The sequence below is a fragment of the Shewanella sp. 0m-6 genome, from assembly GCF_052977325.1.
On sequence record NZ_JBRIMD010000017.1, the window covers coordinates 57,672 to 102,596 of the forward strand.

Below are 44,925 nucleotides of genomic sequence, written 5' to 3' on the forward strand. Positions count from 1 at the left end.
TTTCTGGGTGACGATAAGCAGTGATATACAGTTAGGTAATACTGTCGAGCACTTACAAGGCTTATTTTACATTCAAGAAGCCAGCTCAATGCTACCGCCTACAGCGCTGTTTGACTCACATGCCAAAAATGAGAATGCTCTTGGCCTATTAGAGCAAACCTGTGTTTTAGACATGGCTTCAGCGCCGGGCTCCAAAACAACGCAAATAGCCGCACTGATGAACAACCAGGGGCTTTTAGTCGCTAATGAGTATTCAGCCAGCCGTGTAAAAGTCTTGCATGCTAACGTGGCGAGAATGGGCGTATCAAACTGTGCCCTCACCCATTTTGACGCTAGAGTTTTCGGTGAGTATCTATTTGAAACATTCGACGCAGTATTACTCGATGCCCCCTGCAGTGGCGAAGGCACAATACGTAAAGATCCAGACGCATTAAAAAACTGGGATAACAATGACAATAAAGGCATTGTAGTCACTCAGAAAGCGTTAATTGAATCCGCTTTTCTTGCATTAAAGGTTGGCGGAAGCTTAGTTTATTCCACTTGTGCATTGAGTCGTCAAGAAAACCAAGATGTTTGCCATCATTTAAAAAGTGTCTTTGGCGAGGCGGTTGAATTTACCTCGTTAACTGCGCTATTTTCCGGCGCTGATAAAGCATGTACCGAAGAAGGATTTTTACATGTATGGCCGCAGATTTATGATAGTGAGGGCTTTTTTGTCGCAAAGATCCGCAAAGTATCAGCTGTAGAGCGCATCTTACCTGAACCTAAAAAGCAAAAGAACTTTCCATTTACAGCTGCAAAGACCAAGCAAATTGAAGAGTTAACGGCTTATTTTGAAGATTCATTTGCCATTACATTACCTACGAATGCAGAGATCATGGTACGTGATTTAGAGTTTTGGTTGTTCCCAAAAGCGGTTATGCCACTTATAGGTAAAATGCGATTTCAGCGAATAGGGATTAAGCTCGCGGACGCATTAAAGAAAGGCTATAAGGTTCGACACGAAGCGGTCTTGGCACTCTCATCACCCACTCGGTTTGAACTCAGCGACGAGCAAGCGAAAGAGTTCTTAATGGGCCGCGATATCAGTTTAGCCGAAAAAGTTAAACCTCAGGGAGAAGTGATTGTCAGTTATGCCGGTAACCCTCTTGGTGTAGCAAAGCACCTAGGCAATAAATTAAAAAACAATCTTCCCAGAGACTTAGTTAAAGATAAGATTGCGTTATATCAGTAATACTAGTCTCATCTATACATAAATAGTTACATTTGGGTGGCGAGCATTAAAAAATAACCACCCACAATCTGTAAGGCTGGTCTACACTCTATATCATTAGTCATTAGATAAATGCTGATTAGCCTTATTTTACCATTATGGTTATCAACGGTAGTGGTAATCAACAGTAGCGCACGGCTCCCAGTGAGCCATTCCCCTAGACCCAGAACAATTGGAATAGTTTTGGGTCTTTTTTTGCCTGTAATTTAGCCTAAACCTCAGCATTAAAGTATGCAGGCTAGTATTGGTTAGCGTCCAGCGAGTTTTGCAGCGTCTTTAAACAAATTAAAGAAATTATCCGTTGTATACTGTGCCAGTTCAGGGTATTTCTCACCTCTAAGCTCAGCGACAAATTCCGCGACATCACGTACAAATGCAGGTTGATTCTCTTTACCTCGATGAGGAACCGGTGCTAAATAAGGAGAGTCCGTCTCTACCAATAATCTGTCTTTTGGTACCTTGCGGATCACATTACGTAGATCGCCAGCATTTTTGAATGTAACAATACCTGAAACCGAGATGTAAAAGCCTAGATCTAAAGCTTGTTTCGCCATTTCCCAGCTTTCAGTAAAGCAGTGTAAGACACCACCAACAGAATCAGCATTGCCTCGCTTTAAAAAGTTAATAGTATCTTCACGGGCATCGCGAGTATGAATAATAAGAGGCTTATTAACTTTAACAGCCAGATCTATCTGCTGCTCAAAACAAGTTTGTTGCAGTGTTTTTGTCTCATTGGCATAAAAGTAATCGAGCCCTGTTTCGCCAATAGCAATGACTTTCTCATCACGGGCAAACTGCTCAACCTCTTCGATGTTTAGACCTTCTTGCACATCTAACGGGTGTACACCTGCAGACAAAAAAACCTCATCAAAGGCAGCCATTTTTTGCTTCATTTCGGTGAAGCCTTGCTGCCTGACATTCACACAAAGAAAATAAGCAATATCGCGGGCTTTTGCTGCGGTAATGATCTCTTGTAGTGAAGCCTGATCTGGCGCGGTTTTAAGACGGTCTAAATGACAATGTGAATCGATAAGCACAGTGAAAGTCCAACAAACAACAAAAAGGACAGCAAGTCTAACCAGCTACATAGTGCAGGTCAAATCTCCAGAGGCCAGTTCACGAGAAAGAAGCTGTTCGATATGATGTTTATGAAAATCAGGCTCGGATAAAATTTTTATGCCGACTCCTGCAGGACGCCCTCCCGATGCACCTAAAGGATTAATCCAGATCACCGAACCTTTGAAGTCGTGATGCTGTGAGCCACTAGGGAGTTGATAACGAACCATGATCTCTTGTCCAAGACTGAAGCGTTCAGCACTAGCAACAAATATACCTATCGGTTTGATAAATGGCATATAAGCGCGGTAAAGCTGCTGTAAAGACTCAAATTTGACAACAAGATTCATCATAGATTTTTATTGGCTCATTAGCTGGTTATACTCAATTGTTAATCCTTCAAACAATGCCAACGAATTAACGTTTGGCATCACCGACAAGCGTGTTTCTAATTGCATCACTTTTGCTGCAAAATTTGCCAGCTTAGCTCTGAGCAAAGGGTCGATTTCTTGCTTTTTCACTAATATTCGATGCACCACTAAGTATAAAACGTTAAGCGCGTCAGAAATTTGCTTTTCATTAACATTTATTAAACTATCACACAGGTGTCCTGACGACAAACTTTGTATCCAGCCTTTTCTGTATGATACCAATGTCTTATCTCGGCCGCTCTCGACTGCCGAAAGGATAGCTAAGGGCCCTCCCACAACAGGTAAGCACCAGCTCAAATCTTCATTAGTCGATAACTCTTGCTGTAACCATTGCTTAACAATTGATTTGCTTGGCATTTCCAGATGAAGTCTCTGGCAACGACTACTAATCGTTGCGAGTAAGCGACTGGGTGAATTGGTTTGTAAAAACAAAATGGTATCTTTGCCGGGCTCTTCTAATGTTTTAAGCAATGCGTTCGCTGATGCCTGATTCAAACGTTCACTGTTTAAAATAACCGCAATCCGCCTTCCGCCCTGTTGTGGCGTTGTGGTTAGCTTTTGGCACAGCTCACGAATTTGATCTACCTTAATCTGTGCGCCATCTGCTTCAACTCGGTATAGATCAGGATGACTATTTGCCTCAACAAGTTGGCAAGGCTTACAGGAGCCACAGCTTCCAGTTCGGCCAACTTGTTTGCATAACGCAGCCTTGGCAAGCTCAAGCGTTAACGCTTCACCGCCGTAACCCACATCCATCGCAACCAGATAAGCATGGCCAACACGAGCCGTTTTCAATTGCTCTGAAAACGTTTCAATTGTATGTTGCAGCCAAGGGAGCTGTGTCATATTACCAACTCTGCTGCTGAAGAATGGCAATAATGTCCTTATGCACCTGAGCCATACTTTGGCTGGCATCGACAATTTTTATTGAATCATCGCTATCTGCAAATGATAAGAAAGTGGCACGAGCACGGTCAAAGAACTCAATTTCTTGCAGCTCAATACGATCAAGCTCACCCCGTCGAGCTGCGCGCTCAAGCCCTAACTTAGGGTCAATATCTAGGTAAAGGGTCAGGTCTGGTTTAAAACCTTTAAGCGTGGCATCACTGATAGCTGAGACTAATGGCATTAATCTTCTACCACCACCTTGATATGCAAGTGAAGACAAGTTGTGTCTATCACCTAATACCCACTCACCTTTAGCTAAAGCAGGTTTGATAACGTTTGCAACCAATTGTGCTCTTGCTGCGTAAAACAGCAAACACTCAGCTTCATCACATAAGGGATCGCTGTCATTGGCGACTTTAACTAAGTCACGCATCTGCTCAGCGAGTGGCGTTCCTCCCGGTTCACGAGTACAAACAGGAGCTTGCCCTATATGTTTTTCAATAAAATCTCTAACCAATGCGATTGCACTTGATTTACCCGCCCCCTCAAGCCCTTCAATCACGATAAACTTGGCGGAATGTTCAGTTTGTGTATTCATCGATTTCTCTGATATTTATTCACTGCTCGATTATGCTCTGTCAGTGTTTTAGAAAAAATATGGCTACCATCATTTCGTGATACGAAATAAAAATAATCAACGTCAGCGGGATGCGCGGCGGCTTGTATTGCTGCTAAACTGGGTGCAGCAATTGGCGTGGGTGGTAACCCATTAATTCTGTATGTATTAAATGCGGTCGTTTCACGCAGATCTTTACGAGTGATATTGCCAGCATATCTGTCGCCCATGCCGTAAATAACCGTTGGGTCCGTTTGTAATCGCATGCCTTTACGTAAACGATTGACAAATACTGCAGCTATCCAGGGGCGCTCGCTTGCTTTACCTGTTTCTTTCTCAATAATTGAGGCTAAGATGAGTAACTCATAAGCCGATTTTAACGGTAAGCCTTGCTGACGTCCTTGCCAGGCTTTTTCAAGCTCAAGCTTCATTTTCAAATAACTTTTATTGAGTAAGGCCTGATCAGTAGAGCCAGCTCGATAATGATAAGTGTCTGGGAAAAACTTCCCCTCAGGCAAACCGGAGTCATCACCATTGGCAACAAGTACCTGGTTAAACACATCTTGCTCTTGCTGCAACCTTGCTTGCTGTTCCAGTATGAGTAACCACTCTTTAACCGTTTGCCCCTCTAATAGGGTCACACCGAAAGACTTCTCTTTACCGCTAATGATTTTAGCCATCAGACTATTGAGGCTTTCGTTTGGTGTAACTTCATAAAGGCCTGAGCGAATGTGTGCTAACTCTGGTTTTAAACGTACAAGCCATTTAAGTTTCCAGCCTTCGTCGATTAACTGTTCAGTTTCCAAAACAGAGATAAATTGATTAAATGTGGTTCCCCGTTTAATCGTTAACTCTTGTACAGAGGTGGCTTTTATTGGTTGTTCACCATAGGCAAGTAGTGTTTGGTAGCACCAATATCCCGCCATGGCTGCGATAGTAAGAAGAGTAAATCCGGTTGCGAAGACGCTGATTATAATTTTTTTCATAGTGTCAAACTGAGTTGTTCTCTTAAGCTTGGAGTCCAAGTTGCTGGTGTAAATGTAAAATCGTCAATCCTTACAATATCGACAAGTCCAAAAAGGCTATTAGTGATAAACGCATGCTTTACCTGGTTAAGCCTACTGTACTGGATATCTGTTACTTCTATTTTATGACCCATTTGTAAAAGCTGGTGCATGACTTGCTCTCGCATCATACCCGCCACTCCCGCATAACTCATTCGTGGTGTAACGAGCTTTTCATCGACAACAAAGAAGATGTTAGCCATCGATGACTCAATAATATTATCTTCAAAGTCAATGACTAACCAGTCATGTATTCCTTCAGGTAATTCAATTGACTTGATAAGCACTTGCTCTAGGCGATTGCAGTGTTTTATCCCCGCAAGTTTGGGCTGCTTACCCAATGACACAGGCGAAAGAGCTAGCCCTACCCCCTGCTGTTGCCACTTTTTATAGTGTGCAGGAAAATCACTCACAGACACAATTTCAGTTACGTTTAGCGGCTCAGAGCGATCAGTGTTATGAGCGCTATTTTGCGGAGTCGAAACACTGCAGGCATTAGCGGATTGATTCGACAACTCCGCAGTGATTATATCTGCTGCTAAATTCGGTCTATTTACAGGCGCACTATAACCTCGTCCGCCAACACCTCGAGTAAGTAAAAGTTTGATACAAGAGTGCGGATTGGCTTGCGCTAATGTGTGTAATTGCTGTTGAAGCGCAGGCGAAACTGCCCAGTGAAACCCTAAACGATAAGCGCCTTGAGTAAGACGCTCCATATGTGCGGTAAAAAACAGGATCTCACCTTGGTCTACTCGCATAGTCGCAAATAAACCGTCACCATAAGCTAATCCCCTATCAAGGGGATCAACATTTATGCCGGGCTGTCCATTTACCCAAACCTTAGGCATTAGCAAAGCAGGCTTCACTCTCTAGTTCTGTTAAACCCATGTTTCGCTAGAGTCCCTTATATTTAAAATTGCCTTATTTCGCGAGCAGGTGCTGTATACGTGCCTTGAGAATATCAGTTGCGATTCGGTTTTTACCACCACGAGGCACGATAATATCAGCGTACTGCTTAGATGGCTCAATAAACTGTAGGAACATTGGACGCACAGTCTCAGTATACTGTTGCATAACCGATTCCATCGTTCTTCCGCGCTCAGCGACATCACGAGATAAACGGCGCATAAAACAAATGTCTAGTGGTGTATCCATAAACACAGATGCGTCCATCTCTTTACGCAGAGCAGGATCGGTTAGCAACAAAATCCCTTCAAGAATAATGACTTTCTTAGGGGTAAGTGTCACTTTCTGTTCAGTACGAGTATGCTCTGTATAACTATAAACAGGTACATCAACTGCATGACCTGCTTTAAGCTCACGCAAATGCGTGCATAATAGTTCATGATCCAATGCTTTAGGATGGTCATAGTTAGTCAATACACGTTGATCCATCGACAGATGGCCTTGGTCGCGATAATACGCATCTTCTGCAATCACACCAATTTGATCTGTACCTAAATCACGGCAAAGTTCTTCGTAAATCGTTTTAGCGATAAGACTTTTACCTGACGCAGACGCGCCCGCGATACCAATTACAACACAATCTTTAGAATTCATTAAAATAGACCTTATTCGTCATCAGACATGCTAATTGATACTTTAGGCTGTGCTTGACATAAAGCAAGCTGTGCCCCGACCTTTCTAGCGATTTCACGATATATACCAGCGACTTGACTTGACTCATCAGCCACTACTGTTGGCGTACCTTTATCCATATCTTCACGGATATTCAATTGCAGCGGCAATTGACCAAGCAATGGCACATTGTAGCGAGTTGCCATTTTTTGGCCGCCTTCAGCACCAAATGGATGATCTTTATGACCACATTCAGGGCAAAGGTGGAAGCTCATGTTTTCAACAATACCCAGTACAGGAATGTTCACTTTCTGGAACATACTCACGCCTTTTTTAGCGTCCGCCAAGGCGATATCCTGAGGGGTCGTCACAATCACAGCACCACTCACTGGTACTTTTTGTGAAAGTGTTAATTGAATATCACCGGTTCCTGGTGGCATATCAATCACTAAGTAATCCAGCTCTGGCCACTCAGTTTCAGTCAGCAATTGTACTAATGCACCCGCCGCCATAGGACCACGCCATACCGCAGCTTGGTCGCCATCAAGCATAAAGCCAATAGACTGCGCGACAATGCCGTGAGCTATTGCCGACGTCATAATCTTGCCATCTGGCGATACAGGCTTGAAATCTTCAACACCTAACATCATAGGAATTGATGGGCCATAAATATCAGCATCTAAAATACCAACACTGGCACCTTCTGCAGCTAACGCTAGCGCTAGGTTAACGGCTGTAGTTGATTTACCCACACCGCCTTTGCCCGATGCCACAGCAATCACTTGCTTAATGTTTGGCAAAGGTTCAACTGCACTAATTGCTGAAACGGTTTCTGGTTGGAAGTCAATTTCACATTCAACTTCGTCAATTGCATCCAATACAGCTAACTCTTTAGTCACAGCCATAACGATATCACGGTACAGTGTCTGGCACGGGTACGCGTAACATAGGCCGAGCTGTAGTCGCTTACCTTCAATGGCAAGCTTGGTTACCATACCAGCGCTTAACAAACTCTTGTTCAAATACGTGTCTTGAAACGTATCTAGAATCGCTAATACCTGGCTGAGTAGATCATCATCAAGATGATAATTTGGATGAGTTGAAGACAAAATGCAGACCCCCTAAATATGATTTGCGCAATTGTACCAGATATTCTGGCAAACATTAGTCTAGATTTAATCCACTTGTGCGAGCTTTTGATGAAACTATCTATTGGATCGGTTAGTATCTATGCCATTCTAATTAGGTTCCCAGCGATTTTGAGAAAAGATGGCAAATTCACAACGTAAAATCCTCGTCACTAGTGCACTTCCGTATGCTAACGGTCCAATCCATTTGGGTCACATGCTTGAGTATATTCAAACCGATATTTGGTCACGTTTCCAAAAGCTACGTGGGCACGAATGTCACTACATCTGCGCTGACGATGCTCATGGCACGCCAATCATGCTTAAAGCACAACAGATGGGTATTGCACCAGAAGAGATGATTGCTCAAGTTCAAAAAGAGCATGAAAAGGATTTTGCTGACTTCAATATTCAATTTGACAACTTCCACAGCACTCACAGTGATGAAAACCGTGAGCTAGCGAGTCAAATTTATATCAAGTTACGCGACGCGGGTTATATTAAAACCAAAACCATTTCACAGTTATTTGACCCTGAAAAGTCAATGTTCCTGCCTGACCGTTTTGTAAAAGGCACTTGCCCACGTTGTAAGTCAGAAGATCAGTATGGCGACAACTGTGATAACTGCGGCGCCACTTACAGCACCACTGACTTGATCAATCCTAAGTCTGCTGTATCGGGTGCGACACCAATCATGAAAGACACTGAACACTTCTTCTTTGACCTGCCAGCATTTGAAGGCATGTTAAAAGAGTGGATCAACTCAGGCTCTCTACAACAAGAGATGGCCAATAAGCTGGGAGAGTGGTTTGAGCAAGGTCTGCAGCAGTGGGATATTTCTCGCGATGCACCTTACTTTGGCTTTGAGATCCCAGATGCACCCGGTAAATTCTTCTACGTTTGGTTAGATGCGCCAATCGGCTACATGGGTTCATTTAAAAACCTATGTGATAAGCGTGATGATCTAAACTTTGACGATTTCTGGAGCAAAGATTCTACAGCTGAAGTTTATCACTTCATCGGTAAAGATATCGTTTACTTCCACAGTCTCTTCTGGCCAGCCATGCTTGAAGGTGCAGGTCTGCGTAAGCCTACCAGTGTTTATGCACATGGTTATGTGACAGTTAACGGCGCTAAGATGTCAAAGTCTAAAGGTACCTTTATTAAGGCACGTACTTACCTTGATAACCTAGATCCAGAATATCTTCGTTACTACTACGCGGCTAAGCTTAGCAGCAGAATCGATGATTTAGACTTGAATCTAGAAGATTTTGCCCAGCGCGTAAACTCAGATTTAGTCGGCAAGTTGGTTAACCTGGCGTCACGTACCGCAGGCTTTATCAGTAAGCGTTTTGACGGCAAGCTCGCTAAAATTGCAGACACTAGCCTGACGACAAGTTTCTTAGCTAAGCAAGAAATCATTGCGAACTTCTATGAAACCCGTGAATACGGCAAAGCGATGCGTGAAATCATGGCACTTGCTGATATCGCTAACGCTTATGTCGCTGACTCAGCGCCATGGCAGTTAATTAAAGAAGAAGATAAGCAAGAAGAAGCGCATCAGGTTTGCAGTAATGCACTTAACCTGTTCCGGATCTTGGTGACCTACCTTAAGCCTGTGCTACCTAAACTTGCTCAAGATGTTGAAGCCTTCTTACAGATGGAATTGACTTGGGACAATTTAGATGTCGATCTTGCTGATCACGAAATTGCTAAATTCAAAGCCTTGATGCAACGCGTTGAGATGAAGAGTATTGAAGCAATTATCGAAGCGTCAAAAGAAAACCTGCAAGTGACTGCAGAGCCTGAAGTGAAGCAAGAGATTAAGACTCCGCTTGAGCAAGATCCTATCGCTGAAGAGATAAGCTTTGATGATTTCGCTAAAATTGATCTGCGTATTGCGCGCATTGCAAAAGCTGAACACGTTAAAGAAGCCAACAAGCTCTTACGACTAGAGCTAGATTTAGGCGGTGAAACCAAGCAAGTCTTTGCCGGTATCAAGTCAGCTTACGCTCCAGAAGATCTAGAAGGTAAGCTTACTGTCATGGTCGCTAACCTTGCCCCACGTCAAATGCGCTTTGGTGTATCTGAAGGCATGGTATTGGCCGCAGGGCCTGGTGGCAAAGATCTTTGGATCATGGAGCCACATGAAGGCGCGCAGCCTGGCATGAAAGTGAAGTAACCCCAATATCGGGTTTAGAGTCATTCAAAACAAAAAAAGCCGCTAATTAGCGGCTTTTTTATTATCAAATGTTTGTTATATTAAGCTGTTATACCGGATTCACGATATCAACAAAGTGATGCTTAACCCCAAACTGCTCTGCTAGATGTGCGCCTAACGCCTGAATACCATAAAGCTCGGTAGCATGATGGCCAGCAGCATAATACTGTACGCCTTGCTCTACTGCGCAGTGATAAGTGCGCTCAGACACTTCACCACTGATAAAGGCATCAATCCCCATACTTGCTGCAATATCAATATAATCCTGTGCGCCGCCGGTACACCAAGCCACAGTGCTAACCATGGCATCTTGGCAGCCTAAATGCTGGCATTGACGGTTTAGCTTATTAGAGATCTGTTGATTAAAGTCACTAGCCATTGTGGGCGTTGCCAGCTTTCCTCGCCAAATTAAACCTTGGGCTACATTGTCGATAACTTCAGCCTCCACGATCCCCAACACTTTTGCTAACTGGACATTATTGCCAATCTCAGGATGCGCATCTAACGGTAAGTGATAGCCAAATAAATTAATATCATTTGTCAGCAAGGCCTTAATACGCTTTTGTTTCATGCCTACAATCACTTCTGGTTCACTTTTCCAGAAAAATCCATGATGAACCAAAATAGCGTCTGCGTTCAACTCAATGGCAGCATCAATCAACGCCTGACAAGCTGTGACACCTGTTACTATGGTATTGATCTGTAGCTTACCTTCAACCTGCAATCCATTTGGTGCATAGTCTTTAAAGTTCGAAATTTGTAAAAAACTTGCCAAATATTGGCTTAATTCGGTCCGAGTCATAAATCCGCCAAGAATACTCAAAAATGCATTTTAACCTATTGTTACTACAAATATATAGTTGAAGCAGAAACACGCCATTTATAATCATTGCTCAAATATCACACCGACTTAGCTCACCAATTAGGCTAAAGTGCTCAAAACATCATAGAAATTCAGCCAGATCCGGCTAAAATTGGACTTTACGGTACATTAAACGATAAAATCATTACAAACCTTCAAGTACACACAAAAATAAACAGGTTATTATTATGTCAAAACTGACCAAAGAAGAAGTTATCAGCTCACTTGAGACAGCACTAACTCAGCGTGATGGCCAAGCTGTTAAGATTGAACAGAAAGGTAGCTGGTACAAAATCGATGGCGGTAAATCTTTACGCTTTAGTGAGTTAGAAGCGATGTTAGCTGAAGTTGGCGGCAATAGTGCCCCTGTAGCAGCTAAAGTAGAAACAAAGACCGTTGCGGCTAAGCCAGCCGCTAAGAAAGCAACAGTGAAAAAAGCGGCTAAACCTGCAGCCAAAAACGGTGGTAAAACACCAAAAGAACTTTGGCGTGAAAAGCTAGCGGGTAAAGGTCAACTACCTCGCGGTTTCTAAGCTTCATTGATTAAGACTGATTGAAGAGGCAATCCCCCTTGCTAGCTTCGATTAATAAAAAACTCCGTCACTTTAGGGTAACGGAGTTTTTTATTATCTAATACGTTAAAACATTAGCAATTTTTAGTTTTGTTTAAACGTTAACCCATAAACGCTAGTTGTGCCGCTAACCTCATTGCCAATCACTAACAGAGGCTGTGCTGTTGGACTGTTTTCTGCTCCAATAAACTTCATTCCTTCTGGACCTAAATCGCCCGCTAAGGTCGCATCGCCTACCACCTCACCTGTATCGGTATTAATTTCAAAATCGGCATCGAAATCTCGGTTAACAAGATAATCAACAAAGCTGACCTCGAAAGGGTTACTGATATCGTAAATCATAAAGCCACCATTGCGCTCAAGGCCTATAAAAGCGTAATACTTGCCAGCAATCTTGCCGATAGCTAACGCTTCAGGTTCTCCGGCTTTATCGTCACTTCGACTATCACCTTTGTTCTCATCATTATTGTTATTAAACTGCTCACCAAGAACGGCGGCTGTGATTCTGGAAAAATCAGATGCTGAGTCAAAGACTTGCTCCCCTTGCTCATCCCAAATAGAAAATGAACGCGCACCATAACTAATGATTTGATCCATATCGCCATCATTGTCGCTATCGCCCATACTTGTGGTGACTTTTAAACGGCCAAGTTGAGTTTTATCTTGCGCGGCAATAAGCTGCGGGTGTGCAGGATCTAAGATTAAATCGTCTGCTCGTGCTTCTTCAGAAAAACCATCATAATCTCGTGCATCGCCTTCATTCGCAGTGACAATAAAATTAGCACCTTTCCATTGGTAGCTTTGAATAGTATCTGGCTGATACATGCCATAAACATCTTTATAGGCAACGAAGTTAACTCGATTATCCTTATCACTGGCATCAATTTTATTTTGTTCAATACCATAATCTTTAAGCCCGAGCGCCAATATTGAATCAATCGTTTTGCTCTTTAGATCAATCACTGCAATGGCATTATTCTCCTGTAATGACACATAAGCTTTAGTATTATCTTCACTCACTGCGATATATTCAGGCTCAAGATCTTGAGCGACGCTCGCCCCGGGTCCATTCACTTTAATTAATGGACTCAGTTCATCTTCTCTCAAAGCGCCAACATTAAACGCTGTAAAGCCTATTTCTGTCGCAGTAGGTTCAGGAGTGCCATCTTTGATTTCAATCACTGAAATGCTCCCTTCAGGATCGACACTGTACGCCGAGTTAGGCTCACCTTCGTTAGCCACTAACAGCAATGACCCATCTCGGTTAAAGACAACATTATCAGGTAAATAACCAACCTCAACCTGTTGGATCAATTCACTTTCACCACTATTGTCTAAACGATAAAACGCAATATAGCCGCGTCCCTGCCGACTATTACCTTTATCATCTGCGCGCTCTACCGCTACAGCAAGTAGATCACCATATACGCTTAAACTGTTTACACCACCCAACCTTTGCAAGTTTAAATCCGCACTGACATCAATATCGGTAAGTTTATTGATGTTATTGAGCGCTAATGCCCCCGATCCAGTCACTGCATCATCTAAACTCAAACTTGCACCGTCTAAAACATCGACTTTTCCGCTTTTAGCGTTCACGACAAAGATCCGTTGTGAGTCCACATGGAAATCAACAATCTCTGCAGCACTTAACCCGTAAATATGACTCTGATAGCGGCCAATCAACTCTGCGGTCAGCCCCCCTTGAGAGCCATTGGTACTTTCCTTACAAAGATACTGAGTTTGAGTCGTATCAATCTCGCTGTCATCTAACATACCATTTGAATTTGAATCTAATCCTGTGGTCAGCATTTGTCCGCCTAATGGACATTGGTCATTGCCTAGTGCAAGTTCAGAGACTGACACGAGCGCATTCATTCCATCTTGGCCAGCCGCGCCCTGATCACCATCATCACTACAAGCGGTAACCCAACAAGCTGCAAGTAAAACTGGGAGCAGCTTAAATTGATTATTCATTATTATTCCTTTCATCCATCTTCAGGGTAAGAAAGCCGGCATTATCGACGACTTGTAAACACAAGCATTGTTTAAAGCCACCCAATTTAGGTCTAATAAAAGACGCTAAGATGACAGCTACAAGACATTTTTAAGACAATCTTTAACGGACAATAAAGGTACTCGCTACAGAAAAGAGACACTGGAAAGACAAAGATGTTTGCTTACAAATTGCCTGGGCTAACGCGGAAAATAAAGCTCAACAAGGATTGATTATTAAGTTTAAAACGCTAATATAATGGCATCTGACACTTTAGTTATTCCTTACATTAAAGTGTTCCTTTCATTCGCTAAACCCGTTATTTACCTGTTTAGACCGCAATGTAAGTACCACCAGATCGAGTACATACACTTTTAGCGTTAAATTGAAATTTCTCCGCAAAGTCTTTTGCCATAAGCAAACAGTTTTCAGCTATTGAAATGATAGTTTTCGTTTTATTTACACAATTAAGCAACAAGATGTAGAGGTCCCGTTGAACAACTCAGCAAATAACCAGACGACGAATAAATATCCTTTTGGTGCCAGCCTAACGCTGTTGATCCCTATGCTATCGGCTATTGTCGCTATCACGCCACTCGCCATTGACATGTATCTCCCCGCAATGGCTACACTTGCATCGAGTTTTCATACTGACATTACCTTAGTACAGCAATCATTAAGCTTATATTTAGCAGGTTACGCCTTAGGCATGCTCTGTTTCGGCCCCCTAGCCGACAGGTTTGGCAGAAAAAAATTGGTCATTCTTGGTTTAACTGGCTTTATGCTCACAAGTTTAGGTCTTGCGTTCGTCACCACGATAGAAAGCTTTTTGGCTTTACGCTTTTTTCAGGCTTTTATCGGCGCTGCAGCCACGGTTGTTGTTCCGGGGTATATCAAAGAGCTGTATGGGAAAAACACCGCTAAAGGCATGTCTTATGTCAGCTTAATCATGATGTTAGCACCATTAATAGCCCCAAGCATTGGGAGCTTAATTCTAGAGTTTGGTGAGTGGCAGCTTATCTTTTTTATCCTGGCATTTTATGCACTAACCTTGCTTATTTTAGTAAGCCTAAAGCTGAATATGCCAAGCGATAAAGATCCTTCAAGTAGAAGTGAACAATCCTTTTTTGGTGCTTATGCCACCGTGTTTACTAAGAAGGGAGTTAAACTCAATATAGCCAGTGGCGTATTAACCTCATTTGCTTTTTTCTGCTACTTAACCGCATCACCATTTGTGTATATGGAAGTGTTTGGACTCGATAAATCAGTGTTTGCGATTTTGTTTAGTACTAACGTAGGCGCATTAATGCTAGCCAATGTGATTAATAGCAAAATCGTTGGACGTTATGGTTCAAAACGTATGCTCAAAGTAGCAACCTTTTTCGGCGCTATAGCAGGTACAGCTCTGCTAATAGTTAACCTATTAGGACTCAACTACCTGTTTACAGTGATGATGTTATTGCCCTTAATGGCTTGCCTAGGTGTGATGTCGGTTAACGCTGATGCGATTGTGCTGATGAAATTTCAAAAGGAAACAGGTACTGCAACAGCTGTAATTGGTACCTTAAGGTTTGGTTTTGGCGCGTTAGCAGGCCCCTTGTTAGCCCTATTTTATACAGGTACAGCAGTGCCGTTCTCAGCCTTAATGCTTTCGGCGGTGATACTAGTCGCTTGTTGTCAGTTTTTAAGCAGCCATGAGCCTATAGAGACTAATGAACAAGCATAAGGGAAATATCACTGATAAATCTCGTTATTAAAAGTGTATGCATTAAGCCTTGTATCCACAGCAAGGCTCAGAATTTAGTATTTTCTATAACAGCAACCTCATTTGCCATTCTCCTCAATAACGCCCAAAAACTCCACTTAGACCACCAAAGTTCAATAATCGTACTCTTAAATAACCGCCCTCATACCTAATCATCTTAAATAACCAAACTCAAAATAATTGCTCTGCCATCATTAATCGACCTCCTATCATTAACCTCCTCGCAGTAATGTTGCGAGCACTACCTCCCTATAAATACTCTATTTTTATTCACTATTTTTGCAGCGATAATGAAAATTCTTCAATTAGAACAGTTTTTCAATTAAATCACTTGTAATAAACCAAGGGTTTTATATGATGAAAATACATTCAGTTTGAATGTTTGCCGAGCAATTTAATACTGTAGTTAGTTTTCTAACAGCATTTTTCGGCATTTCACGAGTGAAGATTACCGTCTGAGCTTAACTATTAGAGCGATTACCGTCGCTGTATCGAGATACTGCATACCGTCGCGGTAACTTAAGAGGAAGTATTATGGAGAAGTTATCTGGCGCCAGTATGGTTGTCCGTTCTCTTATTGATGAAGGTGTAAAACATATTTTTGGCTATCCAGGCGGATCTGTTCTGGATATCTATGACGCTCTGCACGAAAAATCCAATATCGAACATATTCTAGTACGTCACGAACAAGCTGCAGTGCATATGGCTGATGGTTACGCCCGTGCAACTGGCGAGGTTGGTGTGGTACTTGTGACCTCCGGACCGGGTGCAACCAATACCATTACCGGCATCGCAACCGCGTATATGGACTCTATTCCATTAGTTGTTATTTCAGGCCAGGTACCCAGTAATCTTATTGGTAATGATGCATTCCAAGAATGCGACATGATTGGTATTTCACGCCCAGTGGTTAAACACAGCTTTTTGGTCACCGATCCAAGAGACATTCCAGCCATTATCAAAAAAGCGTTTTATATCGCCTCAAGTGGTCGCCCAGGACCGGTAGTAGTTGATGTTCCAAAAGACTGTATGAACCCGGCGATTTTGCATGATTATCAATATCCTGAAGATATCAGCATGCGCTCATATAACCCAACGACAACCGGACACAAAGGTCAAATTCGTCGTGGCCTACAAGCGCTACTTGAAGCTAAGAAGCCAGTACTTTATGTCGGTGGTGGTGCGGTAATTTCTGGTTGCGATGCACAAATTCTTGCTTTATCAGAAAAGCTTGGGATCCCAGTGGTAAGTACACTAATGGGTCTAGGCGCCTTTCCTGGAACCCACAAAAATAGTGTCGGCATGCTAGGTATGCATGGCTGCTATGAAGCCAATATGGCCATGCATAATAGCGACCTTATTTTTGGTATTGGTGTACGTTTTGATGATCGTACGACCAATAATGTTGAAAAGTACTGTCCAAATGCCAAAATTTTACATATTGATATTGACCCCTCTTCAATCTCAAAAACAATTCGGGTCGATATTCCTATTGTAGGCTCTGCCGAAAAAATCCTAGACGATATGCTCAAGCAGATCGAAACCAACGACTATGGTATTACCGATCCAGGTGCCAATGATTCGTGGTGGAGTGATATTGCCAAGTGGCGAGCTGTTGATAGCCTTAAATATTCAACGAATGACCAAAAAATCAAACCGCAACAGGTCATCGAAGCCGTGCATAAGCTAACTAACGGTGATGCCTATGTCGCATCAGATGTTGGCCAGCATCAAATGTTTGCAGCGCTGTACTACCCGTTTAATAAGCCACGTCGCTGGATCAACTCTGGTGGCCTAGGAACTATGGGCTTTGGTCTACCTGCCGCGTTAGGCGTTAAACTCGCAATGCCAGATGAAACCGTTATCTGTGTTACCGGTGACGGCTCAATTCAGATGAATATTCAGGAGCTTTCTACCGCGCTACAATATGATATTCCGGTGATTATTATTAACCTAAACAATCACTTTTTGGGTATGGTTAAGCAGTGGCAGGATATGATCTATGCAGGCCGTCACTCACAGTCTTACATGGACTCAGTACCTGATTTTGCCAAGATTTCTGAAGCGTACGGCCATGTAGGAATGACGATTAGCAATCCAGCTGACTTGGAAGCAGGTCTTATAAAAGCACTCAGCATGAAAGACAAACTGGTGTTTATGGATATTCATGTCGATGAGACCGAGCACGTACATCCAATGCAGATCCGTGGTGGTGCAATGAATGAAATGTGGCTAAGTAAAACGGAGAAAAGCTAATGCGTCGAATTATATGTGTATTACTTGAGAACCAATCCGGCGCCCTTTCACGCGTTGTAGGACTATTTTCACAGCGCGGATATAACATTGAGACCCTAACGGTCGCGCCAACAGAAGACAAAACCTTGTCAAGATTGACCGTTACTGTAAATGCTGACGAATATGTACTCGAGCAAATAGAGAAGCAGTTACATAAGCTTATTGATGTACTTAAAGTCTCTAACATTACCGAATCAGCACATGTCGAGCGTGAACTGGCATTGATAAAGGTAAAGGCGCACGGTGACAACCGTGAAGAAGTGAAACGATTAGCCGATATTTTCCGCGGCCAAATTGTTGATGTCACTCAAAGTCTTTATACTGTGCAATTAATTGGTACAACAGAAAAACTCGATGCTTGTATTGCGGCGCTAGCAGATGTGACCAAGGTGGTTGAGATCTCTCGCTCAGGTGTTGTCGGTCTTGCCCGCGGTGAAAAGGCGATGAAAGCATAGTCTGTGTTCATTTGTAGTGACTAAATGCATCATCCAATTTAGGACGCGCATCACCCAATAGTAAAAGGGAGCCAATTGGCTCCCTTTTTAAATGCAGTTATTGGATGTGACCTATTGAATAGGCTATATGAGTTCGCGCGATTACTCTGCGTCGAGTAATCTCGTGCTAGCGATTTCAATCTTTCTTGGTTTCATCGCTTCAGGGATCTCACGCTTCAGATCAATATTCAACAAGCCGTTCTCTAAGTTTGCGCCAACCACAGTAACATAGTCTGCTAGTTGGAAGGTACGCTCAAAACCGCGCTCAGCTATGCCTTGATAAAGGTACTTACGAGTTTCTTTCTCTTCAGCCTTTATGCCCTTCACTAACAGCTTGTCGCCTTCACTGGTAATATCAAGTTCTTGCATCGTAAAGCCCGCTACGGCCATAGTAATACGGTAACGATGTTCATTTATCAATTCGATATTGTATGGAGGGTAACCGGAATTGCCTTTATTAGATGCCGCGTGTTCTGCAAGTTGAGCTAAGCGGTCGAATCCAATAGCGCTGCGGTATAGTGGGGTTAAGTCGTAGTTTCTCATGGGCATATCCTTGTATTAAGCAATATAAAAGTATGTTGGCCGACACGTGTCGCACCGATTGTGAAGCGCTAATTCGCGCTTCTTATTTAAATGTTGCCCCGAAGGCACAACTTTTAAATAGTTTGTTTAGGCCCTCATTGAGCGACCTTATTACTAATATGTGGATGTAAAAATGGTTTTTCAAGTGATGAGATGAAAGATAGTGAAATTAATAAAAAAGCCAGTCACGAATGACTGGCCTTCTTTTACACTAAGATCACTTGCGCCTAAATGATTAAAATCAGAATTAAGCGTACTTACTTAGCATTAGTTTGTAGCTGGACATCCCTTAACTTCAACACCGTTGTTCATGTAAACAAGCTTACCAGGAACAGGTGCGTAATCAGCAGCTTTAACTGTTGGGTTAGCAACAAAGAACTCACGTAATGCTGCAGCGTCAGTAATTTGAGTCGACTCAACATCAATCACAGGGTAATCATCACCACCAGCAGCACTGAAGCTAATGACTGAGAACGAGTATGTGTCAGTTAAGCTAAAGCCTTTGTTATTGATATCAGTAATATCAACTTCACCAGCAGCACAATCAACCGTCATAGAGATGTTATCAAGCTGAGCATATGCGCCAGAACCCGCAGTCTTAGTGGCAACAACATTTAAGTAGTCTTTTACTTCTGCGCCAGTCATGGTTGCTCTAGTTACGAAGTTACCAAATGGCTGAACAGTCAGTACATCGCGGTAAGTGATCTCACCAGCAGTGATTGAATCACGTACACCACCAGAGTTCATTACACCAAAGTCAGCATTAACTAAGTTAAATGTTCTATATGCGTGACCCAGTAAGTGACCTAAATTAGTTTGCTCTGCACGAACAACATTACGATCACCTTCAAGTTTAGCGTCAGTTGCCGAGATAACTTCATCAAGCAACTCTTGACCTTGTTGCTGGAATGGCTTCAATACAGAAGTAACAACTGGATCTGGTTCAATCTCTTCACCAATATTCACGTAAACACTGTTACCGTTTTCATCTTTAACAGTTTCACCATTCTCATCTTTTAACTTAGTTTTTAAGTTAATTGGAATAAGTTTGTAACTCGCAAGCTGCAGCTCACCGTTAAAGTATTCAAAATCGGCGCGACCAACATACTTACCCCACTCGTGGGCTTGCATGATGTAAGTACCATTTTGTTGATCAGGTTTACACTCATCACCTGGAGTAAAGTCAGCATATTCATTGCCTTCCATACATACAGGGTTTTGTGAGTGACCACCGATAATCGCTTGCAATTGACCAGCCTCTAACGAGCGAGCTAGCGTTACATCACCAGGTGCCTCACTACCATGGCTACCATCGGCGTAATGGCCCATGTGTGTAGTTGCAAAAATCAGATCAACGGTTTCATTGGCTTTAATTTCGGCGATCGCCTTAGTGATCTCTTCTTCAGGGTCGGCGAAATGGATCTTAGCGACATTGTCCGGGTTAACTAGCTTAGCTGTATCTTTGGTTGTTAGACCGATAACGGCAATTTTAACACCATTAACTTCAAATACTTTATATGGGTCAAAGTAACGCTCATCAGTCACGTTACCTTCATCATCTTTGTGATAAATATTAGCCGCTAGCATTGGGAAGTCAGCTAGCTTTGCTTGCATACCTAACACAGATAAATCGTTATCAAACTCATGGTTACCAAGTGCCATAGCATCATAACCAAGTAAATTCATACCAACGAAATCAGGTACTGCGTCCTGCATATCTGACTCTGGTACACCAGTATTGATGTCACCACCAGACAATAGAATGGACTCACCGCCGTTTGCTTCAACTTCTGCACGGATCTGCTCGATAAGCGTCATACGTGCGGCCATACCGTACTCGCCTTTGCTGTTTTCCCAGAAGCGACCGTGGTTATCATTCGTATGCAAAACAGTAAACTTACTACAAGCGTCACCAGCTTCTGCACATGTCTTAGGTGAAGAATCGTTATTATCACTACCACAAGCCGTTAACGCTGTAACAACAGCCGTCGCGACGAGTCCTTTTAGTAAAATCTTATTCATTACAATCAACCCCTTGATTATTTTTATATTTTGTAATTTTATGGTTATCTAGCAAAAGGCATCATTTCCTTTTGCGCCAAGCCATCTTATCAAAGCTTAGGCGTAATTTGTGTCACAATTATTACACATCGTGATCTAAGCGACTCTTTTATATACGAATTATGACAGAGATAGTTCTAACCAAAAAACAAGGGGGATAGCAACAAGGGGAATAAACCAAGCGGGTAGAAATATTGGCAGTAAATAGTAAAATAAAGTCAAACAATACATAAGATTATGCATAAGGCGTAAATTATCGGATTATCCTCAATAGCGAACAGGCCTAACGATAAAACATCGACAAGACCTGCTCAAAAAAGCATCGAACAGATTTTATTTTGCGTTTGGTAGGACTTGCTGTAACCAAATAGAGATGTCACGTAACTGCTCAGGCAACACATTATGCGCCATTGGGTAGGTTTTCCATTGGGTGTTAAAACCTGCTTTATTCAACAATTCATGTGCTGTTGCGCCTGCAGTGACAGGAACGACATCGTCATCTATGCCGTGATGCTGAAGAATTGGCGTCTCTTGGTTTACACCTGAGATCCCATCTGGCAAAGAGTCACCACTGGGTAAATAACAAGACAGAGCCATGATCCCGGCTAATTTCTGGGGTAACCTCAAGCCAGTGTATAAACTCATTACGCCACCTTGGCTAAACCCAGCTAACACAATATTGTCTGTTGAAATGCCCAATGCGACCTGTTCTTCAATTAAACCGATGATCGCTTGTTCACTCTGTTTTACACCAACCATGTCAGCCCGATCATGCAAATCCATACTCTTAATGTCATACCAGGCACGCATGACATAACCACCGTTAATTGTCACCGCTTGCTCTGGTGCATGGGGAAAAACAAACCGTATACAATGATCATTACCTAATCCCAGCGCGGGGACAACAGGAGCAAATCCTGCACCTGAATCTCCTAAGCCATGTAACCAAATGACACAGGCTTTGGCTTCTCGGGTGGGTTCAATGGTAATACGCTCAAGTTTGGAGTCTGACATAGTGTCCCTTTGCAATTAGAATTGTTAAATAGGCAGTGATAATACCAGCCTACAATCCGTTAGCCTATAGTGACTCTGACCCAAGTTTACAACTCAAGCTGATAAAATCATAAACCATAAAGCCTTAATTATGTTCACAGTTTTAGAATGGTTAATCCTATTTTATCGACTTTATTTATCACTATTTAGCACATAAGCTTGTTAGGTGAATAATCAAAAATAAGGCAGTATTCAAGATGGGTCTTCTTCAAAAAGGACGATGGGTAGATCAATGGTACTCAACTAAAGATAACGATGGCCAATTTCAGCGCCAGGAGTCAAGCTTTCGTCACTGGATCACCGCCGATGAACAGACTATTGATTCAAGGCTTGTCCCCTTTAAAGCCGAAAAGAATCGTTATCATTTATACGTATCACTGGCCTGCCCCTGGGCACATAGAACGCTCATTTTTCGTAAACTGAAAGGTCTTGAAGACATCATCAGTCTGAGCATTGTTGAACCGCATATGCTCAGTAACGGCTGGGAATTTGCTGGTGATAAACAAAGTGAGCTTGCCCAGCATATTGATGGTGCAGACAAAGACACACTTAATCAAACCGACTACCTTTACCAGATCTACCAAAAGGCCCAAGCCAACTATAATGGTCGCGTTACCGTGCCCGTATTATGGGACAAACAGAACCAAACGATTGTCAGTAACGAATCATCAGAAATAATACGCATGTTAAACAGCGAGTTTGATCATTTAACGGGTAACACTAAAGATTTTTACCCTGCACATCTGCGTCAACAAATTAATGAGCTCAATGACTTTATTTACCCGGCAATTAATAACGGCGTTTACCGTGCAGGTTTTGCTACCACGCAAACGGCTTACAATGAGGCTTATAACGATCTGTTTAATGCACTAGATAAAATTGAATTGTTACTCGAAAACAAACGCTATTTAACCGGGTCAGAGCTCACTGAAGCCGATATCAGGCTGTTTACCACGCTCATTAGGTTCGATGCTGTTTATGTTGGCCATTTTAAAACCAATAAAACACGCATTGTTGATTACCCCAACCTTCAGGGATATTTAAAAGACATCTATCAGCTACCAAAAATAGCTGAAACCGTTAATTTTGAGCATATTAAACAACATTATTACTTTAGCCATGACACGATAAACCCAAGCCGAATTGTGCCCAACGGGCCTGAATTGGATTTAATGTCTGCTCATGGTCGAGGCTAATATCGAAACGATAATAAATTACAAAAGAGTCATGTAAAGCTCAACGGAACTGGCGAATGAGTTTATTCGCCGATCCCCAGCTCCTGCATTATTTGTTGCAATTGCTCAGTTGAATCTAATTTGATATTCCACCGCACTGCGCCAGCATCAGCAACAAGTATCAAAGCATCCTGGTGAAATTTAATGTCATCAACCATAGCATATAGCTGACAGCCATTTTCTAAACGCACTTGAATTTCAAAAGGTGAAACAACCAATTTCCCAGCGCTAAAGTGAATAATCATAAGGGGTAGCATCTCTAAAAACTACAGGTTTAAAATAACAAAAAAGCCCAACCAATGTTGGGCTCAGAACGGCTGATTGCGATTGCGCCAGCTTCTAGCTTAGTGGTGGTGACCACCTTTACCGTGGGCATGACCATGAGCAATCTCTTCATTGGTCGCATCACGTACGTCGATCACTTCAAGATCGAAAGTCAATTCACGGCCTGCTAGTGGGTGGTTAACATCCACAGTTGCCATGAACTTGCCCACTTTAATAATAGTGACTTGACGTTGACCTTCATCGGTATTGATCAGTGCACGCATACCTGGCTTCCATACCGACGCACCTTGAAGGTGCTTAACAGAAACACGCTGCTCAGCATCGTCATTTCGCTCACCATAAGTTTCACTCGCAGGCAGCGTTACAGAGAATTTAGCACCAACGTCTTTACCGGTCAGAGCATCTTCAACACCAGGCATCATGTTGTCATGGCCATGAAGGTATGCAATAGGGTCTAAACCTTCATTGGTTTCTAATACTTCGCCCTGCTCATCACGTAATGTGTAGTTAAACTGCACGACTGAATCATCTTTAATGCTCATGGTATTCCTTAACTCTAATTTTGTGGCCGCAGCTTAGCAAAACTCGCCTTAAGCCTCTAGTGTTATCTAACTAGATAAAATAAAGATGCATTCGTTTTGAATACATCTTTGTCAAAATTAAATAAATTCACTCACTTTGAACTGGGGTTACTTTACTTAGTTTTGGCTTACTTAATCGGTATCTGACTTAACTGATAACTGACTTAACGGATAATTTACTTAACCTTCAGCGCCTTAAAAGTCGCTTCATCAGGATAACCATCGGCGACAAGCCCTTGACTCTTTTGGTAAGCCTGCAGCCCTTTTACAGACTTAGCGCCCAATATGCCATCAGGCTTACCAACATCATAACCTAAACTATTAAGTTGAACTTGTAGCTCTTTAACGCGAGATCGACTTAAGCTTGGCATCTTAGGTGGTGCAACCTTTAACGCTACGGCACCATTAATTCTATCAGCAAGATGGCCTACCGCTATCGCATAAAATGTCGAACGATTCCAGCGCATAATCACATCAAAATTGTCGTAGCCGAGAAATGCAGGGCCGGTATGACCTGATGGTAAATAAAGTGCAGCTTGCATGTCGGGTGTACTCAGCGGCGAGCCGTTAGTTTGAGTAATACCCAGTTCGGCCCATCGAACAAGAGGCTGCGCTTCAGCCTTACCCAAATGGGCATAAGAGAAGTTGGCTGGCAAGGTGACTTCCCTCCCCCAACGCTCATTGCGCTTCCAACCAAGATTTTGTAAAAAGTTAGCAGCTGAGGTCAACGCATCTTCGGTGCTATTCCACAGGTCTGCTTTACCATCCCCATTACCGTCAACCGCATATTTTGCATAAGCAGAAGGCATAAATTGTGTATGACCCATAGCACCAGCCCACGAGCCGACCATGTCTGTTTCAGCAAAGTTATAGCGCTCTTTAAGCTTTAGCGCCTGCATTAACTCGGTAGTGAAATACTGACTACGTCTAGGATCGCAGGCTAGTGTTGCTAAAGAATCAAGAACTGACATCTTGCCTTTATAGGAGCCAAAATTCGTTTCTAGCCCCCAAAATGCTAAAAGATATTGAGGCGGAATGCCGTACTCTTTTGCCAGTTTATCTAACAAGACCTTATGTTCTTGATAGAGCTTGCGACCTTGCTCCACACGCCAATCGGTAACACGTTTAGTAAAGTAGTTCTCAAACGACTGGCTAAACTCTGGTTGTTTTTGATCAAGCTCTATGACTCTTGGCACGTATTTAACGTTTGCCAACGTCGTATCGATAGTGTGTTGTGATATACCTTGAGCTTTTGCGGTTTGTTGTAGCTCAGCAACACAGCTTGCCCAATTAGGCTGTTCAGACGTTGCGTATACAGCTGAACTTGTAAGTAGAAGCGCTGTAGCCAGGGGGATTGATTTAAACAATAGAAGACTCCCAAAATGAATGACTGTAACGTACAAAATGACGTGGCTTGATTAAACTTACCTTAAACTCGCTTCATCTTGGCTGAAATTCATTCAAGCATTGAGCCTTGAGTGACTTCTTAAGAGTTTTCGCGAGGTTTTAGCAAGCCTTGTAAAATAGCATACTATGCTAGCAGCATAATATAGACTAAATTCACGCTAATATTACGCCGAAATGACGAATGTGTAGCAAATGCTTAAATTGCGACCTAAAGTCGCTGATATAAGATACTGTTGCTATATTCAGCTAGAGATAATTACCTTAAATGACTTGCTAAAATGCTAAGCCAGTTGCAGACTAATACACATTGAAATATGGCTTATTTACACCTAACCAAACAAGAGATTAATCATGACTGAAATGACTCCAGCAATAGAAAGTTTCATCAATAACGTAAAACAATCCCAGGTTGTTTGGGGCCTTCAAGATGAAACCGGTGAAGGTTGGGTAGTCTGTGACTCGTCTGAATACGAAGCCACTGATGTGATGCCTTTATGGTCTGAAGAAGCTCAAGCCAAAAGTCACTGCACTGACGAATGGGAAGGTTACCAAGCAGTAGCCATCACTCTTGAAGAGTTTTTAGAATTCTGGGTGAGTGATTTAAATGACGACGGTGTATTAATTGGCGTTGACTGGATTGCCGATCAAGACTGTCAAGAAGTCGACCCAATCGTATTGGCTACATCGCTAGTCGATGTTGAAAAAGAGTAATAAACAACCTCTTTTTGTACTGACCAAGTTATTGCTACATCAAAGCGCACAATCTAATCCATTGTGCGCTTTGTTTTATCATGAAGGAAAATATCCCGTGTCGCAGATAACCCCATTAATCGATATCCCGTTTGATCGCAGACATCATTGCTGGTTTTGTGGTGAGCCAAGCAATCAAGAGTGGGGCTATCTAAAAGAAACCTATACTCCGCACCCTTCCCTAACAGTTCCTTGCTGTAGCGAATGCTTAAGGCTGGCTAAACAGCATAAGCTCACCTCTATTTGGGACTGTAAAATGGCCGTTAAAGACGAGTTAATGCGGATCTATGAGAAGCACTTAGCCATTGGGGTCAATTGGACCAAGCAAGAACTTGAAGAGTCAGAGTTTGAAGATAAAGTCTTTGGTGGCTTTAAAAAGAGCGGCTGGATGATGTATGAAATCGCCCGAGACAGAGTCAATTATAGCGGCTGGCCGTTAAGTTTAAACGGTGTAGTAATTGATGACTACGGCTATGATGCCTCATTTAGTTTCGATGGCGTTAATTATCGCTCAGTAAGCCAGGCCATCGCATTTTATGCCAAACAATTCACCTTAGATAAACGGTTTTTAGAAGATGTTGTCGCCATCGTGGGTAAAGAGAGATTCGGTTTTGCCGTTCGTATCGCACAAATTAATATCGCCGCCGTACCAGAGCTAAAAAAGCAAGTATTGGGCGACTTAAGAGAAGAGCACGCAGACTAACAAGCAAACTTGTTAATCTTAGTGCTCGATTGCACTAGCTGAAACTAGCCCATTAATGTCTCTCTTAATTTATCCTGCACCACTTCTACGAGTAAGTCCGGTTGAAATTTTGAAATAAATCGATTACAACCGACTTTCTCGACCATCGCATTATTAAAGCTACCACTCAATGAGGTATTTAACGTAATAAACAAGTCTGCCATACGTTTATCGCTGCGCACTTCATGAGTGAGCTTATATCCATCCATTTCGGGCATTTCAGCATCGGTGATCAGCATTAAAATGTGATCGGTTATCACTTTGCCTTCGTCACACCATTTTTTTAGCTGATTGAGTGCCACAAGGCCATCAGTGGCCTCAATGACTTCAATCCCTAGCTGCTCAAGCGTCTCACGTACCTGCCTTCTTGCCGTAGCAGAGTCATCGGCAATCAGTACTTTACGCCCGCTCATTGACGGCAACAGCTGCTCATCGAGCACACCATCCGATAATCTAATGTCGTAATGTATAATCTCAGCAAGCACTTTTTCAACATCGATTATTGACACCAACTCTTGCTTATCTTGGTACTCAATTCGCGTTATTGCAGTTAAATAATTATCTCGTCCAACCGTTTTTGGTGGCGGTATAATATCCCCCCAAGTCAGATTAACGATATGCTCGACTTTATCCACTAAAAAGCCTTGTACCGAGCGGTTATACTCAGTAACGATAAGATTACTCTCAGGCTGTATGACTGACGGACGAAACCCTATCGCCTTACGTAAATCAATAACGGGTATAGATAGACCTCGAAGGTTCGCGACGCCAATAATACTACTGTGGCTACCAGGCATTGCACTTAGAGGTGGTACTTTAACGACTTCCTTGACCTTAAAAACGTTAATGGCAAACAGCTGAGTCGCACTTATTCGAAATAATAATAACTCGAGACGATTTTCACCGACCAGCTTGGTTCGTTGATCGACACTTGCCAACATTTGAGCCATGAGCTTCCCTTAATCTATAATTCTTTGCCTATGATTATAATGATTTATACGCTTAAATCATTTGTCTATGCCACAGAAAAGCGATCTAAATATCAACATCATCAGACAAACTGATAACGCTGCTAAGTTATTTATGTTTAAAGCGCAGAAAGTCTGCTAAAAAATTGATCGAAGAAATGGGTAATGCCGTATAGGACATTAGTTTCCTAAGGCATCAATTATCATGAAATTACCACTTTTCCCTCTCCAAATATGTATTTTACCCGGTGGCTTTACTCAGCTACGAATTTTCGAACCTAGATACCTACGGCTCGTTAAAGAATCATTGCTAGATAACTCTGGGTTCGGTGCTTGTATGTTAGACATTGATAACAAAACCTTGCTCCCCTTGGGAACCCTTTGCAAAATAGTGGACTTCGAAACCTTAGAGGGGGGGTTACTAGGGGTAACCATAAAAGGCATTAAGCGCTTTGAGCTCGGCACTTATGTCATAGAGGCTGACGGACTAAAAAAAGGACAGGCTACCTTGCTGCCTTCATGGCACTCGCAGCCTGTAGAAGAGCAACAAAAAAAGTACACGACAATATTAAAAGAGATATTAACTGAATATCCAGAACATTTGCGACATTATAAAAATGAAAATTTTAACGACCTAACATGGGTCTGCCAGAGATGGCTCGAGATTTTGCCACTGCCTCTAGCGGACAAACAGTACTGTATTGCAGCCAAGGATCACCTGTTAGCCTTATCAATGATAAACGATGTCATAAAATAAATTGATCCTATTTTTAATCCTTTCCGTATCTATCTAAAACATCTTGATCGGCAACTATTGATTAACAACTAACTAATAGTGCCCTTTTCATAACAGAGTGAGAATAATGCAAAATATTCAATCACAACGTTACCAAAGTGGTTATGATAAAGCTTATGTTCAGCAAACTAAGCAAACTATGGATAATACCAACCCAGACGATCTGCTAGCTCAGCTCACAGAACATCTCGTTAACGTTGCCACTGATCGTGACAAGCAAGCCTATGCGCACTTATTTAGTTATTTTGCGCCCAAGATTTTAAACTTTGGCAGCCAAAAGCTTTCAACCCAAGGTCTTGCCATGGATTTAGTGCAAGAAACCATGACAACCGTATGGACCAAAGCGCACCTCTTTAACGCTGAGAAAGGTTCAATTACCACCTGGGTATTTACTATCATGCGAAATCGCTGCTTTGATATGTTGCGTAAAGTTCAACACAACAAAGAAGACACTTTTGCAGATGATATTTGGCCTGTATTTGACTCTGCTGAAGCCTGCGAGCATGAAGATCACATACTTACTGCCAAGTTATTAAAACACGTAGACGACTTACCACCTCTTCAAAGACAAGTGGTCAAGGGAATATATTTACAAGAGCTAAGCCAACAAGAACTTGCGAGTAAATTGAGCGTACCGTTAGGAACGGTAAAGTCACGACTTAGGTTAGGCCTCGTCAAGCTGAAAGGTATCTTGGAGAAACACTATGATTAAATTCCACCCCAAAGATGAAATGTTGATCTTGCATGCACAGGGACAACTACATTTAGGCTTAGCAACCGCCGTTTCGGCTCATTGTGAACTATGTGCTGTGTGTAATAAAAAACTAAAAAACTACACCGAACAACAAGCTCAAATGAGTTTAGCTTCGTCTGCAAACTCTGAAGCTGGAGCTTTTGCATCGATGGATTTTAGCGACATGCTAAATCAAATTACAAGATTAGCCCCAGTCATAGATGTCACAACCAAAACAAGTAATGATTCAAAAACCGTCGTTGAAGTTAAGGGGGTTAAATTTGCACTACCGCGCGCTTTTAAGCAACAAGCGGGGAAATCATGGAGTGGATTTGGCAAGATAAGCCGTATGCGACTCGATGCTGATGAAGGCAGTGCTAGAGCAAGTTTATTGCATATCGATGCAGACGGTGAGATCCCTGAACACACCCATACAGGTCAGGAGATAACTTTGCTTCTTGAGGGGACTTTTGAAGATGAGTTTAGTCAATATGTACCTGGTGATTTTATTGAGTTAGATGCTAACCATCAACACTCGCCTAAATCAATGACAGGCTGTTTATGCTACACGGTTGTCGATGCTCCGCTGCATTTTACTAAAGGTATTAGCAAAATACTCAATCCAATTGGAGAGCTCATTTATTAATGATGCTTACTGTCAATCAGCAATAAAAAAGGTCACTTTAAGTGACCTTTTTTATTGCGCGAGCATCATAGTGCAGAGCGGGACCATTGTTTAAAAATAGCTTAGATATAGTTTAGATATAGTTTAGAAAAATAGTGTAGAACCTTAAGCTAGCCCTGAGCCGCAGCAACAGGTACCACAGGCACTATTCTTGAGCCATGTTCAGCGACAATATTCATAATGCCAAAATGAAGTTCTTCTGAAACTAACTGAAACTCGGCAAAGTCAGTGGTGCCAATATAAGCAAATACATTTAATTGCAAACCATACAAGCCAAAACCTTTAAACGTAACCCTGAGCGGGCTCTCCTCTACTTTCTCATGTTGCTCAAGCAAGGTACGGATATCATCAATAATATTATGGATCTGCTCGGTTGTGGTGCGATAATCCAAACGGATATCTGTTTTTAGTCTTATTTTTTCTCGCTCAGAGATATTCTCGATATCCATTTCAGATAATCGAGCATTCGGCACATTAATCACCGAGCGTTCAATCGTCCGTATTCGAGTGCACCTGAGCCCTATCTCTTCAACCGTGCCAGTAATACTGCCAAACCGTCCTATGTTACCCACCTTAATGGGCGCAGAGGAATACAAGGTGATAGTACCGATAAAGTTTTCAATCGTCTGTTTAGACGCTAACGCAACGGCAATACCACCAATGCCTAAACCAGCAAGAATAGTTGAAGCATCAAAGCCTAAATGTTCAAGCCAAATAAGCACCGATAGCATTACGAGGATCACTCGAGTGAAATTGGCAAGCGGCCTTAATAATGACGCCGTTTCACTATTACCACGGTTAATCCATCGAAGCCGTAAGCTATTTTGAACCACGTCAGTCAGAGACCAGATAAACCAGATGACCGCAATAAGCAGCAAAACGCCTGTATTGACTATCTCAATAACATTTGCAGAAAGTGTTGTGTGCGACATCCAGCCTCTAACAAGCAGTAATGCAGCTAACAACCTAAATGGACCAACGACTAGAGAAGCAACATCCTCTTTGTACTGATAACCGCTGCGTAAAATAAACTTTTTAGCAATCCATGTAATCGGAGTGACCACCAGCAAGGCTAGTATCAAATAACAAACCAGTAATGCCCACTCCCACAGGTTCAGCTTAAACAGGTGCCCCTCGGGAATATGTGTTACAAACCACTCAACGACAGGGCCATAACCGAGTTCACTATAAAGCAACGGCACTTTTGCAACCGTGGCATTAGACACTTTCCAAATAGAACCAAGCTGCTTACTTGGTACCTTTTGCAACAAGAGCGTTATCTCACTGCCTTTAATCTCTACTCTGCCAAAGGCATCACGATAATTTGGCAGTTGGTCTCCACTTCTACCATTTGGGGTATCATTTATCTCTTGCAGGTTAACCCAAAGATTTCGTTCAATGATGGCTATCAGCTGCTTGGCATATTCAGGCCCCTGCTCGGCATTCATTCCATCAGGTAAGTATCGTAAGTCCAAATACTTAGCCGCTTTATCATAATTTTGCTCAAATGCGGCTTCGAAAAATCCTGCCAGCGTCCCCCTTGGGGTATCTCGAAATAAGCTGTCTTTATAATCGTATAACTCTTCTTTGGCAGGTAGTGTCTGGGGATCCTTGGCTGGTTGCTGCGCAGCCGTGATAACGCCCGTACTATGTGCAACAAAAGGAGTGATAAGTGCGATAAATAAGACTAAAACTGAGGTAAACCGTAACATGAAGACTCCATTAGAAGGACGATTCCTTGCGCTAGCAGAACAAGTGCTACACACCTTAGCAAACTTTAACCCACTGTTAACACTCAATTGAGTGTAAAAAAAGCAGAAATTGTTCAATTAAAGGCTTGACATTAAAACCACACTGAATATAATTCGCTCAGTTTTTCAGATAGACCCTTTTAGATAGAAATCACCGCCTTTTTGTAAAATCCACGACTCGTCGTTTGATCCCCACATAAGCGTTATCTCAACTGGTTAAAATCATCTTTATTACAGTCATGCTACTGTCATAACATTATGCTTAACTGCTAAGCAGCTTGTTTATATGTGAAATTTGTGACATCGCAAACACATTCACATACATAATTAAACGCAAGCGACTTGTATAAGCATTAAAAGATGAGTAATCTCGAATAGAACTTAAAATTCATCTTTCGCAAAAATGCTAAGGATATCTTATTGTTAAAAAGCACTACCTGGATTAGGTAGCTTAAAATAAAAGGAGTGTGGCATATGTCATACCAAGTAAATGGACATGAAATTACAGTTAACTTTCCAGTTGATTCTATTTCAGTCAACAAAACATCAATCGCCTTTACTGACAGTCAAGGCAAAAATAGACAAACATTTTCTAAGCGTACTGAAGCGCTTCAATTTATGAAATGGTTATTGTCTAGCAATAAATAAGCTAAAATAGTAAAAAACGACTCTTCGATACACCTCCTCTCACTCGTATCGAATGTTTGTCTTCATAGGCAAACGAATAGGACTGACACATCTACTCAGCTATTTAGTCACATTCATTTGGTTTAGGCTTTACCTAACTGCTTTACTTAACTGAAAGGTATCTAGCCTAACCAAATGGAATAATCTCTTCCTAACTCATATTCCAAAGCGTCTGTTACCGCTAAATCTTTAAATCTTACCAGTCATATTTACGTTTATATCTCAGAAGCTGTATTTACGTTTATATCTGGGGAGCATAGTTGCATTACCGAGTAACCCGCCTTGGTGAATATAAAGCATTGGTAAGCACGGCTCTGTATCAAGTAGTTTTTCAACACACATCCAGCCAAGTGGATCGTAAAGTAGTTCAAACTCAATACCTGACTCTGACACCTTGTTATACATATCGTAAAAAGGCTTATACAGCTTACCAAAATGATATTTTTTGCCTATATCAACAATCCTAGGGTGTAATTGCTCATTACTCACCAGAAGCCTAAACTGCTGTTTTAGATAATCGTTATCACCGACACAGGCGCACGTTAATACTTCGATGTGTGGCGCATATAACGCCATATATTCACTTAAAAATACCGCCGTTGTGCCCGTTCCCGAGGGGAGAAACACTCGTAACTCACTTAGCTGCTCACTCGCACACCAATCAACCACTTCTTGTGCCAATTTATGTACCCCATAGCGTGCATATTCACAGCGCCCTCCTTCAGGAACAAACAGTAGTTCATCATGATGGGGTAAAACATGTTGCTCAATATACTCAATACAGCTCAAATCTTGCCTATCCGACAACGTTGACACATCAATGACATTCGCACCGTTAGCGATGGCCGCGGCATAGTTACCAACCGTCGAGCTCAATACCTGTTCCGCAATATGGTCGACATAAAAATCGAGCCTTAATCCCTTAATTTTGGCTAATGCCGACATCGAATACAGAGAATTGGCTACAGGCGAGCCATGGCCGACTAAACCAGACTTACCTGGAAATTCATTATCAAGAAAATAGGCAAATTTACGCGCTTTATTTCCAGAAAATGCCTCACTTAACAGATCGTCACGTTTCACATAAACATGATTGCCATTAAAAGAGATGGTTTCTACCGGTGTGTTAGCTAACAAAGAAGTACTCACTCAGATCCCTGACGGTTAATTAATAATTTTTCCCAGTCTATTCTAAACCTTTGCCCCATTTGAGGTAAGAGAATTAATAACCTATCCACAGGATTAAAAGTAGCAACAACTCAATTTTTGCTCATAGCCGCAAAGTAAGCCTGCTGAAGACTCAATGTAAAAATCACTAATTATTAGTCAAAAGGCTTACCGATACTTTCTACTCACTAGCAAATTACAATTAAAAACACTTAAATACAATAGCTTACATGTTGGCACGAAAATCGCTTAGATAAAAACATACCCTAAAGAGGGAATGAAAATTAAGGAGCCGTTAATGGCAGTACTACGTTTAGTGTTTAATATTGCTTGGTTTGTTTTAGGTGGTTTTGTAATGGGACTTGCGTGGTGGTTTGTAGGACTACTGTGTTTTATCAGTATTATCGGCATTCCCTTCGGTAGAGCCTGCTTTGTAATAGGTGAAATGACATTCTGGCCATTTGGACAAGATTCAATCAATAGACGCACACTAACGGGCAGTGAAGATATAGGTACCGGCGCATTTGGCATGGTGGGTAATATTATCTGGTTCCTATTTTTTGGGATCTGGCTAGCTATCGGGCACATTGCTCATGCATTAGCTTGTGCGGTCACGATTATCGGGATCCCATTTGCTTTGCAACATCTCAAATTAGCGATATTGAGTTTAACCCCTATCGGCCAAACCGTAGTGGCAAAGGCCTAATGATCTTGTTAAGTAATAGGTATTGCAGCAAGGTTTTTGTGGCGAGTCGAAACTCAAATCTATCTTGAATGCTTATCTTGTGTAATCAGTTAACTAATGAAAAAAGTTAACTAAGCTTGCTCAATAATATTGAGCAAGCTTTTACGCATTCAAGGCGAACCTGTCAGGCTTTGATTTCGCTCAATATCATTCATCATGTAGGAGCTAACTGCTCAGCGATGTGGCCCAAAAGTCGCTGATTTCATTTGTTCTCATTGATAGTTTGATAAAGAAGACTTTTAATAAAGACAGTTTTTAATAAATAAGTATTTTAATAAAGACGATTTGGGGAGAAAAAGACTTGAGGTTTCATACCGGTTAACTCAGATAAATAACATCACTGAACCATATTTTTTTCTAGAATAGCCTTCACATCAATTTTGCTAAGACCTTGATTAAATCGCTCACGCCACTTACGCCCCGCTTCATTATTTTTAAATGCGATAAATAACTCTTTATAGGTCAAAAGCTTCTTATTAAATTGCAGTTTATGCTTTAGCGCCTTCATATTCGGTTGCGCCAAAATATACTGCAGAACATGCTCATCAATTATCGCACCGTCGATTCGACCAGTAACCACCTTGTTCACATTATGTTGATCCGATGCCACCGCCTCAAAAGGCTGCACTCCTTGTGCCATCATCCCATCCAGTTCTGGAGTATTGACATAACCTTCAACCACTCCGATAGTATAGTGATTCAAGTCGCTCTGCTGCGTCCAGCTGATAGGATGGGACTTTTGCTCTACTAAACCTAAGCCACTTCGCCCCATAGACTCAGAAAAAACAAACTTATCTGTTGGATATGCATATTCAGGAAGGTAACCAAGGTACTTAGAATTATTACGTGATGCCATTCTCACCGCTCGACTCCATGGGTAGAAATCTACAACAACATTATGGCCTACCGCTTTTAGCGCCGCTCGAGTCACAGCAATACATGCGCCTTGATGTTTTAATTGCCCTCCCGAGAAAGGCGGCCAATGAACAGAAGTCAAATACAGGGTATCGGCATAAGCTCCACCGGCACAGCATAAAGCCAATAGGCACACAGCAGCTTTAGCCTGCCTTTTAAAAAAGCCTGCCCAAGCCGTGCTCTTGTATCTCAAAACGCAAAGACTCGTTTTCACACCTTGCCTTTTCTATATTCAACGCCACACACCTGTACTCAAAGCTGCTGTTCAAAGCTACTTTTCAAAGCGAAGAGTCCGATGACCGCGTTTTTAAACCTATCCAAGATTTTAGTCAATCCCCACAATAACGCCAAAAATCTAGCCTTCCAGGCTAAGATAGGCCCTATCTAGCACAGCCTCTATCAAAATAGACCCTATCTCAAACAGCGTCAGTCTAAAACAGCGTCAGTCGTATTGAAATCAGCGCCGTCGCAGATGCGATAGAAAGGTTTTAATGGGGAATTAAAATAAAAAGCCGTAAAACAGTGGTGAAGGTTAAACGGTTTTAGCTGTTATTAGGGTCGCCCGAAAATTAAAATCAACACAATCAGATGAAGAACTACTAAACCTACCTAACATTAGGTAGTCTGTCTGCGACCAACCTCTCAAATTATCAATCCAAATCAACGATAGTCCTAATCGAAACAAAGCGTTACCTTATTTTATAAAACTACATTATTATCGCCTCTTAAATTAACCCTATAAAATGTAATGTTTAATTGAGGCTAAAATGAATAAGCTTAGTTTGCTCTCTATCGCTCTTCTTTCTACTTTGTCTGTTAGCTCAAATGCATCCAGTGAGCCCATTGAAATCATTCCTGCGGCGGTTATAACAAACCCTGAAAAAGTTGAGCTCGGTAAGATGTTATTCTTCGAACCAAGATTATCTAAATCAGGCTTTATTTCATGTAATTCATGCCACAACTTATCTACTGGCGGCGTTGATGCGTTACCAACATCAATTGGTCACAACTGGCAAGAAGGTCCAATCAACTCGCCTACTGTTCTAAACGCCGAATATGGACTAGCACAATTTTGGGATGGCAGAGCGAAAGATCTTAAAGAGCAAGCTGCGGGCCCAATCGCTAACCCTAAAGAGATGGGCTTTACCCATGAACTTGCAGTCGATACCGTACGCTCTATGCCTGCATACCAAGCACGCTTTGAAACCGTCTATGACTCAAAAACTATCAGCATGGATATGATCACCGATGCGATAGCAGAATTTGAAAAAACCTTAGTCACGCCAAACGCGCCATTCGATCTATACCTTCAGGGTGATAAAGACGCGATTAGCGAGCAAGCAAAAGCCGGTTACCAGTTATTTAAAGATAAAGGCTGTGTAAGCTGTCACAACGGTCCTGCTGTTGGCGGCACTATGTATATGAAAATGGGTCTTGTTAAACCATTCCATACCGATAACCCAGCTGAAGGCAGAAAGGCTGTAACAGGCAAAGAAGCTGATAAGTTTGTATTTAAGGTACCAACACTACGTAATATCGAACTTACCTACCCGTACTTCCACGATGGCAGTGTTTGGGAACTTGAAGAAGCAGTTAACACCATGGCTGATATTCAACTAGGTCAAAAGCTGTCTGATAAAGAAGTTAAAGAGATGGTGGCATTCTTAAATTCACTGACAGGTGAGCAGCCACAAATCGTGCTACCTATTTTACCGCCATCGAATACAAACACCCCAAGGCCTGTGCCTTTCGAGGGCTAATTTCTCCCTTGTTCTGTTAAGAGCAACAAGAGTAACTAGAATAACAAGAGCCGCTTAATGCGGCTCTTTTAATATCTTGATTTATCCTTTTAGCAATTGGAATTACACCGCTGCTTGATAATTCAAACTTTGGAAACGTTCTACAATGGCAATTAATACGCCTTGGCAACGCATATTACTTAAAATACCAGGACTAAAGCTATCGATACGCGCCATTGCCGTTAACAATAGCTGGCATTCGTAAAATGATGCGTCAGCAATACACTCTGGCCTGTCGACCATATAGCTGTTTTGATACCACTCAGCCCAATCAAATGACGTTAACAAGATACCGTCGGCTTCGAGATCTGCCACAAACTCTTGTAAACGCAGATCGGAAACATAGTGAACACCGAGTTTTAGATCCGTTGCATACTTGGAATATAGGCTCGCTAGGTAACCTTGCAAAATTGAGCTCTTCATTTAAACCTCCAACTAACATAGCTATTTGCATAAATTTTTACATAAATGTTTGCATAGCTACTTGCATGGCATTACGTTAAATACCAGCCCGAAAGGCGATGTCTTTAACGTTGCATATGCTGTACCAAGTTCGATGAAGGTTATTCTAATCTAAGTAAACTGAACCCAAACTTAACGTCACACCACGACAAAACCGCTTAAATGCCACTTAAATACCAAAATAAATCAATAATTTAATCTGTAGCAAACCTAACCTGCATGTACTAGCGAATGAGTTCGATAGCCAATAAAGCTTTTTACTGCAGCCAAATACAAACGTGTGTTGAGTGCAAAACGCTACCGATAATCTGCATTTATCTATTCATTCTGCAATCAGGTCAGTTAACGTGATCCCAATCATTAGATGTGATGTTTTTCACAAGCAAACTCTTCCATAATCAGGTCGGTAAATAAGCGCCCTGCTCGGCCAAGCGGTCGCTCCATGGTCGACACTAGCTGAGGAGTAAAGCTGTAACGATTCCCCCCATTAAAATCCACTTCTACCAGTTCACCGCTTTTAAGCTCCGATTCAATCAAAAAGTCAGGCATCCAGCCAAAACCTAAGCCCATTAACAGTGCATTTTTTTTCATAATAAACCCTGAGAGATAAAACACTTTATCGCCACCAAACTGCAGTTCATCTCGATAGTGTTTATCTGATGAGGAGTCTTCAATGGTTAATTCTACGTGCTGTTGTAGCTCAAACAGACTCAGTTTTTTCTCATTTGCCAATAGATGGTCTGCAGCAACAACTAAAACACTAGTAATATCAGGTAAGGCTTGCGGCCGATAACTTGGCCCCGTTCGATAATCTTTCACCAACATTAAATCGGCACTGTCGCGCTCAAACCTATCCTGTACGCCGCCTAGAAACTCCATGTTGAGCTGGACTTTGGTAGGGATCTGTAACTCAGCAAGACGTTTTAACGCGCGCATAATAGGTTTCATTGGCAAAGCGCCGTCGATAACAATCTCAAGTTTAGGCTCCCAGCCTTCACTAAAGCGACTCGCTAAATGCTCAATATTGGCAAGGTACTGCAGTAACCTTTGCCCTTCAGCCAAGATAACTTTGCCCTCAGGTGTTAATTCTGCTCGATACTGGTCGCGACAAAAAAGATTTACGCCAAGGTGTTGCTCAAGCTTTTTAACCTGGTAACTCACTGCAGACTGAGCCTTATGTAAACGCTCTGCAGCCTTAGCAAAGCTGCCCTCTTCGACTAAAACCTGCAGTACTTTAAACGCATCAACATCGATTCGCATATTGCTTCCTTTGCGTAAATCAAAATATACCATCTAATATTTAGATAGTCTTGAGCCAATTATTATTCTTTTTTTTGTTTGTTCAAGCAACTAAATTGAAGCTAGATCACATTATCAATAAGTGCGTGAGCACACTGAAGGAAAAGCAACTATGCCATTTTATGTGAAGCAAGGAACTATTCCCGCTAAGCGACATATCACATTCAAAAAAGACAATGGAGAACTCTACCGTGAAGAGTTGTTCTCCACTCATGGCTTTTCCAATATCTACTCGAATAAGTATCACCACAATATGCCGACCAAGGCGCTTGCTGTTAGCCCTTACATGCTATCTCATGGCGAAGACTGGCAAGACTCATTAGTACAGAACTATAAACTCGACACAAAGTTAGCAGACTGCTGTGGTAATTTTTTTAATAGCCGCAATAAAATCTTCTTTAATAATGATGTGGCCATGTACACGGCAAATGTTACTGAAGATACCTGCGAGTTTTATCGTAATGCCTATGCAGACGAAGTGGTATTTGTTCATGAAGGTGAAGGTACACTCTATAGTGAGTATGGCGCACTTAGCGTTAAAAAGTGGGACTACCTAGTGATCCCTCGCGGCACAACTTATCAGTTAAAATTCGATGATTACAGCAATGTAAGACTGTTTGTTATTGAGTCATCAACCATGGTTGAGGTGCCAAAGCATTTTCGTAACGAATACGGCCAGATGCTTGAATCGGCTCCCTACTGTGAGCGGGATATCCGCACGCCCGAGTTACAAGAAGCCATCGTAGAGCAAGGCGACTTCCCGTTAGTGTGTAAATTTGGTGATAAGTATCAACTGACATCACTTGAATGGCACCCATTTGATTTAGTCGGCTGGGACGGCTGTGTGTACCCATGGGCCTTTAATATCCAGGAATACGCCCCTAAAGTGGGTAAAATCCACCTGCCACCATCGGACCACCTCGTATTTACCGCACACAACTTTGTTATCTGCAATTTTGTACCACGCCCGTACGACTTTCACCCCCAGTCTATACCTGCACCTTACTATCACAGCAATATCGACAGTGATGAAGTGCTCTATTACGTCGATGGCGACTTTATGAGCCGTACAGGCATTGAAGCGGGTTATATGACACTACACCAAAAAGGCGTGCCTCACGGACCTCAACCAGGCCGTACTGAAGCCTCTATTGGTAAAACCGAAACCTACGAATACGCAGTGATGGTCGATACCTTCGCCCCACTCAAACTAACGGAACATGTAAAGCATTGCATGAGCAACGACTACAACCGTTCTTGGATTGAAAGCTAACGCGATAGTTCATGAATTAAGGCCACCAATAGAGTGGCTGGTATGTAGCATCAAATTGACAGAGGACATTACAATGGCAAGCGAACAAAACCCACTAGGCTTACTCGGCATCGAATTCACCGAGTTTGCCACACCTGAACAAGACTATATGCATCAGGTCTTTATTGATTTCGGTTTTTCATTGCTGAAAAAGTCAAAATCTAAAGAGATTTTGTACTACAAACAAAATGACATTAACTTTCTGTTGAATACCGAACGTAAAGGTTTTTCTGCCGAATTTGCTAAAAGCCATGGCCCAGCAATTTGCTCAATGGGCTGGCGCGTTGAAGACGCCCAATTAGCTTTTGAAGGTGCGGTTGCTCGTGGCGCTAAACCTGCTGACGATGCAGCCAAAGACATGCCTTATCCCGCAATTTACGGCATTGGCGATAGCCTTATCTATTTCATCGACACCTTTGGTGAAACCGACAATATCTATGCCACCGATTTTGAGGATTTGGACGAACAAGTCATTGTTCAGGAGAAAGGCTTTATCGAAGTCGACCACCTCACCAATAATGTCTACAAAGGCACCATGGAGCACTGGTCAAATTTCTATAAAGACATTTTTGGTTTTACTGAAGTACGCTACTTCGACATTAAAGGCTCACAAACAGCGCTTATCTCATATGCTCTGCGTTCGCCAGATGGCAGTTTCTGTATTCCAATCAATGAAGGTAAAGGTAGCGATAAAAACCAAATCGACGAATACCTACGCGAGTATGATGGCCCGGGTGTACAACACCTTGCCTTTAGAAGCCGTGATATTGTGGGCTCACTCGACGCGATGGAAGGCACCTCTATTCAGACCTTAGATATCATTCCTGAATATTACGATACCATCTTTGAAAAATTGCCTCAGGTTACCGAGGATCGTGAACGAATTAAGCATCATCAGATTTTAGTCGACGGTGACGAAGACGGTTATCTACTGCAAATTTTCACTAAAAACCTATTTGGGCCAATTTTTATCGAGATCATCCAGCGTAAAAACAATTTAGGATTTGGTGAAGGCAACTTTACCGCACTGTTTGAGTCGATAGAGCGTGACCAAAAACGACGCGGCGTGCTGTAAATAGAAGAATGATTTAGCACTCGTCTCACCATCAAAGACGCTAAGAGTACGCACAAAGGTAACTGCTCAAGCCGTTTAAGCGCTTGAGCTTTACCTCCGTGTTCTTCGTGAAAGCGAAGCGCTACGGGGTGAGATTAATGCTTTTAAAAAAGTTATGCTTATACGATACTTTCAGCGTTCGCTAACTCGTTTCTGGACAAAAGTCAGTTGGAGCTTACAGCTCGACTAGCCCTTACAGCGATATCAAACTTCGTTTGATTACAAAGCCCCAAAAGACTCGATATATTTTGGTTAAGAGTGGCATCCAACAAAAGTGGTTCCAATGGCCTGCGGCCAGCGCATGTGCAGACACTTCTGAGACTCGCTGCAAGCACGTCCATGTGAGCTCAACGAAAACATCCATGTTTTCGACGGTCTCAGCTGTATCTACACCGAGTTGGAACAGCATAATCTTTAATGTTTAGAGTTACGGCTAAAGCTCTAGCTCGTTTTTGGACAAAAGCTTGTTAGTGCTTAAACTCTATAACTCACACTTCACATTATCGTTAGTAATGAATATCTTAAGAAAGTGGGTTTATGTTCACTAAGAGATGGATGGATCGCAGTTAACTCTCGAAACAAGAAGCTAACCAGAAAGCTTAGTTAGCCGTTCTAAATGAAACGCCCTCGGCTCTGGCATCCTGCTTCGCCCTACCTCCTAAATCCATTTAGTCGTGTGCGGAGATACATGCAGGGTGGTGTGGAACCTCCGGCTACCCGTATATGAACTCCACCTGTTGAGCAATAATAATTAACATAAATACTTGCTCACATGACAGTAACGGACTATTGTCATTAAATCGTGACAGTCACGGAGGGTTTTATGGCTATGTCTGATGCTGAAAGGCAAAGAAAAAGAAGAGCTAAATTGAAAGCAGAAGCACAAAAAAACCTTTTAGTTCGGGGAGATGCTGGTGAGTTTGATGAGCGAATTAGAATTGCTTTATCTATTCAAAAACTTGCTAGAGAAGGAAAAATTACTAAAGAGTTTATAAATTTAATTGCAAAAACATCAGAGACAGTGTTCCCCACTACTGAATTATCTACTCGTTTATACATAAATAAAATTGTTTCTAAATATTTAACTTACGAAAAATAAAGGTTACAAAATGAAAAATACATCGATATTTGACAAAAATTTAAACCCGGTATTAGAAATTGCTTCAGACGAAGATTTGGGAACCTTAGTTGCATATCTGAGTGATAAGATTTCAGAAGATCTTACTGGACATGATGCATACAAAACACATGAACCAAAACACTCAAATTATGCTGATTTAATTGCGAGAGAAATTAGAGATATGGGAGGAAATTCATTTGCAAATGTATGGAGAGGTGAAGGTCCTTCTTATCATGAAATAGTTTGCGATGTAGCTGATAAAATGAAGGCTCCTTACAATAAAAACAAGTCTACTGAAGATATTGAAAACTCAATACTTGAGACTATTCTTACTGCTGCATTAGACCATATGTCCACTGAAGACAAGGAAAAATTACTTGCTGAAATGGGAGGTAAAGGAGGCCTAAGCAAAGGAGGGGTTGCAACTGCAACTTTTATTAGCATCTTTAGAGCTGGTGGCTTTTACTCATATCAATTAACGCTAATGATTGCTAACCAAATTGCAAGATTAATATTGGGCAAAGGTTTAATGCTTGCAACTAATGCTGCCTTAATGAGAGCTGCGGCAATTTTAACAGGACCAATCGGCTGGGCAATCACAGGATTATGGACTGCGATAGATATTGCAGGCCCTGCATATAAAGTAACAATCCCATGTGTTATCCACGTCGCGATGTTAAGAAAAAAACTTAATTCTCTAAATTGTAATAAGTGCGAGGCTGTATTGCCTGATACTACAATGAAATTTTGCCCCGAGTGTGGTGAAGCTACAGCAGCATAAATACATATCGGAGTTTGTAATTGACACCTACACTCCGAAAGCCGAGACGTTATTATTCTGCGTCTCGGCTATAATCCCATTAGAATACCGATGTAAGGCGTTGATTCCCCCTTGCAGCACCTTAGTTTGTCACTCGACAAAGTTGAACAAGAACATTTATCGATGCGTTTTGAGCTGATTTTTGCTTTGGTAAAAGTGAGCATTGATATTGATGCCTTATTTCAAGTAGTCAGTAACTGTCACTTATCGATTAGCAAAAGTAGGTCAACAGGCTTATTGTTTATCTGTGCAGCTCATCATCTGAAACTGATAAAGGGGCATTTCCAAGTTGTAAGCCGAACAATTAAAGCCCAAATGTAAGTACCAATTATCCGGTGTAGATACGGCCGTGACCGTCCATGACATGGACGTCATGGCCGAGCTTCCAAGGATGGACTTGTTGCGTGTCACGGCAGTGTCTGCACATAAGGTCGTTCCTTCACATCCATGTGATCACGACATTCGGACGTCCTGTCCAGCACCCGCTGCAGGCGATTGATAACTCTAAAGCTACGATCCAGAATTCGCTATTTGGTAACACAAACCAAAAAATCTCAGTTCTAAAGATCTTTGTTTTGGGCGCTGACAGATTGAATTCAAAAGAGCCAGCTAATGCTGGCTAAACCGTACGTGCTTAGGAGCGCTATTTTATATGACTAAAAACTAGCTCACCGACTGGTTTTTATGCTCTCAGCTCTACCCTAACTCGCGTTTATTCTCTACACTGTGCCACCTTTTTCTATCCATGCTCGATTAATCTCGATTTGAATTAAATAATGCCAGATTTAACTTTATTAGCCGTGTTTTTACCGACCTTCTTTTTTGTCTCCATTACCCCGGGAATGTGCATGACTCTTGCCATGACTTTAGGCATGAGTATTGGCTTTCGCCGCACGCTATGGATGATGCTTGGTGAGCTTGTCGGCGTCGCCTTGGTGGCCGTCGCTGCAGTCATGGGCGTTGCCAGCATCATGCTTAACTACCCTGAACTGTTTTCAATTCTTAAATGGGCTGGCGGACTCTATTTGGTCTACATCGGCATTAATATGTGGCGTTCAAGGGGAAAGATGGCGATTGTTGAAGGTCAACAAACATCTAGCGTCAGTAACCTTGAACTTATCTCTCAAGGCTTTTTTACCGCAATCGCTAATCCTAAGGGCTGGGCGTTTATGGTGTCATTACTGCCGCCATTTATTAGTGTTGAGCATGAAGTCGCGCCGCAACTTTTGGCGCTAGTCAGCATTATTCTATTTACCGAATTAACCAGTATGATGGCTTACGCCGCAGGTGGAAAAAGCTTAAGAATATTCTTAAGCCGCGGTGATAACATAAAATGGATGAACCGTATTGCAGGTAGCCTGATGATAGGTGTGGGCCTCTGGTTAGCGCTTGGCTAATGCTTAGTTGGTATTAGCTAGCGCTTAGCTGGCGTGAGTTCATGATTAGTTGGCGCTGAGTTCATGCTTAGTTCGCCATTAGCAATAGCAGACTCAGCCATAGCCGTCGCTTTCAATTGTGATAAAACAGAGCCTCGTTAGGCTCTAATGCCGTTCACTTAAGGTGAACGGCATTTTTATTTTTGGCATACCGTTGAGGCCTTGGTTTTACTGTTCTGGGG

General features: G+C 42.1%; 42 protein-coding genes (1 of these 42 cut by a window edge). 20 read left to right on the forward strand and 22 right to left on the reverse strand.

The features are described 5' to 3' along the window. Positions 1–1,234: the 3' portion of a 16S rRNA (cytosine(1407)-C(5))-methyltransferase RsmF gene (gene rsmF / locus ACVBJC_RS13785; protein ID WP_447161339.1), read on the forward strand. The gene continues 206 nt to the left of window position 1, outside the view; 1,234 of the gene's 1,440 nt are visible here — the last part of the coding sequence; its start codon lies beyond the left edge, outside the window; the stop codon is at positions 1,232–1,234. Positions 1,235–1,521: 287 nt separating this feature from the next. On the opposite strand, the gene ACVBJC_RS13790 is transcribed toward rsmF, so the two are convergent. The 8 genes from ACVBJC_RS13790 to apbC form a co-directional block, all read right to left on the reverse strand. Further along, the gene (locus tag ACVBJC_RS13790; RefSeq protein WP_447161340.1) at positions 1,522–2,310 is read right to left on the reverse strand and encodes a TatD family hydrolase; all 789 of its coding nucleotides are present in this window, start codon (positions 2,308–2,310) and stop codon (positions 1,522–1,524) included. Between the two features lie 45 nt (positions 2,311–2,355). Continuing rightward, positions 2,356–2,682, reverse strand: a complete 327-nt coding sequence (locus ACVBJC_RS13795; RefSeq protein WP_447161341.1) for a PilZ domain-containing protein — start codon at positions 2,680–2,682, stop codon at positions 2,356–2,358. 6 nt (positions 2,683–2,688) lie between these two features. Beyond that, positions 2,689–3,606 carry a DNA polymerase III subunit delta' gene (gene holB, locus ACVBJC_RS13800; protein ID WP_447161342.1) on the reverse strand — a complete coding sequence of 306 codons (918 nt, stop codon included), beginning with the start codon at positions 3,604–3,606 and terminating at the stop codon, positions 2,689–2,691. Between the two features lies 1 nt (position 3,607). Further along, positions 3,608–4,246, reverse strand: coding sequence for a dTMP kinase (tmk, locus tag ACVBJC_RS13805; protein WP_447161343.1), 639 nt, complete (start codon positions 4,244–4,246; stop codon positions 3,608–3,610). Continuing rightward, positions 4,243–5,250, reverse strand: a complete 1,008-nt coding sequence (mltG, locus tag ACVBJC_RS13810) for an endolytic transglycosylase MltG (RefSeq protein WP_447161344.1) — start codon at positions 5,248–5,250, stop codon at positions 4,243–4,245. Before mltG ends, tmk begins: the two co-directional genes overlap by 4 nt. After that, positions 5,247–6,176 (reverse strand): aminodeoxychorismate lyase, encoded by a 930-nt coding sequence (pabC, locus tag ACVBJC_RS13815; RefSeq protein WP_447161380.1) that lies wholly within the window; start codon positions 6,174–6,176, stop codon positions 5,247–5,249. Before pabC ends, mltG begins: the two co-directional genes overlap by 4 nt. Positions 6,177–6,249: 73 nt before the next feature. Then, positions 6,250–6,888 carry a uridine kinase gene (gene udk, locus ACVBJC_RS13820; protein WP_447161345.1) on the reverse strand — a complete coding sequence of 213 codons (639 nt, stop codon included), beginning with the start codon at positions 6,886–6,888 and terminating at the stop codon, positions 6,250–6,252. 11 nt (positions 6,889–6,899) lie between these two features. Continuing rightward, on the reverse strand, positions 6,900–8,015 hold the full coding sequence (gene apbC / locus ACVBJC_RS13825) for an iron-sulfur cluster carrier protein ApbC (RefSeq protein ID WP_447161346.1): 1,116 nt from the start codon (positions 8,013–8,015) through the stop codon (positions 6,900–6,902). A 160-nt stretch (positions 8,016–8,175) separates the two neighbouring features. On the opposite strand from apbC, the gene metG reads away from it, so the two are divergent. Continuing rightward, positions 8,176–10,215, forward strand: coding sequence for a methionine--tRNA ligase (gene metG / locus ACVBJC_RS13830; protein WP_447161347.1), 2,040 nt, complete (start codon positions 8,176–8,178; stop codon positions 10,213–10,215). Between the two features lie 88 nt (positions 10,216–10,303). Here metG and ACVBJC_RS13835 read toward each other — a convergent pair whose 3' ends face one another. Beyond that, on the reverse strand, positions 10,304–11,056 hold the full coding sequence (locus ACVBJC_RS13835; RefSeq protein WP_447161348.1) for a Nif3-like dinuclear metal center hexameric protein: 753 nt from the start codon (positions 11,054–11,056) through the stop codon (positions 10,304–10,306). Positions 11,057–11,304: 248 nt separating this feature from the next. Here ACVBJC_RS13835 and ACVBJC_RS13840 point away from each other — a divergent pair, with 248 nt between their 5' ends. Continuing rightward, the gene (locus tag ACVBJC_RS13840) at positions 11,305–11,649 is read left to right on the forward strand and encodes a hypothetical protein (protein ID WP_447161349.1); all 345 of its coding nucleotides are present in this window, start codon (positions 11,305–11,307) and stop codon (positions 11,647–11,649) included. Positions 11,650–11,772: 123 nt separating this feature from the next. On the opposite strand, the gene ACVBJC_RS13845 is transcribed toward ACVBJC_RS13840, so the two are convergent. Then, positions 11,773–13,665, reverse strand: a complete 1,893-nt coding sequence (locus tag ACVBJC_RS13845) for a choice-of-anchor I family protein (RefSeq protein WP_447161350.1) — start codon at positions 13,663–13,665, stop codon at positions 11,773–11,775. Between the two features lie 512 nt (positions 13,666–14,177). Here ACVBJC_RS13845 and ACVBJC_RS13850 point away from each other — a divergent pair. The 3 genes from ACVBJC_RS13850 (at position 14,178) to ilvN (ending at position 18,199) form a co-directional block, all read left to right on the forward strand. After that, positions 14,178–15,410, forward strand: coding sequence for a multidrug effflux MFS transporter (locus ACVBJC_RS13850; protein WP_447161351.1), 1,233 nt, complete (start codon positions 14,178–14,180; stop codon positions 15,408–15,410). Positions 15,411–15,983: 573 nt separating this feature from the next. Next, complete coding sequence (locus ACVBJC_RS13855) at positions 15,984–17,705, forward strand: acetolactate synthase 3 large subunit (RefSeq protein ID WP_447161352.1); 1,722 nt, start codon at positions 15,984–15,986, stop codon at positions 17,703–17,705. Next, positions 17,705–18,199 carry an acetolactate synthase small subunit gene (gene ilvN, locus ACVBJC_RS13860; protein WP_447161353.1) on the forward strand — a complete coding sequence of 165 codons (495 nt, stop codon included), beginning with the start codon at positions 17,705–17,707 and terminating at the stop codon, positions 18,197–18,199. Before ACVBJC_RS13855 ends, ilvN begins: the two co-directional genes overlap by 1 nt. Positions 18,200–18,340: 141 nt before the next feature. Here the strand turns inward: ilvN and ACVBJC_RS13865 are convergent, their stop codons facing one another. The 3 genes from ACVBJC_RS13865 to ACVBJC_RS13875 all read right to left on the reverse strand — a co-directional run bounded on the left by ACVBJC_RS13865 (position 18,341) and on the right by ACVBJC_RS13875 (position 21,895). Then, on the reverse strand, positions 18,341–18,781 hold the full coding sequence (locus ACVBJC_RS13865) for an Hsp20 family protein (protein ID WP_447161354.1): 441 nt from the start codon (positions 18,779–18,781) through the stop codon (positions 18,341–18,343). A gap of 306 nt (positions 18,782–19,087) precedes the next feature. Next, a complete protein-coding gene (ushA, locus tag ACVBJC_RS13870) occupies positions 19,088–20,842 on the reverse strand; it encodes a bifunctional UDP-sugar hydrolase/5'-nucleotidase UshA (protein WP_447161355.1) in 1,755 nt (584 codons plus the stop codon). Positions 20,843–21,214: 372 nt separating this feature from the next. Next, the gene (locus tag ACVBJC_RS13875) at positions 21,215–21,895 is read right to left on the reverse strand and encodes an alpha/beta hydrolase (RefSeq protein ID WP_447161356.1); all 681 of its coding nucleotides are present in this window, start codon (positions 21,893–21,895) and stop codon (positions 21,215–21,217) included. A 236-nt stretch (positions 21,896–22,131) separates the two neighbouring features. Between ACVBJC_RS13875 and ACVBJC_RS13880 the strand changes: the two genes are divergently transcribed. Further along, a complete protein-coding gene (locus ACVBJC_RS13880) occupies positions 22,132–23,130 on the forward strand; it encodes a glutathione S-transferase family protein (protein WP_447161357.1) in 999 nt (332 codons plus the stop codon). A 62-nt stretch (positions 23,131–23,192) separates the two neighbouring features. On the opposite strand, the gene ACVBJC_RS13885 is transcribed toward ACVBJC_RS13880, so the two are convergent. The 3 genes from ACVBJC_RS13885 to ACVBJC_RS13895 form a co-directional block, all read right to left on the reverse strand. Further along, positions 23,193–23,414, reverse strand: coding sequence for a DUF3389 family protein (locus tag ACVBJC_RS13885; protein ID WP_447161358.1), 222 nt, complete (start codon positions 23,412–23,414; stop codon positions 23,193–23,195). A gap of 99 nt (positions 23,415–23,513) precedes the next feature. Further along, the gene (locus tag ACVBJC_RS13890) at positions 23,514–23,996 is read right to left on the reverse strand and encodes an FKBP-type peptidyl-prolyl cis-trans isomerase (protein ID WP_447161359.1); all 483 of its coding nucleotides are present in this window, start codon (positions 23,994–23,996) and stop codon (positions 23,514–23,516) included. Positions 23,997–24,211: 215 nt separating this feature from the next. After that, positions 24,212–25,402 carry a lytic murein transglycosylase gene (locus ACVBJC_RS13895; protein ID WP_447161360.1) on the reverse strand — a complete coding sequence of 397 codons (1,191 nt, stop codon included), beginning with the start codon at positions 25,400–25,402 and terminating at the stop codon, positions 24,212–24,214. 391 nt (positions 25,403–25,793) lie between these two features. Between ACVBJC_RS13895 and ACVBJC_RS13900 the strand changes: the two genes are divergently transcribed. After that, positions 25,794–26,153 carry a DUF2750 domain-containing protein gene (locus ACVBJC_RS13900; RefSeq protein WP_447161361.1) on the forward strand — a complete coding sequence of 120 codons (360 nt, stop codon included), beginning with the start codon at positions 25,794–25,796 and terminating at the stop codon, positions 26,151–26,153. 97 nt (positions 26,154–26,250) lie between these two features. Beyond that, entirely contained in the window at positions 26,251–26,895 is a 645-nt protein-coding gene (locus ACVBJC_RS13905) for a hypothetical protein (RefSeq protein WP_447161362.1), read from the forward strand. A gap of 44 nt (positions 26,896–26,939) precedes the next feature. On the opposite strand, the gene ACVBJC_RS13910 is transcribed toward ACVBJC_RS13905, so the two are convergent. Further along, positions 26,940–27,884 carry a chemotaxis protein CheV gene (locus ACVBJC_RS13910; RefSeq protein WP_447161363.1) on the reverse strand — a complete coding sequence of 315 codons (945 nt, stop codon included), beginning with the start codon at positions 27,882–27,884 and terminating at the stop codon, positions 26,940–26,942. A gap of 223 nt (positions 27,885–28,107) precedes the next feature. On the opposite strand from ACVBJC_RS13910, the gene ACVBJC_RS13915 reads away from it, so the two are divergent. The 3 genes from ACVBJC_RS13915 to ACVBJC_RS13925 all read left to right on the forward strand — a co-directional run bounded on the left by ACVBJC_RS13915 (position 28,108) and on the right by ACVBJC_RS13925 (position 30,077). Continuing rightward, positions 28,108–28,659 carry an LON peptidase substrate-binding domain-containing protein gene (locus tag ACVBJC_RS13915; RefSeq protein ID WP_447161364.1) on the forward strand — a complete coding sequence of 184 codons (552 nt, stop codon included), beginning with the start codon at positions 28,108–28,110 and terminating at the stop codon, positions 28,657–28,659. A gap of 106 nt (positions 28,660–28,765) precedes the next feature. Beyond that, entirely contained in the window at positions 28,766–29,410 is a 645-nt protein-coding gene (locus ACVBJC_RS13920) for a sigma-70 family RNA polymerase sigma factor (protein WP_447161365.1), read from the forward strand. Then, complete coding sequence (locus ACVBJC_RS13925) at positions 29,403–30,077, forward strand: ChrR family anti-sigma-E factor (RefSeq protein WP_447161366.1); 675 nt, start codon at positions 29,403–29,405, stop codon at positions 30,075–30,077. Before ACVBJC_RS13920 ends, ACVBJC_RS13925 begins: the two co-directional genes overlap by 8 nt. Before the next feature lie 149 nt (positions 30,078–30,226). Here ACVBJC_RS13925 and ACVBJC_RS13930 read toward each other — a convergent pair whose 3' ends face one another. Continuing rightward, positions 30,227–31,828, reverse strand: a complete 1,602-nt coding sequence (locus tag ACVBJC_RS13930; RefSeq protein ID WP_447161367.1) for a mechanosensitive ion channel family protein — start codon at positions 31,826–31,828, stop codon at positions 30,227–30,229. A 513-nt stretch (positions 31,829–32,341) separates the two neighbouring features. Here ACVBJC_RS13930 and ACVBJC_RS13935 point away from each other — a divergent pair. Continuing rightward, positions 32,342–32,515 (forward strand): hypothetical protein, encoded by a 174-nt coding sequence (locus ACVBJC_RS13935; protein WP_447161368.1) that lies wholly within the window; start codon positions 32,342–32,344, stop codon positions 32,513–32,515. 261 nt (positions 32,516–32,776) lie between these two features. Here the strand turns inward: ACVBJC_RS13935 and ACVBJC_RS13940 are convergent, their stop codons facing one another. Next, the gene (locus tag ACVBJC_RS13940) at positions 32,777–33,691 is read right to left on the reverse strand and encodes a pyridoxal-phosphate dependent enzyme (protein ID WP_447161381.1); all 915 of its coding nucleotides are present in this window, start codon (positions 33,689–33,691) and stop codon (positions 32,777–32,779) included. A gap of 328 nt (positions 33,692–34,019) precedes the next feature. On the opposite strand from ACVBJC_RS13940, the gene ACVBJC_RS13945 reads away from it, so the two are divergent. Beyond that, on the forward strand, positions 34,020–34,427 hold the full coding sequence (locus ACVBJC_RS13945; protein ID WP_447161369.1) for a YccF domain-containing protein: 408 nt from the start codon (positions 34,020–34,022) through the stop codon (positions 34,425–34,427). Positions 34,428–34,803: 376 nt separating this feature from the next. Here ACVBJC_RS13945 and ACVBJC_RS13950 read toward each other — a convergent pair whose 3' ends face one another. After that, positions 34,804–35,517, reverse strand: a complete 714-nt coding sequence (locus ACVBJC_RS13950; protein ID WP_447161382.1) for a substrate-binding periplasmic protein — start codon at positions 35,515–35,517, stop codon at positions 34,804–34,806. 631 nt (positions 35,518–36,148) lie between these two features. Here ACVBJC_RS13950 and ACVBJC_RS13955 point away from each other — a divergent pair. Next, positions 36,149–37,141, forward strand: coding sequence for a cytochrome-c peroxidase (locus ACVBJC_RS13955; RefSeq protein ID WP_447161370.1), 993 nt, complete (start codon positions 36,149–36,151; stop codon positions 37,139–37,141). A gap of 102 nt (positions 37,142–37,243) precedes the next feature. Here the strand turns inward: ACVBJC_RS13955 and ACVBJC_RS13960 are convergent, their stop codons facing one another. Both ACVBJC_RS13960 and ACVBJC_RS13965 read right to left on the reverse strand, forming a co-directional pair. Beyond that, on the reverse strand, positions 37,244–37,603 hold the full coding sequence (locus tag ACVBJC_RS13960) for a DUF6508 domain-containing protein (protein WP_447161371.1): 360 nt from the start codon (positions 37,601–37,603) through the stop codon (positions 37,244–37,246). Positions 37,604–38,002: 399 nt separating this feature from the next. Further along, positions 38,003–38,902, reverse strand: a complete 900-nt coding sequence (locus ACVBJC_RS13965) for a LysR family transcriptional regulator (RefSeq protein ID WP_447161372.1) — start codon at positions 38,900–38,902, stop codon at positions 38,003–38,005. Positions 38,903–39,053: 151 nt separating this feature from the next. Between ACVBJC_RS13965 and ACVBJC_RS13970 the strand changes: the two genes are divergently transcribed. The 5 genes from ACVBJC_RS13970 to ACVBJC_RS13990 all read left to right on the forward strand — a co-directional run bounded on the left by ACVBJC_RS13970 (position 39,054) and on the right by ACVBJC_RS13990 (position 44,704). Further along, positions 39,054–40,214 carry a homogentisate 1,2-dioxygenase gene (locus tag ACVBJC_RS13970; protein WP_447161373.1) on the forward strand — a complete coding sequence of 387 codons (1,161 nt, stop codon included), beginning with the start codon at positions 39,054–39,056 and terminating at the stop codon, positions 40,212–40,214. Positions 40,215–40,287: 73 nt separating this feature from the next. Continuing rightward, entirely contained in the window at positions 40,288–41,328 is a 1,041-nt protein-coding gene (gene hppD, locus ACVBJC_RS13975) for a 4-hydroxyphenylpyruvate dioxygenase (protein WP_447161374.1), read from the forward strand. An 862-nt stretch (positions 41,329–42,190) separates the two neighbouring features. Further along, positions 42,191–42,466, forward strand: coding sequence for a hypothetical protein (locus ACVBJC_RS13980; RefSeq protein WP_447161375.1), 276 nt, complete (start codon positions 42,191–42,193; stop codon positions 42,464–42,466). A 10-nt stretch (positions 42,467–42,476) separates the two neighbouring features. Further along, positions 42,477–43,268 carry a ubiquinol-cytochrome C chaperone family protein gene (locus tag ACVBJC_RS13985; RefSeq protein ID WP_447161376.1) on the forward strand — a complete coding sequence of 264 codons (792 nt, stop codon included), beginning with the start codon at positions 42,477–42,479 and terminating at the stop codon, positions 43,266–43,268. Positions 43,269–44,083: 815 nt separating this feature from the next. Then, positions 44,084–44,704 (forward strand): LysE family translocator, encoded by a 621-nt coding sequence (locus ACVBJC_RS13990; protein WP_447161377.1) that lies wholly within the window; start codon positions 44,084–44,086, stop codon positions 44,702–44,704. Positions 44,705–44,925 lie beyond the last annotated feature (221 nt).

What these genes read in the sequence shown, in the direction of transcription:
- ACVBJC_RS13875 (WP_447161356.1), bottom strand. Translation starts at nt 21,895, where the DNA reads ATGTCAGACTCCAAACTTGAGCGTATTACCATTGAACCCACCCGAGAA.
- ACVBJC_RS13920 (WP_447161365.1), top strand. Translation starts at nt 28,766, where the DNA reads ATGCAAAATATTCAATCACAACGTTACCAAAGTGGTTATGATAAAGCT.
- metG (WP_447161347.1), top strand. Translation starts at nt 8,176, where the DNA reads ATGGCAAATTCACAACGTAAAATCCTCGTCACTAGTGCACTTCCGTAT.
- ACVBJC_RS13840 (WP_447161349.1), top strand. Translation starts at nt 11,305, where the DNA reads ATGTCAAAACTGACCAAAGAAGAAGTTATCAGCTCACTTGAGACAGCA.
- ACVBJC_RS13925 (WP_447161366.1), top strand. Translation starts at nt 29,403, where the DNA reads ATGATTAAATTCCACCCCAAAGATGAAATGTTGATCTTGCATGCACAG.
- ACVBJC_RS13855 (WP_447161352.1), top strand. Translation starts at nt 15,984, where the DNA reads ATGGAGAAGTTATCTGGCGCCAGTATGGTTGTCCGTTCTCTTATTGAT.
- udk (WP_447161345.1), bottom strand. Translation starts at nt 6,888, where the DNA reads ATGAATTCTAAAGATTGTGTTGTAATTGGTATCGCGGGCGCGTCTGCG.
- ACVBJC_RS13880 (WP_447161357.1), top strand. Translation starts at nt 22,132, where the DNA reads ATGGGTCTTCTTCAAAAAGGACGATGGGTAGATCAATGGTACTCAACT.
- ACVBJC_RS13980 (WP_447161375.1), top strand. Translation starts at nt 42,191, where the DNA reads ATGGCTATGTCTGATGCTGAAAGGCAAAGAAAAAGAAGAGCTAAATTG.
- ACVBJC_RS13885 (WP_447161358.1), bottom strand. Translation starts at nt 23,414, where the DNA reads ATGATTATTCACTTTAGCGCTGGGAAATTGGTTGTTTCACCTTTTGAA.
- ilvN (WP_447161353.1), top strand. Translation starts at nt 17,705, where the DNA reads ATGCGTCGAATTATATGTGTATTACTTGAGAACCAATCCGGCGCCCTT.
- ACVBJC_RS13865 (WP_447161354.1), bottom strand. Translation starts at nt 18,781, where the DNA reads ATGAGAAACTACGACTTAACCCCACTATACCGCAGCGCTATTGGATTC.
- ACVBJC_RS13990 (WP_447161377.1), top strand. Translation starts at nt 44,084, where the DNA reads ATGCCAGATTTAACTTTATTAGCCGTGTTTTTACCGACCTTCTTTTTT.
- ACVBJC_RS13915 (WP_447161364.1), top strand. Translation starts at nt 28,108, where the DNA reads ATGAAATTACCACTTTTCCCTCTCCAAATATGTATTTTACCCGGTGGC.
- ACVBJC_RS13955 (WP_447161370.1), top strand. Translation starts at nt 36,149, where the DNA reads ATGAATAAGCTTAGTTTGCTCTCTATCGCTCTTCTTTCTACTTTGTCT.
- mltG (WP_447161344.1), bottom strand. Translation starts at nt 5,250, where the DNA reads ATGAAAAAAATTATAATCAGCGTCTTCGCAACCGGATTTACTCTTCTT.
- hppD (WP_447161374.1), top strand. Translation starts at nt 40,288, where the DNA reads ATGGCAAGCGAACAAAACCCACTAGGCTTACTCGGCATCGAATTCACC.
- tmk (WP_447161343.1), bottom strand. Translation starts at nt 4,246, where the DNA reads ATGAATACACAAACTGAACATTCCGCCAAGTTTATCGTGATTGAAGGG.
- ACVBJC_RS13945 (WP_447161369.1), top strand. Translation starts at nt 34,020, where the DNA reads ATGGCAGTACTACGTTTAGTGTTTAATATTGCTTGGTTTGTTTTAGGT.
- ACVBJC_RS13935 (WP_447161368.1), top strand. Translation starts at nt 32,342, where the DNA reads ATGTCATACCAAGTAAATGGACATGAAATTACAGTTAACTTTCCAGTT.
- ACVBJC_RS13970 (WP_447161373.1), top strand. Translation starts at nt 39,054, where the DNA reads ATGCCATTTTATGTGAAGCAAGGAACTATTCCCGCTAAGCGACATATC.
- ACVBJC_RS13985 (WP_447161376.1), top strand. Translation starts at nt 42,477, where the DNA reads ATGAAAAATACATCGATATTTGACAAAAATTTAAACCCGGTATTAGAA.
- ushA (WP_447161355.1), bottom strand. Translation starts at nt 20,842, where the DNA reads ATGAATAAGATTTTACTAAAAGGACTCGTCGCGACGGCTGTTGTTACA.
- ACVBJC_RS13835 (WP_447161348.1), bottom strand. Translation starts at nt 11,056, where the DNA reads ATGACTCGGACCGAATTAAGCCAATATTTGGCAAGTTTTTTACAAATT.
- ACVBJC_RS13890 (WP_447161359.1), bottom strand. Translation starts at nt 23,996, where the DNA reads ATGAGCATTAAAGATGATTCAGTCGTGCAGTTTAACTACACATTACGT.
- ACVBJC_RS13900 (WP_447161361.1), top strand. Translation starts at nt 25,794, where the DNA reads ATGACTGAAATGACTCCAGCAATAGAAAGTTTCATCAATAACGTAAAA.
- ACVBJC_RS13930 (WP_447161367.1), bottom strand. Translation starts at nt 31,828, where the DNA reads ATGTTACGGTTTACCTCAGTTTTAGTCTTATTTATCGCACTTATCACT.
- holB (WP_447161342.1), bottom strand. Translation starts at nt 3,606, where the DNA reads ATGACACAGCTCCCTTGGCTGCAACATACAATTGAAACGTTTTCAGAG.
- ACVBJC_RS13960 (WP_447161371.1), bottom strand. Translation starts at nt 37,603, where the DNA reads ATGAAGAGCTCAATTTTGCAAGGTTACCTAGCGAGCCTATATTCCAAG.
- pabC (WP_447161380.1), bottom strand. Translation starts at nt 6,176, where the DNA reads ATGCCTAAGGTTTGGGTAAATGGACAGCCCGGCATAAATGTTGATCCC.
- ACVBJC_RS13965 (WP_447161372.1), bottom strand. Translation starts at nt 38,902, where the DNA reads ATGCGAATCGATGTTGATGCGTTTAAAGTACTGCAGGTTTTAGTCGAA.
- ACVBJC_RS13795 (WP_447161341.1), bottom strand. Translation starts at nt 2,682, where the DNA reads ATGATGAATCTTGTTGTCAAATTTGAGTCTTTACAGCAGCTTTACCGC.
- ACVBJC_RS13910 (WP_447161363.1), bottom strand. Translation starts at nt 27,884, where the DNA reads ATGGCTCAAATGTTGGCAAGTGTCGATCAACGAACCAAGCTGGTCGGT.
- ACVBJC_RS13845 (WP_447161350.1), bottom strand. Translation starts at nt 13,665, where the DNA reads ATGAATAATCAATTTAAGCTGCTCCCAGTTTTACTTGCAGCTTGTTGG.